This is a genomic window from Haliea sp. E1-2-M8 (assembly GCF_030649675.1).
In the GTDB taxonomy this organism is placed as follows: Bacteria; Pseudomonadota; Gammaproteobacteria; order Pseudomonadales; family Halieaceae; genus Haliea.
This window is the reverse complement of sequence record NZ_JAUTDR010000003.1, coordinates 1-57,671: the sequence shown is the minus strand read 5'-3', so window position 1 is coordinate 57,671 and position 57,671 is coordinate 1. Positions and strand designations below refer to the sequence as shown.

Annotated in this window: 49 protein-coding genes (1 of these 49 running past the window's edge); 23 read left to right on the top strand and 26 right to left on the bottom strand. The window is 63.4% G+C overall.

Annotated elements, in window-relative coordinates; translation table 11 throughout:
* The 5 genes from Q6D67_RS03320 to Q6D67_RS03300 form a co-directional block, all read right to left on the bottom strand.
* Positions 1–821, bottom strand: partial view of an acetaldehyde dehydrogenase (acetylating) gene (locus Q6D67_RS03320; protein ID WP_304704152.1) — the 5' portion only. The gene continues 88 nt to the left of window position 1, outside the view; the window shows 821 of its 909 coding nt (coding positions 1–821); it begins with the start codon at positions 819–821; its stop codon lies off the left edge, out of view.
* Between the two features lie 42 nt (positions 822–863).
* Complete coding sequence (locus Q6D67_RS03315) at positions 864–1,652, bottom strand: fumarylacetoacetate hydrolase family protein (RefSeq protein ID WP_304704151.1); 789 nt, start codon at positions 1,650–1,652, stop codon at positions 864–866.
* Complete coding sequence (locus Q6D67_RS03310) at positions 1,645–2,481, bottom strand: alpha/beta fold hydrolase (RefSeq protein ID WP_304704150.1); 837 nt, start codon at positions 2,479–2,481, stop codon at positions 1,645–1,647. Before Q6D67_RS03310 ends, Q6D67_RS03315 begins: the two co-directional genes overlap by 8 nt.
* A 23-nt stretch (positions 2,482–2,504) precedes the next feature.
* Positions 2,505–3,731: an acyl-CoA dehydrogenase family protein gene (locus Q6D67_RS03305; protein WP_304704149.1), complete on the bottom strand. Its 1,227-nt coding sequence runs from the start codon at positions 3,729–3,731 to the stop codon at positions 2,505–2,507.
* Between the two features lie 91 nt (positions 3,732–3,822).
* Positions 3,823–4,686, bottom strand: a complete 864-nt coding sequence (locus Q6D67_RS03300; protein WP_304704148.1) for an SDR family NAD(P)-dependent oxidoreductase — start codon at positions 4,684–4,686, stop codon at positions 3,823–3,825.
* 86 nt (positions 4,687–4,772) lie between these two features.
* Here Q6D67_RS03300 and Q6D67_RS03295 point away from each other — a divergent pair, with 86 nt between their 5' ends.
* Positions 4,773–5,576, top strand: a complete 804-nt coding sequence (locus Q6D67_RS03295) for a serine protease (RefSeq protein ID WP_304704147.1) — start codon at positions 4,773–4,775, stop codon at positions 5,574–5,576.
* Here the strand turns inward: Q6D67_RS03295 and Q6D67_RS03290 are convergent.
* The 3 genes from Q6D67_RS03290 to Q6D67_RS03280 are packed head-to-tail and all read right to left on the bottom strand — an operon-like array spanning position 5,573 to position 7,959.
* Positions 5,573–6,520, bottom strand: coding sequence for a rhodanese-related sulfurtransferase (locus tag Q6D67_RS03290; RefSeq protein WP_370551914.1), 948 nt, complete (start codon positions 6,518–6,520; stop codon positions 5,573–5,575). The two genes, Q6D67_RS03295 and Q6D67_RS03290, sit on opposite strands and share 4 nt — an antisense overlap.
* Positions 6,520–6,852, bottom strand: coding sequence for a BolA family transcriptional regulator (locus Q6D67_RS03285; RefSeq protein WP_304704146.1), 333 nt, complete (start codon positions 6,850–6,852; stop codon positions 6,520–6,522). The genes Q6D67_RS03290 and Q6D67_RS03285 overlap by 1 nt, the downstream gene beginning before the upstream one ends.
* 60 nt (positions 6,853–6,912) lie before the next feature.
* A complete protein-coding gene (locus tag Q6D67_RS03280) occupies positions 6,913–7,959 on the bottom strand; it encodes an AraC family transcriptional regulator (protein ID WP_304704145.1) in 1,047 nt (348 codons plus the stop codon).
* Between the two features lie 159 nt (positions 7,960–8,118).
* On the opposite strand from Q6D67_RS03280, the gene Q6D67_RS03275 reads away from it, so the two are divergent.
* Positions 8,119–8,817, top strand: coding sequence for a hypothetical protein (locus Q6D67_RS03275; protein WP_304704144.1), 699 nt, complete (start codon positions 8,119–8,121; stop codon positions 8,815–8,817).
* 9 nt (positions 8,818–8,826) lie between these two features.
* Here Q6D67_RS03275 and Q6D67_RS03270 read toward each other — a convergent pair whose 3' ends face one another.
* Positions 8,827–10,206, bottom strand: a complete 1,380-nt coding sequence (locus tag Q6D67_RS03270) for a HAMP domain-containing sensor histidine kinase (protein WP_304704143.1) — start codon at positions 10,204–10,206, stop codon at positions 8,827–8,829.
* A 6-nt stretch (positions 10,207–10,212) separates the two neighbouring features.
* The gene (locus Q6D67_RS03265; protein WP_304704142.1) at positions 10,213–10,893 is read right to left on the bottom strand and encodes a response regulator transcription factor; all 681 of its coding nucleotides are present in this window, start codon (positions 10,891–10,893) and stop codon (positions 10,213–10,215) included.
* 126 nt (positions 10,894–11,019) lie between these two features.
* Between Q6D67_RS03265 and Q6D67_RS03260 the strand changes: the two genes are divergently transcribed.
* The gene (locus Q6D67_RS03260; RefSeq protein WP_304704141.1) at positions 11,020–11,496 is read left to right on the top strand and encodes an RDD family protein; all 477 of its coding nucleotides are present in this window, start codon (positions 11,020–11,022) and stop codon (positions 11,494–11,496) included.
* A gap of 7 nt (positions 11,497–11,503) precedes the next feature.
* Here the strand turns inward: Q6D67_RS03260 and lptG are convergent, their stop codons facing one another.
* Positions 11,504–12,565, bottom strand: a complete 1,062-nt coding sequence (lptG, locus tag Q6D67_RS03255; RefSeq protein ID WP_304704140.1) for an LPS export ABC transporter permease LptG — start codon at positions 12,563–12,565, stop codon at positions 11,504–11,506.
* The gene (gene lptF / locus Q6D67_RS03250) at positions 12,552–13,670 is read right to left on the bottom strand and encodes an LPS export ABC transporter permease LptF (protein WP_304704139.1); all 1,119 of its coding nucleotides are present in this window, start codon (positions 13,668–13,670) and stop codon (positions 12,552–12,554) included. Before lptF ends, lptG begins: the two co-directional genes overlap by 14 nt.
* Positions 13,671–13,794: 124 nt before the next feature.
* Here lptF and Q6D67_RS03245 point away from each other — a divergent pair, with 124 nt between their 5' ends.
* The 6 genes from Q6D67_RS03245 to Q6D67_RS03220 all read left to right on the top strand — a co-directional run bounded on the left by Q6D67_RS03245 (position 13,795) and on the right by Q6D67_RS03220 (position 20,205).
* Entirely contained in the window at positions 13,795–15,375 is a 1,581-nt protein-coding gene (locus Q6D67_RS03245) for a leucyl aminopeptidase (protein WP_304704138.1), read from the top strand.
* Between the two features lies 1 nt (position 15,376).
* Positions 15,377–15,805 (top strand): DNA polymerase III subunit chi, encoded by a 429-nt coding sequence (locus Q6D67_RS03240; RefSeq protein ID WP_304704137.1) that lies wholly within the window; start codon positions 15,377–15,379, stop codon positions 15,803–15,805.
* 33 nt (positions 15,806–15,838) lie between these two features.
* The gene (locus tag Q6D67_RS03235; RefSeq protein ID WP_304704136.1) at positions 15,839–18,673 is read left to right on the top strand and encodes a valine--tRNA ligase; all 2,835 of its coding nucleotides are present in this window, start codon (positions 15,839–15,841) and stop codon (positions 18,671–18,673) included.
* Positions 18,674–18,764: 91 nt separating this feature from the next.
* Positions 18,765–18,977, top strand: a complete 213-nt coding sequence (locus Q6D67_RS03230) for a cold-shock protein (protein WP_304704135.1) — start codon at positions 18,765–18,767, stop codon at positions 18,975–18,977.
* Positions 18,978–19,319: 342 nt separating this feature from the next.
* Positions 19,320–19,571, top strand: a complete 252-nt coding sequence (locus Q6D67_RS03225; protein WP_304704320.1) for a cold-shock protein — start codon at positions 19,320–19,322, stop codon at positions 19,569–19,571.
* Between the two features lies 1 nt (position 19,572).
* On the top strand, positions 19,573–20,205 hold the full coding sequence (locus Q6D67_RS03220) for a methyltransferase (protein WP_304704134.1): 633 nt from the start codon (positions 19,573–19,575) through the stop codon (positions 20,203–20,205).
* On the opposite strand, the gene Q6D67_RS03215 is transcribed toward Q6D67_RS03220, so the two are convergent.
* A complete protein-coding gene (locus Q6D67_RS03215; RefSeq protein ID WP_304704133.1) occupies positions 20,183–21,493 on the bottom strand; it encodes a hypothetical protein in 1,311 nt (436 codons plus the stop codon). The genes Q6D67_RS03220 and Q6D67_RS03215 overlap by 23 nt on opposite strands.
* Before the next feature lie 130 nt (positions 21,494–21,623).
* On the opposite strand from Q6D67_RS03215, the gene Q6D67_RS03210 reads away from it, so the two are divergent.
* The 4 genes from Q6D67_RS03210 to rapA all read left to right on the top strand — a co-directional run bounded on the left by Q6D67_RS03210 (position 21,624) and on the right by rapA (position 28,013).
* Positions 21,624–23,090 (top strand): wax ester/triacylglycerol synthase family O-acyltransferase, encoded by a 1,467-nt coding sequence (locus Q6D67_RS03210; protein ID WP_304704132.1) that lies wholly within the window; start codon positions 21,624–21,626, stop codon positions 23,088–23,090.
* Positions 23,091–23,237: 147 nt separating this feature from the next.
* Positions 23,238–24,227, top strand: a complete 990-nt coding sequence (locus Q6D67_RS03205) for a LysR family transcriptional regulator (protein ID WP_304704131.1) — start codon at positions 23,238–23,240, stop codon at positions 24,225–24,227.
* A gap of 21 nt (positions 24,228–24,248) precedes the next feature.
* Positions 24,249–25,067, top strand: coding sequence for a TatD family hydrolase (locus Q6D67_RS03200; protein ID WP_304704130.1), 819 nt, complete (start codon positions 24,249–24,251; stop codon positions 25,065–25,067).
* A gap of 141 nt (positions 25,068–25,208) precedes the next feature.
* Complete coding sequence (gene rapA, locus Q6D67_RS03195) at positions 25,209–28,013, top strand: RNA polymerase-associated protein RapA (RefSeq protein WP_304704129.1); 2,805 nt, start codon at positions 25,209–25,211, stop codon at positions 28,011–28,013.
* Between the two features lie 4 nt (positions 28,014–28,017).
* Here rapA and Q6D67_RS03190 read toward each other — a convergent pair whose 3' ends face one another.
* The 7 genes from Q6D67_RS03190 to Q6D67_RS03160 are packed head-to-tail and all read right to left on the bottom strand — an operon-like array spanning position 28,018 to position 35,132.
* Positions 28,018–28,785 (bottom strand): SDR family NAD(P)-dependent oxidoreductase, encoded by a 768-nt coding sequence (locus tag Q6D67_RS03190; RefSeq protein WP_304704128.1) that lies wholly within the window; start codon positions 28,783–28,785, stop codon positions 28,018–28,020.
* Positions 28,786–28,833: 48 nt separating this feature from the next.
* Positions 28,834–30,366 carry an acyl-CoA carboxylase subunit beta gene (locus tag Q6D67_RS03185; RefSeq protein ID WP_304704127.1) on the bottom strand — a complete coding sequence of 511 codons (1,533 nt, stop codon included), beginning with the start codon at positions 30,364–30,366 and terminating at the stop codon, positions 28,834–28,836.
* Positions 30,367–30,401: 35 nt separating this feature from the next.
* Positions 30,402–31,190 carry an enoyl-CoA hydratase gene (locus Q6D67_RS03180; RefSeq protein ID WP_304704126.1) on the bottom strand — a complete coding sequence of 263 codons (789 nt, stop codon included), beginning with the start codon at positions 31,188–31,190 and terminating at the stop codon, positions 30,402–30,404.
* Positions 31,191–31,201: 11 nt separating this feature from the next.
* A complete protein-coding gene (locus Q6D67_RS03175) occupies positions 31,202–31,984 on the bottom strand; it encodes an enoyl-CoA hydratase/isomerase family protein (protein ID WP_304704125.1) in 783 nt (260 codons plus the stop codon).
* 27 nt (positions 31,985–32,011) lie between these two features.
* Entirely contained in the window at positions 32,012–33,148 is a 1,137-nt protein-coding gene (locus tag Q6D67_RS03170) for a CaiB/BaiF CoA-transferase family protein (protein WP_304704124.1), read from the bottom strand.
* A 12-nt stretch (positions 33,149–33,160) separates the two neighbouring features.
* On the bottom strand, positions 33,161–33,934 hold the full coding sequence (locus tag Q6D67_RS03165; RefSeq protein ID WP_304704123.1) for an SDR family NAD(P)-dependent oxidoreductase: 774 nt from the start codon (positions 33,932–33,934) through the stop codon (positions 33,161–33,163).
* 22 nt (positions 33,935–33,956) lie between these two features.
* Entirely contained in the window at positions 33,957–35,132 is a 1,176-nt protein-coding gene (locus Q6D67_RS03160) for an acyl-CoA dehydrogenase family protein (RefSeq protein WP_304704122.1), read from the bottom strand.
* Between the two features lie 131 nt (positions 35,133–35,263).
* Between Q6D67_RS03160 and Q6D67_RS03155 the strand changes: the two genes are divergently transcribed.
* From Q6D67_RS03155 to Q6D67_RS03145, 3 genes are all read left to right on the top strand, one after another.
* Positions 35,264–36,439, top strand: a complete 1,176-nt coding sequence (locus Q6D67_RS03155) for a GGDEF domain-containing protein (RefSeq protein ID WP_304704121.1) — start codon at positions 35,264–35,266, stop codon at positions 36,437–36,439.
* Positions 36,440–37,438 (top strand): AraC family transcriptional regulator, encoded by a 999-nt coding sequence (locus tag Q6D67_RS03150; RefSeq protein ID WP_304704120.1) that lies wholly within the window; start codon positions 36,440–36,442, stop codon positions 37,436–37,438.
* Positions 37,439–37,517: 79 nt separating this feature from the next.
* Positions 37,518–40,397 carry a DUF748 domain-containing protein gene (locus Q6D67_RS03145; RefSeq protein WP_304704119.1) on the top strand — a complete coding sequence of 960 codons (2,880 nt, stop codon included), beginning with the start codon at positions 37,518–37,520 and terminating at the stop codon, positions 40,395–40,397.
* 10 nt (positions 40,398–40,407) lie between these two features.
* On the opposite strand, the gene Q6D67_RS03140 is transcribed toward Q6D67_RS03145, so the two are convergent.
* A complete protein-coding gene (locus Q6D67_RS03140) occupies positions 40,408–40,956 on the bottom strand; it encodes a SprT-like domain-containing protein (protein ID WP_304704118.1) in 549 nt (182 codons plus the stop codon).
* Between the two features lie 33 nt (positions 40,957–40,989).
* A complete protein-coding gene (locus Q6D67_RS03135) occupies positions 40,990–41,874 on the bottom strand; it encodes a LysR substrate-binding domain-containing protein (protein ID WP_304704117.1) in 885 nt (294 codons plus the stop codon).
* 116 nt (positions 41,875–41,990) lie between these two features.
* On the opposite strand from Q6D67_RS03135, the gene Q6D67_RS03130 reads away from it, so the two are divergent.
* Entirely contained in the window at positions 41,991–42,764 is a 774-nt protein-coding gene (locus Q6D67_RS03130) for a ferredoxin--NADP reductase (RefSeq protein WP_304704319.1), read from the top strand.
* On the opposite strand, the gene Q6D67_RS03125 is transcribed toward Q6D67_RS03130, so the two are convergent.
* The gene (locus tag Q6D67_RS03125) at positions 42,765–44,465 is read right to left on the bottom strand and encodes a class I adenylate-forming enzyme family protein (RefSeq protein WP_304704115.1); all 1,701 of its coding nucleotides are present in this window, start codon (positions 44,463–44,465) and stop codon (positions 42,765–42,767) included.
* A 184-nt stretch (positions 44,466–44,649) separates the two neighbouring features.
* Between Q6D67_RS03125 and Q6D67_RS03120 the strand changes: the two genes are divergently transcribed.
* A complete protein-coding gene (locus Q6D67_RS03120; RefSeq protein ID WP_304704113.1) occupies positions 44,650–45,669 on the top strand; it encodes a phosphotransferase family protein in 1,020 nt (339 codons plus the stop codon).
* Positions 45,670–45,677: 8 nt separating this feature from the next.
* Entirely contained in the window at positions 45,678–46,310 is a 633-nt protein-coding gene (locus Q6D67_RS03115) for a flavin reductase family protein (RefSeq protein WP_304704111.1), read from the top strand.
* Between the two features lie 21 nt (positions 46,311–46,331).
* Here the strand turns inward: Q6D67_RS03115 and Q6D67_RS03110 are convergent, their stop codons facing one another.
* The gene (locus tag Q6D67_RS03110; RefSeq protein WP_304704110.1) at positions 46,332–47,999 is read right to left on the bottom strand and encodes a DUF3336 domain-containing protein; all 1,668 of its coding nucleotides are present in this window, start codon (positions 47,997–47,999) and stop codon (positions 46,332–46,334) included.
* 234 nt (positions 48,000–48,233) lie between these two features.
* Here Q6D67_RS03110 and Q6D67_RS03105 point away from each other — a divergent pair, with 234 nt between their 5' ends.
* Positions 48,234–49,304 (top strand): efflux RND transporter periplasmic adaptor subunit, encoded by a 1,071-nt coding sequence (locus Q6D67_RS03105; protein ID WP_304704109.1) that lies wholly within the window; start codon positions 48,234–48,236, stop codon positions 49,302–49,304.
* A gap of 27 nt (positions 49,305–49,331) precedes the next feature.
* Positions 49,332–52,379, top strand: coding sequence for an efflux RND transporter permease subunit (locus tag Q6D67_RS03100; protein ID WP_304704108.1), 3,048 nt, complete (start codon positions 49,332–49,334; stop codon positions 52,377–52,379).
* Here Q6D67_RS03100 and Q6D67_RS03095 read toward each other — a convergent pair.
* A complete protein-coding gene (locus Q6D67_RS03095) occupies positions 52,345–54,228 on the bottom strand; it encodes a hypothetical protein (RefSeq protein ID WP_304704106.1) in 1,884 nt (627 codons plus the stop codon). The genes Q6D67_RS03100 and Q6D67_RS03095 overlap by 35 nt on opposite strands.
* A gap of 458 nt (positions 54,229–54,686) precedes the next feature.
* Here Q6D67_RS03095 and Q6D67_RS03090 point away from each other — a divergent pair, with 458 nt between their 5' ends.
* Entirely contained in the window at positions 54,687–55,151 is a 465-nt protein-coding gene (locus tag Q6D67_RS03090) for a UrcA family protein (RefSeq protein WP_304704104.1), read from the top strand.
* 49 nt (positions 55,152–55,200) lie between these two features.
* Here Q6D67_RS03090 and Q6D67_RS03085 read toward each other — a convergent pair whose 3' ends face one another.
* Positions 55,201–56,790 (bottom strand): acyl-CoA synthetase, encoded by a 1,590-nt coding sequence (locus tag Q6D67_RS03085; protein WP_304704103.1) that lies wholly within the window; start codon positions 56,788–56,790, stop codon positions 55,201–55,203.
* A 270-nt stretch (positions 56,791–57,060) separates the two neighbouring features.
* Between Q6D67_RS03085 and Q6D67_RS03080 the strand changes: the two genes are divergently transcribed.
* The coding region (locus Q6D67_RS03080; RefSeq protein ID WP_304704101.1) for a DUF222 domain-containing protein at positions 57,061–57,671 on the top strand (611 nt) is incomplete at its 3' end.

The window sequence follows — 57,671 nt, the reverse complement described above, 5'->3', positions numbered from 1 at the left end:
AGGTTGCCCGCGTAGCGCGGCAGGAAATCCCCCAGCCCGGCGACCTCCATGTAAATGCTGACCTTGTTGCCGTCGAACACCGGGCCGTTCTTCAGGGTGTAGCCCGGTACGTATTTCTGCACCTCCGCCACCATGTCGTGCACGGACTGGGTGATCGCTGCCTGGTCGGGCTCTTCCAGGGTCAGGCAGTGGATGGTGTCGCGCATGATCAGGGGCGGCTCGGCCGGGTTGATGACGATAATCGCCTTGCCTTTCTGGGCACCGCCGATCATCTCCACGCCCCTGGCGGTGGTGCGGGTGAATTCGTCGATGTTCTTGCGGGTGCCGGGGCCCACGGACTTGGAGCTCACGGTGGCGACGATCTCGCCATAGATGACAGTCTGCACCCGGCTCACGGCGGCGACCATGGGGATGGTGGCCTGGCCGCCACAGGTGACCATGTTGACGTTCATGGCCCTGGCGGCCACCGCGTCGTGCAGGTTCACCGGGGGAATGCAGAAGGGGCCGATGGCGGCGGGCGTAAGGTCGATCATCACCGCGCCCTGCTCGTTGACCTTGCGGCTGTTGTCCGCGTGCACGTAGGCCGAGGTGGCGTCGAAGCAGATCTGGATGTTGTCGTCTTGCATGTGCGGGACCAGGCCGTCCACGCCGTCACAGGTGGTCTTGACCCCCATCTCCTTGGCCCGGGCCAGACCGGGGGAGTCGGGGTCGACACCGACCATCCACACGGGCTCCACCAGCTCGCTGCGCATGGCTTTCATCAACAGGTCGGTGCCGATGTTGCCGGGGCCGATGATGGCCGCCCTGATCTTTTTACTCATGATTGCGTTTCCGTTGTCTCGAATAGGTTGCCGTTGCGGGAGTTATACAAAACGGCAGCTGCAGCCGCCGATCCCGTCGATTTCCAGGCGCATCTCGTCACCCGCCACCACGGGAATCAGCGGCGCCAGCGAGCCGGAGAGAATCACCTCGCCGGCCTTGAACGGAATACCGAACTCCCCCAAGGTGTTGGCCAGCCAGGCCACTGCGGTCAGCGGGTTGCCCTGCACCGCGCTGCCGAGACCCTCGGAGTGGTATTCGCCGTTTTTCCAGATAGTCATTTTCAGGTTCGGCAGGTCATGGTCCCGCGGGTCGACTTCGTTCTTGCCAAGGACATAGACACCGCAGGAGGCGTTGTCCGCCACCGTGTCCTGGATCTTGATCTCCCAGTTGCGGATCCGCGAATCGACGATCTCGAAGCAGGGCATGATGCTCTCGGTGGCATCGAGCACATCCTGTTCGGTTACCCCGGGGCCCTGCAGGTCCTTTTTCAGGCGGAAGGCGATTTCGCCCTCGGCGCGGGGCTGGATCAGATTGCCGGCGATGGGGATGTCAGCACCGTCGGGACATGCCATGGCGTCGGTAAGGAAACCGAAGTCGGGCTGGAATACGCCCAGCATGTCCTGCACCGGCTTGCTGGTGACGCCGATTTTTTTGCCCACCACCTGCTCGCCGTCGCGCTCCAGACGCTGCTGCAGCATCTGCAAACTGATGTGATAGGCATCATCGATGCTGATCTCGGGGGCGCGCTCGGTCAGTGGGGCCAGGGTGCGGAACTCGCGCAGGGCGCGGTAGAGCTCTTCACCGTAAAGCGCTATTTGCTGTTTATCCATGCTGCAGGAAATCCAGGCACTGGCGGTTGAACAGGTCCCGATGCTCCACCATGACCCAGTGGCCACACTCGGACAGGAGAATCAGCTGCAGGTGCTTGACGTTTTTCGCCAGCGCCATGATACCGCTTTCGGGCATCATGCGTTCGTTCATGCCCCAGAATCCGAGCACCGGGCAGCTGATTTCGTGCATGCGGTCGGTCAGGACGGGGATCTTCATGCTGGATATCACGTGCCCGTTCATGATGCCCATGATCTGCATGCGCTCGCTCACCAACTCGTCGGTGGCGTGACGCGGATCGTACATGAGACCGGTGGCAAACAGGTCTTTCATCACTTCGTGGGTCACCGGCTCGCCCGAGCCAAACACCTGGAACATCTTCTGCATACCGGGCATATGCTGGTACTCGTGCATCTCGCTGAGTCCGCCGGGAGCCATGAGAATGAGTTTCTCAACCAGTTCCGGATGCGCCAGCGCCAGGCCTATCGCGACCACGCCGCCCAGGGAATTGCCCACCAGGCTGCAGCGGCTGACGCCGATTTCGTCCAGGGTCTGCTTCACGCACTGGACAAAGAAATCCAGGGTGTGGTCGACATCATCGGGCTTGTCGGAAAAGCCATAGCCGATATGGTCGATAACAATGCAGCGGTGGCCAGCGTCTGCCAGCACCGGAAAATTGCCCTTGAAGTTGCTGTAGCCGCTGGCACCGGGGCCGGAGCCATGCAGGAACACGACGACCTTGTCACCCGCGCCCTCATCCAGGTAATGAATCCGGTAGCCGTTGGCGCAATCGGCGTACTTGCCTTCCGGCAGCAGGCCTTTCATTGCCATGGGAGTCTCCTGTTTCAAATTCGTCAGATCGCCATGTCGGCGTTTTCAGCGCCGAACAATACACCGCCCATATTGGCGGCGAAGGGCAGCGAATGGTTGGCGACGTGGGCCTGGCTGGCCAGAATGTCCAGGTGCCGGTGGAGCAGCGGACTGCCAGTGCGGATACCACCGGAACCGGCCGCCTTGAGCATTCTGCTGGACAGCTCCAGGCAACGGTCGGCTACCACCGCCGAATCATAGCGGTAGCGAACCCGGTCTTCCACCGGAATCGGCTGGCCGGCTCGCGCCAGCGCCATCATCGCATCAAAGTTGCTGATCATGGTGCGTCGCATTTCTTCGATGGAGGTTTTTACTTCCGCCGCCAGGCGACGTGCCACTGGATCGTCCTTCATAAGGGTGGGCCCCACCCGGCGGGTTTGGGCGACCTCGATGTAGTCCTCCAGGGAGCCCTCCAGGCATCCCAACGTCGCATTGCACACCGCGCGCACGAACACCTGCATGAAGGGCAGCTTGAAGAGCGGTGCGTCATTGACCTTGTTGCCGGGGTTTTCACAGAAGAATGCATCTATGACCCTGTGGGTGCGATGCTCAGGTACGAAGACATCTTCCACCACGATGTCGTGACTGCCGGTACCCTGCAACCCCACCACGTCCCAATTGTCGACGATCTTGTAATCGCTGATCGGTACCAGGAAGGTACGATAGTTGGCCATGTCGAAAGGCGCTTCCGGGGTAGGCACCACGGCACCCAGGAACGCCCACTGGCAGTGCTCAGAGCCTGAAGAGAAGCTCCAGCGACCGCTCAAGCGGAAGCCGCCTTCCACCAGCGTCAATTTGCCCACCGGGGCGTAGGATGAAGAAATCAGCACGGTGGGATCGTCACCCCAGACATCCTGTGCCGCCTGATCATCAAACAGCGCCAGCTGCCAGTTGTGCACGGCGACCACACCGAGCACCCAGGCACTGGAAGTACAGTGTTTGGCAACTTCCAACCCCACGGTATAGAAAACCTGGGGATCCATCGCATAACCGCCCCACTGCTCCGGCTGCAATATCTTGAAAAAGCCCGCCGCCTGAAAGTCGGCAATCGTCTCCGCCGGCACTTTGCGCTCGGCGCGGCACTGCGCTGCACGCTCTCGCAACACCGGGCCCATGGCCCGGGCCGCAGCCAGCAGAGCTTCGGCCCGAGGGGACCCAAGACTGTGAGAATCATCGTTTACCGTGGATGGCATTGCCTGTTGCACTGTCATGAAAAACTCCTGCTGTGTTATTGCTGTTCTCTAGACGACAGTATTAAACGTTGTCGGGCGCGGAGATTCATCCTCCATATGAGGTATGGGTCTACTCAACCACTGCGTCGCCAAAGCTGGTGGGCGGGCCGAAGAAAGCCCGGTGCGACGGCGGTTGGCCACCGGTGATGTCGGTAACACCGTAGGCCTCGCCGAGCTCCGCGCCAATACACACGGTACCGCTATGGGCCATGCGCCCGGGATCCGCCCACAGCGCCGCGATCACCCGGCCACTGAACTCCGGATGTTCCGCGGTGGCGACAAGGTCAGCGTATTTGTCGGGTTCGGCGTCGAACACCTGCCGGGTGCGCTCGGTGAGCAGGAGACCCATCCACAGCGAAATCACTGCGACGTTGTGGGGCCGGAAGTCGACCGCCATGTCATGCGCCATCTTGTCGACTGCAGCCTTGCCGGCACCGTAGGCCGGACCATGCATGTATATCCGCCCGCCAAAGGACGAGGTGTTCACCACCAGCCCCTCGCCGTTGGCCAGCAGCAGCGGCGCCGCGTACCAGCTGGCCGTGTAGTGGGAGCGCATGCCGACATCCCAGATTGTGGTCAGGTCCAGCGGTTTCTCCCAGAACGGCCCGGTGGCGGTGAGCGCATCGTGCAGGCTGGTGGCATTGTTGACCAGGATGTCGAGCCGGCCGTGATCTGCCCGTACCCGTGCGAACAGCGCCTCGACTTCCTCGTCGCGACCGTGGTCGCAGCGGACCGGCACTGCCACCCCGCCGGCAGCGGCAATTTCTTCCGCGGTTTCGGTAAGAGACCCGGGGAGCGCTGCCTCCCCCGCGCGCCAGCTGCGACCGGTGATATAAACTGTCGCCCCCGCGGCCGCCAGCGCCTTGGCGATGCCCTTGCCGGCACCCCGACTGGCGCCCGTGACTACCGCCACACAATCCCTGCCCTGACCCATCCGGTTCTCCCGCTTGCTACTTTGCCTGCTATACCCGACCATGCTACTGACAGCCGGAGCGGGCGCCAAGCCCGGCCCGGAAGCCGTTGACCAATATGTTAGGCCACTCTGGAGAAATTGCCCTGCGCACCAACCTGCCCCAGGCGCTGCTGTTGCTGCTGCTGACCACCACCGCTGGAGCCAGCGAGGATTCGCGGCTGCGCTTTTCGCAGACATCGCCCGACTGGCTGCGCGCGGTCGGTCAGCTCACGGTGCCGGGTATCAGGCTGGAAAACGGCTACGCGCGGCACCACACTGAACGCTGCAGCGCCACCCTGGTTGCGGCGCCGGGCGCCACCCATGCCACGGTCATTGTCTCGGCCTGGCACTGTCTGGAGTTTTACCGGGATTTGACTCAGCGAATCACCTTCACCCTGCTGCCGGCCAGCGCAGAACCACTGGCAATAGAAGCTGTGCGCTACGCCGATGGTGGCAGCATGGAGGCAGACTGGGCAGTACTGCGACTGCGCCAGCCGGTAGCCCTTGCCCAGGTGCCGGCACTGCAACTGCACCCACAACAGGCCAATCCGGCGCTGCCGGTGGTGATGGCGGGATATTCCAGGGATGCGGGAACAGGTGCGCACGGCGAGGAGCTCAGCTATGACCCGGCCTGCCGTATTATCGCTGCCGACCGCCGCAGTGGCGGCAGTGACTGCCGCGCGTTCAAGGGTGCCTCGGGCGGCGCGGTGGTACAGCTCACTGAGGCCGGCGCGCCCCTGCTCAGTGGGGTGATTTCAGAGGGCAACAGCGTTGATTACAGCCGCTACGTGCCGGTCTCGGTTTTCCGCCAGGCACTGCCGCCGGAACTGGCACCCGGCATCACCGCCGTCGCACGAGCGACGCGGCGCTAAGCGTCGCCCCTGCCGGCACGGAGTTGGCGCGCAGGCGGCGGCGCCCCGACGTGCTGCTCGCCTCGCTGTCGCGCCAACTCAATCTGCTTCTGGCGCTCGGCAAAACGGGCCTTCTGCTGGTCAGTCAGGCTGTGGTAGCAGTGCGGACAACACACACCCTGCTGGTAGCGATCCGAGGCCTTGTCCTCTGCGGTGATCGGGTGGCGGCAACCGTGGCACTGGTCATAGCGGCCTTTCTCCAGGCGGTGATTGACCGCGACCCGGTTGTCGAACACAAAACATTCGCCTTCCCAGGTGCTTTCTTCTTCGGGAACCTCCTCCAGATACTTCAAGATCCCTCCCTGCAGGTGGTAGACCTCCTCGAAGCCCTCCTGCAGCATGAAGGCCGAAGCCTTTTCACAGCGGATGCCTCCAGTGCAGAACATGGCCACCTTCTTGTGCCGGGCCGGATCCAGTTTTTCGCGCACGTAGCGCGGGAATTCACGAAATGACGTGGTCGCCGGATCAATCGCCCCGTGGAAGGTGCCGATTCCGTACTCATACCGGTTGCGGGTATCGATCAGCACCACCTCGGGATCATTGACCAGGGCGTTCCAGTCCCGCGGCGCAACATAGGTGCCGACCACGCGATTGGGATCGATACCCGCAACCCCCAGGGTGACGATTTCGCGCTTCAATTTGACCTTCATGCGGTAGAACGGCATCTCATCGTCCAGGGACTCCTTGTGCTCCAGCGCTGCCAGACGCGGGTCGCTGCGCAGCCAGGCGAGAACCCGGTCAATGCCATCGCGGCTGCCGGCAATGGTGCCATTGATACCCTCTGCCGCCAGCAGCAGCGTACCCTTGACCCCGGCGGCCACGCACTCGTCCAGCAACGGTTCGCGCAGCTCGCGGTAATCGTCCAGGGTTACAAAGCGGTAGAGCGCCGCAACCACGAACGCCATCAGCTGCCCCCTCCCGCGTCTGCCTTGCCGCCCCCCAGGCAGTCGGGCGATACCGGGGCAACAGATGCGCGTGCTTCCCACTCCCCGGGCGCATAGGTGTGCAGGGCAAGTGCATGCACAGGGCCTTCCAGCTGCGCCGCGAGCAGGCTGTAGATCTTCTGGTGCCGCGCCACCTGACGCAGGCCACTGAAGGCCTCGCTCACCACAACCACCCGGAAATGGGTCTCTGAGTTCGGCGGCACGCTGTGCATGTGGCTTTCATTGGCCACCTCCAGGTGTATGGGCGCCAGGGCGACTGCGAGTTGTTCGGTAATCTGTTGCTGAGCTGACATGGGACCTCCGTCTTGGGGCAGGAATTATACCCCGGGAGCCGCTGCCCCGGGTACCGCCGCTCAGCCCTCCCGGCGTCGGCGCCGCCGGCTGGCCCGGTACTGCCCCGGCGTCTGCCCGGACCACTTGCGAAACGCGCGATGGAAGGCGCTGGGGTCGGTGAAACCGAGTTGCAGCGCCACATCATGAATAGACAGCTCGGGGCGGTCCAGGGCCAGGCAGGCGGCCTCGGACCGGGCCTCATCCTTCAATGCCTGAAAGGTCGTGCCCTCGCGCCTGAGTTTGCGGCGCAGGGTCGGCGCCGACATGTTCAGGGCCTGGCTGATGGCCTCAAAGCCCGGGACCCCCTGCTGAAAGTCATGCCCCAGCATGGCGCGCACCTGGGCCGAGAGCCGGTCCTTGGCGGACCGCGCGTCCATCAGCAACAACTGATAGGGTGCCGTGCGCAGGAATTCGTCCAGTGAGTGCTCGGTATGCACTATGGGCCAGGCGAGACAGGCAGCATCGAAATAGAGCAGATCGCGGGGCTGGTTGAAGTACAGCGGGGCCTGGAACAGGTCCCGGTACTTGTCTGCGCTGGTCGTTTCACTGCCCTGGAAATCCACCCGCTGCAGGGGCAGAGGCCGGCCACAGAGCCAGCCGAAAAAGCGGTGCCAGAGGGACAGGCCGTAGACGTCCGCCGCCGCCACCGCTGGCTGTTCCGGTTCACTGCGGTGCAGATAGCCGACGCGGGCAGTATCTTCGGTGAAATTGGCGTAGAGCTGGCTCTGCTCGTCGAAAAACGTCCGATAAAACTCCGCCGCCCGCTGGATGGCATGACCCAGATTGCGACAGGAAATAATGCAGTAGCACATCATGCGGAAGGCGCCCGGCGCCGCCAGATCGCTGCGGGTCACGCCGAAGGTGGCGTCCTGCAGCAGGCGCAATACCTGCTGGTAGACCCTGGAGTACTCCATGGCGCTCACCTGGTCGCGATAGCCAATTGCAGTCTCGTCCCGAGGGTCGAAGTCCAGTCCCGCCGCAGCCAGCACTACCGCCGGATCATGTCCGCGCTCCTCCACCATGCGCACAAGCGTCCGCACGAAGCGGGTGGGCATTTGTTCAGACATCGGCCGGCGGCCACCTCAGCGAAATCAGGGGGTGGCTATGGTAACAGACTAGTACCCTGACTCCTGAACATCGACGCATTCAAGGCCGCGGCAGGCGCTTGGTTGGCCCGGCGCCAGCACCTATACTGAGCCACAGGGACAGGATTTGAGGGTAAGAGCATGAGTGCACGCTTCGATGTGCTGTTTGCGGGGCAGCTGCTTGAGGGCCGCGATGCGGCCACGGTACGCGCCAATCTGGGCCGCCTGTTCAAGGCCGACGAGGCTACCCTGGACAAACTGTTCAGTGGCAAAGCGCAGATTCTGAAACGCGATGCGGATGCAGCGACTGCCCGCAAATACCAGCAGGCGTTGGAGAAAGCCGGCGCTCGCCCCGTGCTGCGGCCCTGCGACGAGGCTACGGCGACACCGGCAGTGGCAGCCACCGCGCCTCATGCCGGGCTGGTACTGGCACCCCCGGGCACTGACGTCCTCGGTCCCGACGAGCGTGCGCCCGCCATTGCGTCCAGTATCAGTGCGCCCACGCTTGATGTCGCTGCGGCCGGGGAGCGTCTTGCGGAGCCCGCGCCTCCGGCACCGCCGGCACCGGATACCAGCCACCTGACGCTGGGCGAAGCCGGTGAGAACATTCCCGGCCTGTCGCGCCCCGCGCCGGTGGCCGTGACCATCAGTGACGGTCTGGCGCTGGAGCCGGAGGGAGGCGATCTCAGCGACTGCGCCATGCCGCCAGCCCCGGCGCCGGCAGTCGACCTGTCGCACCTCGAACTTGCAGCGGCAGGCGCGGATGTGCTGGAGGAACAGTATCGCAAGCGGGAAACTGCGGCAGCGCCGGACACCAGCCGGCTCACTCTTGAGGAGTAGTCTCGATATTCAGGAGGCAGGGTGCTGGGGCAGATTGACCACGACGCGCAGGCCGGGTTCCTTGTCTTCCAGCGCGATGGTGCCGCGATGGTAGTGCACGATGGCCTGCACCAGGCTCAGGCCCAGACCATGACCGGGCTGCTCGCTGCGGCTGGACTCGACCCGGTAGAAGCGGCGGAACACATTCTTGTGCTCCACCGGGTCGATACCCGGCCCTGAATCAGCTACCACGATCTCCACGGTACCGCGCTGCGCCGCCAGTGCCACCTCAATATCGCCGCCGGCAGGCGTGTACTTGATCGCGTTGTCGAGCAGGTTGGCACACATCTGGAACAGGAGATCACTGTCTCCGGTACACTCCACTCCCCCGGCAATTGCCAGGCGCAGGCTGACCTGTTTGTCACCCGCCACCGGCTCGTACAGTTCAGCCAGGTCCTCCAGCAGGCCCGACAGGGCCACGCGGGTCCGGACCGGGGGGCGGCTGCCGGACTCCAGGGCTGAAATCCGCAAAAGTGCATTGAAGGAGGACAGCAGGCTGTCACAGTCTTCAATGATCCGGTCAACCTCGCCCTGGCCGGCCGGGTCGAGGCGCTGGCGCAGCTGGCTGAGCTGGTTGCGGATCCGGGTCAGCGGGGTGCGCAGGTCGTGGGCAATATTGTCCGAGACCAGCTTCACCCCCTGCATCAAGGAGCCTATCTGGTCCAGCATCTGGTTCATGGCCCGGGCCAGCTCGCGCGGGTAACCTTTCTTGCCCTCGACCGACAGTCGCTTGGAGAAATTGCCGCGAACGATATCCGACAGCTCGCTGTTCAGGCGCTCGAAACGGTGCAGCGTGTTCGCGGCGCTGAAGAAGCCACCGGCAATACCCAACAGCAGGGTCGCGATCATCGCCCGGAACAGGGTGACAAAAACCAGCCCGCCACTGGCCACTGCGTCGGCGTAATTGCGCGCCACCAGGGCTGCGTAGCCGTCACCCAGAGGCTCGCGCCGGGCGAGGAAATCCACATCAATGGTTTCACCCCAGTTCAGCAGGGCCAGCTGGAACCCCAGCCAGCCGCCGGAAAATTCGCGGTAACGGGGGGTCTGGGCAAGATCCCCCGCCACTTTGTTACCTTCCGCATCCACCACCAGATAGCTGTAGCGCCCGATGGTCGGCAGGTTGCGCTGATCCGCGAGGTACTGCTCCACCCCCGCCAGCCCCTGGCCATTGTAAACCAGTTGCAGCGCCTCCAACTCGTCGAGGATCGAAGAGCGCAACTCGATGAAGTAGTCGTAGCTGAAGTACACATAGAGCACCGCCAGCAGCAGAAACACCGTGGCGCTGAGCGCGGTGACATACTTGAGGATGTAGCGGAATGTAAGGCTGTTGAGAACATCCAGAATACGCATGGGGTTTCAACCGGTGCCGAGACAGTAGCCGGCGCCGCGCACCGTCGCCAGCAGCGGTGGGGAAAAGTCCCGGTCGATCTTTTGCCGCAGCCGCGATACATGCACGTCGATGACATTGGTCTGGGGATCAAAATGGTAACCCCACACATGCTCCAGCAACATGGCCCGGGTCACCACCTGGCCCGCGTTGCGCATAAGGTACTCCAGCAGTTTGTACTCCCGGGGCTGCAGGCTCACTACCTCGCCCCGTCGCCGCACCTCCTGGCTCAGCAGGTCCATCTCCAGATCGGCAACCTGCAGACGGGTCGGCACCTCGGACCCGGACTGGCTGCTGCGGCGGGAGAGGATCTGCAGCCGCGCCAACAGCTCTGCCATGGCAAAAGGCTTGACCAGATAATCATCGGCTCCACAATGCAGTCCCTGGACCCGGTCATCAACATCCCCCAGCGCGCTGAGGATCAGTACCGGCGTGGCGTCCCCCTCCTGACGCAGGGTGCGCAGCAGTGCCAGGCCATTGAGCCGGGGCAACATACGGTCCACAATCAGCACGTCGTAGTGGTCGGCCCGGGCAGCACCGAGGCCGCTCTCGCCATCTGCGAAATGCGTGCATGCGTGGCCCGCCTGCGCCAGTTCCGAGACAATAAAGTCCGCGACGGCTTGGTCATCTTCCACCAACAGCACTTTCATTGCGCGGAACCCGTTATTATCATGCCCGGCAATTTAGCACTGGCGACGCCCCGGGGACAATTTACAATCCGGTAATGCGCGCTGGCGCCGAACCAGGTTGACAGACTTTCACATACGGGAACATTGATGCAGGACTCCGCCAATCTGGCTCCACCACCGCTACTGCGGCGACTCGCGGCCATGCTCTATGACACTCTGCTGGTCATCCCGTTTATCGGCGTGACGGTCGCCGTTGCCACCGCAGTGGAGATGTGGCTGCTGAACGCCGGCAGCGGCGGTGACTACTACCAGATGCACCCGCAGCTGGTACAGGCACTCAGCATAGCCTGCGTCATCGTGTTTTTCACCGCGTTCTGGCGCAAGGGCGGCCAGACCCTGGGCATGCAGGCCTGGCGGGTGAAACTGGTGGATGATGCCAGGGGAGAGGTTCCCGGTACGGGCCGCTGCATATTGCGCTGCCTGACCGCACTGGTATCACTGGCCCCCGCGGGCCTCGGCTACTGGTGGTGTTTGGTGGACAAGCGCAAACGCTACTGGCACGACTACCTGAGCGGCACCCACCTGGTGCAGCTGCCCAAGCAGCCCAAGCAGCCCAGGACCTGAGCGGTTCCTAACGGGTCCTTGCCAGCAACACCAGGCCAGCGGCAATGGACAGCAGGACGGGTGCCAGGGCGGCGTACAGGGGCGAAAACCCGAACACCAGGCTGGCCGGGCCGAGCAGATCCTGACTGATCTGGAACACCACGCCCACCAGCACGCCGATAAAGATGCGCAAACCCATGGTGCCATCACGCAGTGGACCGAAAATGAAGGCGATGGCCACCAGCACCAGGCCCGCGATGGACACCGGTTGCAGCAGCTTGCGCCACAGGGCGAGTTCATAGTCGTCAGCGTCCAGCCCCTGCTGCTGCAGATAGCGACTGTAACGATAGAGGTCCGCCAGCGGCAGGCGCTCCGGCGCGACCACCTCCATAACCAGTAGCTGCGGTGTGATCCCGGTGTCCCAGCGCAGGGTCTCGTGCCGCGTCTGTGTGGTTTCCCAGCTGCTGAAATCCGTCTTCACTGCCTGCTCCAGCTGCCAATGGTCGCCGGCATGCACGGCGCGCTGGGCCCGCAGCGCGGACTGCATGCGGCGCCGGTCATCGAACTGCAACAGGGTGACGCCGTGTACCACATTCTCGCTTTCCATGGCATTGAAGTGGAGAAAGGAATCCCCCTCCCGGTTCCAGATCCCATAGCGCCCCGCCACGCCTTCGCCGGGATTCTGCGCCATGGCCCGTCGGCTCTGGGCCAGCTGCTCTGCCTGTGGTGCCACGTACTCACCCAGCAGGAACCCCAGCAACGCCACCAGCAGCGCCGACTTCATCACGATCGTCACCAAGCGGGCAATCGAGACACCGGCACTGCGCATGATGATCAACTCGCTGGCACTGGCCAGCTGGCCCAGACCGACCAGACAGCCAATCAGGGCCGCGAAGGGCATGTATTCATAGAGACGGCCGGGGGTGGTCAGGGCGATATACACCACGATTTCCCCAAAGCCGTAGCTTTCGCTGACGTCGCCGGACTCGTCGATGAAGGCGGACACCACATCAATGCCGACGATAACCAGCAGCACCATCAATATTGCCGCGAAGACAGTGCGGCCAATATAGCGGTCAAGCAGTCGCATGCGCGCTCTCCCGCCGGCGTCGGCGCCACAACCGGCGCCGGATACTATCGCCATACAGCAGCCAAAGGGCCAGACCCAGATACAGCAGGTGTACACGCCAGAGCACGAGCGGACCGGCCCCCGCCTCCATGGCTGCCCGGGCATTGGTCAGCAATACCAGGTAAACCAGATAAAGTGCGAAGGCCGGCGCCATCTTGATGTAGCGCCCGCGCCGGTGGTCGGTGCGGCTGAGACAAAGAGCAATGATTGCGACGATCGGCACGGTAATGGGCAGGGACAGACGCCAGTGCAGGGCGGCGACATCCTCCGGCGCGTCCGACGCCAGCAGCGATGCCGTGGGCCTGCCATCTACTCGCGGCACGCTGCGGATCCCGCCTTCCGGCTCTGGAATCCTCTCCCCGAAGGTCTCGAACTGAATCACCTGATAGTCGCGATGCCCGGGGAGACCCTGATAGCGATAGCCATTGCGGAGCTCAAGATAGCGAGCGCCGGTGCGGGTATCGAGGACGATTTCCCCCTCGGCTGCCACCGTCACCGACAGTTGCGGCCTGCCCTCCTCCGGAACCGATTGTTGCGACAAGAATACCGCACGCATGACCCCGGTGTCGGGCGAGATGGTTTCCGCGTAACTCACCAGATTGCTGCCCTTGCGGGTCTGGAAGCGGCCCGCAGCCAGGGTCTGCAGACCCTGGGATTTCTCCGGGTCGTCCAACAGGGCGGAAGAGCGGGCGGCGCCCATGGGCGTCACCAGCAGGCTCAGCCCGGTTACCACGACCATGATCAGCAACGCAGGCACCAGAGTGTAAGCGGCCAGCCGGGAGGGACTCACGCCGCAGGCTGAGAGCACCACCATCTCGCTCTCGACATACAGCCGACCGTAGGCCATCAGGATACCGATAAACAGCCCCAGCGGCAGGATCAGCTCGAGAAAGCCCGGGAGCCGGTATAACATGACCGGCAGCAAAATATCTCCGGCAAGATTCCCAACAGCGGCCTCGGCCAGGTATTTGACGAAGCGACCGCTAAAGATAATGACCAGCAGCGAGAAGCTGACGGCCACCGTGTGCAGCAGAACGTCGCGTGTGAGATATGCCAGGATTTTCATGCGGGCCCGGATTGCAGCGCAAGATGCCACCCGGAGAAGAGCGACACCAGCTGTTCAGTTTCGTCGCTCAGCATCATACACTAGGGTCCTGACACCCGCCCATGAAAACTAACAGGGATCCCCAATGAGCAAATTGACTTTTACCGCACGCACCTTTGCCGATATCAGCAAGGCCAAAACACAGTGCGCCATCGTGGCGGTCTACGAAGGCCAGCTGTCTGCGGCGGCACGGGCTCTGGACAGCGCCGGCAGTGGCAGCCTGGACTCGGCCCTCAAACTCGGCGATTTCAAGGGCAAGGCCGGGCAGACGCAGATGTTGCCGGGTATTGGCGGCGCCGCGCGGGTGCTGCTGTTGGGCTGCGGCGAGCAGGCAAAGTTTGACCAGGCCGCTGCCCGGGAAACCCTGCAGGGGCTGAACAGCGCACTCGGCGCCAGCAGTGCCGGTGACGCCCTGCTCCACGCCGCCGACCTGGTCTCCGACAAGGTCGAGCTGGACTGGTTGCTGGAACTGCTGGCCCGGAGCCTGGTCAGCAGCGCCTACCGCTACTCCGCCACTGTTGCCAAACCCAAGGACCCGCTGGCCCTGAAGAAGCTGGTGGTCAATCCCGGCGAGACCCTCGCGGTAAAAGCGGCGCAGGCTGCGCTGGACACCGGTGCAGCAGTTGGGCGCGGCATCAATTACAGCCGCGAGTTGGGCAATCTTCCCGGCAACATCTGCACGCCGAGCTATCTGGCCGACGAAGCCCGCAAGTTGGCTCGCGGCAATGACAAAGTTCGAACCAAGGTGGTGGAAGAGAAAAAGATGCGTGAGCTGGGCATGGGCGCCCTGCTGTCAGTATCCGCCGGCAGTGACGAGCCGGCCAAACTGATCGTCATCGAATACAAGGGCGGCGAGCCCGACCAGGCGCCCCAGGTGCTGGTCGGCAAGGGCATCACCTTCGACAGCGGCGGCATCTCACTCAAGCCCGGCGCCAAAATGGACGAAATGAAGTACGACATGTGCGGCGCAGCCGGCGTACTCGGCACCCTGCAGGCCGTTATCGACATGGCGCTGCCACTCAATGTCACCGCCATTGTCGCGGCCGCGGAAAACATGCCCAGCGGCCGCGCCACCAAGCCCGGCGACGTCGTCACCAGCATGGCGGGTACGACCATTGAGGTCCTGAATACGGATGCCGAGGGCAGGCTGGTACTGTGCGACGCCCTGAGCTACGCCAAGCGATTCAAGCCCGCGGCTGTGATCGACCTCGCCACCCTGACCGGCGCCTGCGTCATTGCTCTCGGCTCGCACGCCTCCGCGGTTTACGCCAACAACGAAGACCTGGCTGCCAACCTGCTGGCTGCCGGCGAGGTCACCCACGACCGCGGCTGGCGCATGCCCCTGTGGGACGAGTACCGCAAGCAGCTGAAGAGCAACTTTGCCGACCTCGCGAATATCGGCGGACCCGAGGCTGGCAGTGTCACCGCTGCCTGCTTCCTGGCGCAATTCGCCGAGGACTACCACTGGGCCCACCTGGACATCGCCGGTTCAGCCTGGAACAGCACCCCCAAGGGCGCCACCGGGCGGCCGGTCGCCATGCTGGCCAGGTACCTGCAGGACCGGGTTGGAGCGGGAGAACAGGGAAAAAAGAAGAAGGCCGGGCCGCGTAAGGCCGGGCCGGGCCGCGCCAGACCGGGCAAGGCCGGGCCCAAGGCCTCCAGCTGACATGACCCGGGTCGGGTTCTACGTGGTGCAGGCCGCCGACCAGGCCCGGCGCCTGCAGGTGGCGGCGCGTCTCGCCGATAAAGCCTTCCAGCGCGGCCACCGCATTTTCATCAATTCCGACGATGAAGCCCAGGCCCGGGTCCTGGATAACCTGCTGTGGGAGTTCCGCCCCGGCAGTTTCCTGCCCCACGGCCTCCCCGGGGAGCCAGGCTCCGAGCTGGTCGCTATCGGCTGGGGCCAGGAACCCGAGGGTCACGACGACCTGCTGATCAACCTGCAGCGGGAAATCCCCGCATTTTTCAGCCGCTTCCACCGTGTCGCCGAAGTCGTGACTCAGGATCCGGAAAGCCTGGAAGCCTCCCGCGCCTCCTGGCGCTTCTACCAGTCCCGCGGCTACGAGTTGGAAAAGCACGACCTCAGCGGCGTATAATCCCGCCCTTTTTGCAGCCGGACACCAGAAGCGATGGACAAGACCTTCCAACCCGCCAACATCGAAGCCCGCTGGTACGAGTACTGGGAGCAGCGGGGTTATTTCCGGCCCCAGGGCGGGGAACGCAACTACAGCATCATGATCCCCCCGCCCAATGTGACCGGCAGCCTGCACATGGGTCACGCGTTCCAGCACACCATCATGGACAGCCTGGTCCGCTACCACCGGATGCGGGGCGACAACACCCTGTGGCAGGTGGGGTCGGACCACGCCGGAATCGCCACCCAGATGGTGGTGGAGCGGCAGCTGGCCGCCGAGGGCAAGAACCGCCACGACCTGGGCCGCGACGAGTTCATCGCCAAGGTCTGGGAGTGGAAAGCTCGTTCCGGCGGCACCATCACCGACCAGATGCGTCGTCTGGCGGCCTCCGTGGACTGGTCCCGGGAGCGCTTCACCATGGACGAAGGCCTCTCCAACGCAGTGCGGGAGGTATTTGTTCGTCTTTATGACGACGGCCTGATCTATCGCGGCAAACGCCTGGTGAACTGGGATCCGGTGTTCAATACCGCCATCTCCGACCTGGAAGTGCTGAACGACGAGGAGCAGGGCTCCCTCTGGCATCTGCGCTATCCGCTCGAAGGCGAAGACGGCTTCCTGGTAGTCGCCACCACCCGGCCGGAAACCGTGCTCGGCGACACCGCCGTCGCCGTGCACCCGGAGGATGACCGCTATCGCCACCTGGTTGGCAAGCAGGTGCGCCTGCCGATCACCGGGCGTCTGATCCCCATCATCGCCGACGACTATGTGGACCACGAGTTCGGCTCCGGCTGCGTGAAGATCACGCCCGCGCACGACTTCAACGACTACGAGGTGGGCAAGCGCCACAACCTGCCGCTGATCAATGTGCTCGATCGCAATGGCTGCATCCTCGGCGAATTCACCGTGTTGACCTTCGAAGGCTATGCCACGGCGCACGGCGAACGGGGGCCGGAGCGGTACGCCGGCCAGGACCGCTTCGATGCGCGCCAGCAGATCGTCGCCGAATTCGAACAGTTGGGGCTGCTGGACAAGATCGAACCGCACACTCTGAAGGTACCCCGTGGCGACCGCTCGGGGGCAGTGATCGAGCCCTGGCTGACTGACCAGTGGTACGTGAAGGTCGCGGACCTGGCCAAACCCGCCATCGCCGCGGTGGAAGATGGCCGCATCCAGTTTGTCCCGAAACAGTACGAGAACATGTATTTCTCCTGGATGCGCGACCTCCAGGACTGGTGCATCAGCCGCCAGCTGTGGTGGGGACACCGCATTCCCGCCTGGTACGACCGCCACGGCAAGATCTATGTCGGCCGCGACGAAGCGGAAGTGCGCGCCAAGTACAATTTGCCTGCGGACACCGGCCTGCAGCAGGACGACGACGTGCTGGACACCTGGTTCAGCTCCGCGCTGTGGACATTCTCCACCCTCGGCTGGCCGGAAGACACCAAAGAGTTACAACTTTTCCACCCCACCAGCGTGCTGGTGACCGGCTTCGACATCATCTTTTTCTGGGTGGCGCGCATGATCATGATGACCATGCACTTCCTCAAGCACCCGGACGGCAGCGCCCAGGTGCCCTTCCATACCGTATACGTCCACGGTCTGGTGCGCGACTCCCAGGGCCAGAAGATGTCCAAATCCAAGGGCAACGTGCTGGACCCGATTGACCTGATCGACGGCATTGAGCTGGAACCCCTGGTGCAGAAACGCACCGGGGGCATGATGCAGCCGCAGCTGGGTGAAAAGATCGCCAAACACACCCGGGACGAGTTTCCCGAGGGTATCGCCGCCTACGGCACCGATGCCCTGCGTTTTACCTTTTGCTCGCTGGCCTCGACTGGCCGTGACATCAAATTTGATATCGGCCGTATCGACGGCTACCGGAACTTCTGCAACAAAATCTGGAACGCAGCCCGCTATGTAATGATGAACTGCGAGGGCCAGGACTGCGGCAGCGATCCTGCATTGCCTGTCAGCTTAAGCCTTGCTGATCGCTGGATTATTTCCCGCCTGCAGCAGACAGCCCGTGAGGTCGAGCGCGCCATTGACCAGTTCCGTCTCGACCTGGCAAGCCAGGCGCTCTACGAATTCATCTGGAACGAATACTGCGACTGGTACCTGGAGTTGTCCAAGCCTGTGCTGTGGGACGAGGACGCCAGCCCCGAGCTCCAGCGCGGCACCCGCCGCACCCTGATCACGGTACTGGAAGCGTGGCTGCGACTACTGCACCCTTTCATGCCATATATTTCCGAGGAAATCTGGCAGCGAGCGGCACCGCTGGCTGGCATCGAAGGCCCCACCATCATGCTGCAGCCTTATCCGCGCTGCGACGAGTCCGCCGTGGACACTGCCGCAAATGCAGATATAGAATGGCTGAAAAGTGTGATCGTCGGTGTCCGCAACATTCGTGGGGAAATGAATGTGCCACCGGGGCGCAGTTTGACCCTGCTTTGCCGCAACGGCAGTGACAGCGACGCGAGGCGCCTGCAGGAAAATGCCGCCTTCCTGAAGAAAATGGCCCGGCTTGACAGCGTGGAATGGCTGGCAACCGGGGCCGAGGCGCCGATTGCAGCAACGGCCCTGGTGGGGGAACTGGAACTGTTGGTGCCCATGGCCGGGCTCATTGACAAGAACAGCGAACTGGCCAGACTGGGCAAGGAAATCGAAAAACTCGAAAAAGAGCAGTCGCGACTGCAGGGCAAGCTGGGCAACAACAGTTTTGTCGACAGGGCCCCGGCGGAGGTCGTGGCCAAAGAGCGGGAAAAACTTGCCGCGCAGGAGCAGGCGCTGGACAAGCTGCGCAAGCAGGTGGAGTACATCGTCCGGTTGTGACCCGGCAGCCGGGCGCGCGGGTTTCAGTGCCCCGCGGCGGCAACGCCGCAGGGAATAATAAAAAGCAGCAGGCTACACCGAGGAAAGCGGTATGAGTGAACGTATGAACGGCACGGTTAAGTGGTTCAATAACGCCAAGGGGTTTGGCTTTATTATCCGGGAGGAAAGCAGCGACGATGTTTTCGTGCACTTTCGTTCCATTCAGGGCGACGGTTATCGCACCCTGAACGAGGGACAGGCCGTTGAATTCAGCCTCGTCGAAGGCCCCAAGGGGCTGCAGGCTGAGGACGTGCAAAAGATTTAGCGCAGCAACTTGCGACGGCAGCAGGCTGCTCAGCGCCGTCCGTTGTCGCCCATACCCGGCTACTTTATTCGCCGTTTTTTTCCCGGCGTGGGCTTTGCTCGCGCCATAATTTGGCTTTGCGTCTTGCCATCACTTAAGAGGACACCAATGCAGTTCAGTGCCAGGTTTATCATCAGTATCGTGATCGCTGTCGCGGTCTCCACTATCGCCACCTTCCTCCAGGGAGGCCAGTTTCCGGATCTGGCCCTGCTGGCCACCTTCACCATCGCCACTGTCGGCACCGCCCTTGCGGTGGGTCTGCTGCCCTCTGGCAAGAGTGCGCCCGTCCACTCTGGCCGTGCCGTGAAGGCAGCCGCTGCGCAGCCAGGCAGCGCCGCCGGCAGGGAACAGGGTACCGTCAAGTGGTTCAATTCCGCCAAGGGATTCGGTTTCATCACCTGCGATGACGGCGACGAAATTTTCGTGCATTTCCGTGCCATTCGTGGCGAGGGCCGCCGCAGTCTCCAGGACGGCCAGCGGGTTGCCTTCCACACTGCCAGCAGCAACAAGGGGCCACAAGCAGAAGACGTCGAGATCCTGGACAAGGCGAGCTGAGGTGGCCGGCAGCGGGAAAAAACCCGTAATCACCGAGCGCAAGTTTCGCGGCATGATCATGCCGAACACCTCGCACCCGGCTATCCGGCGGGTCCGGCGCCAGGGCAACCAGCCCAGCATTCACGGCAACAAACTGTGGAAGTCCAGCTGCCTGCTGCTGGACTATCTGGGCAAGCGTACCCCCGAGCACCACGGGCGAGTACTGGATGTGGGCTGCGGCTGGGGTATCGCGGGGCTCTGGTGTGCCGCCAGGCTGGGCTCCGAAGTCACCTCCATGGACGCCGACCCGGATGTCTTCCCTTACCTGGACGCCGTCGCTGCACTCAACGGTGTCCAGACACGACACCTGGTGAAGCGCTTCGAGCAGCTCAGTACCCGTGAACTGGCGCAGTACGACCTGCTCATTGCCGCCGACATCTGTTTCTGGGATGAGCTGGTCAAACCGGTCACCAACCTGGTGAACCGCGCGGTCAAGGCCGGTGTGAAGCACATAGTGATTGCCGACCCGGAGCGCTCGACATTTCTGGAAATGGCCCAGACCTGTGTCGATCGCCACTGCGCGGAACTGCTGCCCTGGCGCTGCCGCGGCAGTGTCGAGGCCCGCGGCGCCCTTATGGTGATCGAAAACGCCTGATGGCCTCGGGATCCAGGTAGCGGTAGTTGCGCTCGACCTCCGCAGTCGCCACCGCGGCTCCATTCTCAAACCGCGGTCGGAACCGGGTAGCAAGCAATTTCCGGTAGAGCCGCATGGCGAAGCCCTGCTGGCTCTCGTCCGCCGCAGTTGTTTCGACATCGCGTGGGCGCCCGCCTGCGGTCACGGCGAAGCGCGCCAACACCGGCACACCTCCCACCCCGGTATCGCGGGAAAAAGCGCCGTTGTCCGGTAGTTCCACCGGGCTGCCAAACCATTTCTGCAGTAGTGCATCCTGGCCGGTCGCCTGCAGGTAACTGACGACCTGACGATACTCCTCCCCTGCGCGGCGGCGATCGCCATTCCACTGGTGCCAGTCCGCCAGTGCCAGCAGGGCCTGCGCCAGTAGCTGTTCATCGCGCGAGGCGGCCGAGTCAATAAAGCCGGACAACAGCTCACTGCCACGAGCCACCGCGCTGCGCTGGACATTGACCAGGCGCTGCTCGTGAACATCTATTTCCTGCAAAGGCTCACTGCGGAAAGGTGCCGCCGAGGTGAAGCCGCGGGTGGTGCTGACCATCCTGGGAGTTACCAGCGCCTGTATCAGGTACAGATTGCGCAGTTGGCTGTCCAGCAACTGCCAGTAGCCCGCTGCGTCCAGCGCGGGATCGGCGGCGGCAAGTAGCTGTTCGTTGGCCTCGTACAAACGCAGCAGGCGGCGGTGGTCAGTGCTGTCCAGTTGTCGCCGCAGCGCCTCCCGCTGCCAGCGGAAGTAATCCACCGCGGACTCCACATCCAACTCGCCCAGGGTCGCGGCGAGCCGGAAGTAATAGTCATAGCGCGCGTCCAGCCCCTGCCAGTCTCCAAGACTGCGATGTATCGCAAACAGACTGCGCAGCAGCGGCATCTGGTTGTCGCTGTAGAGGCCTTCATTGATTCGCAATACATGCAGTGCCCGCTGGTATAACTGCCCCGCCTGCTCCGCCTCTCCCGCCTCCTGCAGGTAGCGCCCCATATCCATCAGCGGCTCCGCCAGGGCCGCGGCATAGGGGCCCTCTTCCTGCTCCAGCAGCAGCAGGCGCTCGCGCTGGGCAGCCACCGCTGCGCCTTGCCCCTCCCGTGGCGGTTGCGGCGCCGACGCCAGCGGCGCTTCGTCAGGCCAGTGCCGATCGAGACGTACGAAATCACGCCCATAGGTCGCGGCAGGCGCGGCCATTACCGGATTGGCCAGCAGCACCGCCAGTAGCACCGGGCCGGCCAGCCGCTGGACATTCAGCCATGGTGTCAACAAGATCTCACCTCTTCCTGTCCTTAGCCAATGGAACTGCCTGCTAGAGCGGGCAGCGGGTTAATGATATAACGACATTGGGCAGCTACATACTACTGCCACGACGGCACACACAGGGCGAGACCGCAACAGCATGAAGCAGCTTGGTATCCTCGACTCCGCGTTCATCAACATGGAGCAGCCGAACACGCCCCAGCATGTGGGCTCACTGGGAATCTATGATCCCTCGACCGCGCCCGGCGGCAAAGTCCGTTTCAAGCAGGTGATTGCCACCTTCGAGCGGAGACTCGCCAAGCAGCCACTGTTCCGAACCCGGCTGGTACGGGTACCGGGGGGACTGGACCGACCGTACTGGGTAAAGGATGCCCGTTTCGACGTCGAATTTCACCTGCGCCATATTGCGCTGCCGAAACCGGGAGACTGGCGCCAACTGTGCATCCAGGTGGCCCGCCTGCACTCCCGGCCGCTGGATATGGGCAGGCCGCTGTGGGAAGCCTGGATAATTGAGGGCCTGGACCGGATACCGGGGTTGCCCGCGGGGAGTTTCGCCATCTACACCAAGATCCACCACTCCCTGGTCGACGGCATGGCGGGGAGCAGTATCGTGGCCCTGATACACGACCTGGTAGCTGACCCGCAGGCTGCCGCAGCAGAGGACGAGCCGCCGAAACTGGTGGACCCGCAGCCCAGTATCGCCGAGCTGTTGGCGCGGGCTTCGATCAACGGCATCCGCAATGTCACCGGAGTTGTCAGCGGGGGCATCAGCACCTCGGCCCAGCTTGCACGCTACCTCACCGCAATACTGCGCAAACAGGTCCCGCCCCCGGATATCAGCGCACCCAAGACCCGCTTCAACCGGTCGGTCGGGCCCCACAGGGTGTTCACCGCCGCGGAATTCACCCTGGAACGGGTCCAGGCGGTCAAGGACGCGGCCGGAGTCAAGGTCAACGATGTCGCCCTGGCAATCACTGGCGGGGCGCTGCTGCGCTATCTGGCGGAGCTGGATGAAGTACCGGCGGCGGCGTTGGCAGCTACCATCCCCTTGAACATGCGCACCCGGCGGGACAGCAGTGATGACAACAACCAGGTCGGTTCGGTATTCACTTCATTGCATACGGACATCGCCGACCCGGCGCAGAGATTGCAGGCCATTCACCTGAGCGCCGTTGCAGCACAGCGCTCCGGAGACAACAGCCCCATCGTGGACGTGGTGAAACTGGCGGGGGTTTTCGCGCCTGCCCTCACCCGGCCAGTGTTGGGATTCTGGGCGCGCAATCATCTGTCCAGCTATCTGCCGGTCAATGTTTCCACTGTGGTGTCCAATGTCGCGGGGCCCGACTTTCCCCTGTACTGCGCCGGTGCCAGGCTGGTGGACTACTACGGCCTCGGGGTGCTGACCCCGGGGCTGGGCATCTTCCACATGTTTTTCAGCTATTGCGGCAAGGTGACCATCTCCGTGCTCGCCGACCGCGAGATGCTGCCACAACCAGAGCGCTATCAGGCCTGCCTGGAGAGCGCCTTCGAAGAACTCGAGGCCGCCTTCCTGCCGCGACCCGCCAGACGCCGCAGACAAAAAAAACCCGCCAAGCGGCGGGTTTGAAATTGCAACATATTTGGACCTGGACGGACCCATCCGGCCGTTGCCGAGCGGATGGTCTTTAACCATGTAACAATGATAGGAAAAGCTCTAATATATATCTAATGTATTTTTGTTATGATCTACATGAATTTAAATCATGTGGCGGCAATGGATACCCTCAATCTTAACAAAGTCGATCTCAACCTGCTGGTAGCACTGCAGGCCCTGCTGGAAGAGCGCAGCGTTTCGCGAGCCGCGGAAAGGTTGCACATCACCCAGCCGGCGATGAGCAAAACCCTGGCCCGCTTGCGGGACCTCTTCGAGGATCCACTGTTCACCCGCAGCAATCGCGGTATGCAACCCACACCGCGAGCCGAGGAGTTGGCCACGGAACTCGGGGTTGTCCTCCACGACATCACCCGGCTGGTATCGGGCTCCCGCTTCGACCCCTACACCTACAGCGGTGAGATCACCCTTGCCCTCTCCGAGTATGTGGGTGTCGCTCTGCTGCCGAGCCTGATCCGGCGCCTGCACCAACATGCTCCAAGGCTGTCAATTCGCACCATCACGCGGGTGGAAAATCAGCTGGAACAGCTGGCGACGGGGAGTCTCGACTTCGCCATCCACATCGCCCAGGCCCACTACCCCGAGGAATTCCGGACCCAGGTGCTGGGTACCGCACCAGCGGCGATCCTGGTACGCGAAGACCATCCCCTGACCCACGGTGACATCACCTGGGAGCGGTTGGCGCTGTACCCGGTAATCCGGGTGTATGTGCCGGACCTGGAACAGGTAGAACTGGCCCGCTCTTCCGAGGCCTTCATGCGGGTGCGCCACCCCCAGCAGGGTTCGCTGGAAACCTCTCACCTGATGACCGCGATGGAAGTTCTGCGCAGCACCGACTACTTCCTGCCGGGCCCTGCCTATGTGCTGCAGAATTCCCATGCCACCGACGGCATTGTGGCGCTGCCGACTCCGCCGGGGAGCGACCACACGCTCAAGTACATGCTGGTGGCCCACCGGCGCACCAGCCACTCCGCCATGCACTGCTGGTTGTGGGACCAGGTGCTGGACACCATTCGCACCATGGCCGCGGAAACCACGGCAGCCCAGCGGGTCCGTTATCCTGCTATGCTGTCGCCCCTGGCTCCGCAATGAACTGCAACAACCGGACCGATAATGAGTAAGAGCAAGCGCCGCGACATTCCGCTCTACGACACCCCGCTGATTGAAACCCATTGCCACCTTGATTACCTGGATCAGGAGCAGCTGGCAGAGACCCTGGCCCGCTCACGGGAAGTCGGCATTGAGCGCATTGTGACGATTGCGGTGTCGGCGGCCAACCTCGATCGGGTGTTTGAACTGACCCGGGCCGCGGACGACATCTGGGGTACCCAGGGCGTTCACCCCCACGAGGCGGAGTGTTACGACAGTGCCGTGGCCAACATCATTCGCGAGCGTGGCAGCGACCCCCGCATCGTTGCCGTCGGCGAGATCGGCCTCGACTATTTCTACGACCACGCCGATCGGGCGGTGCAGCGCCGTGTGTTCGCCGCGCAGCTGGCGCTGGCGGTGGAACTGAACCTGCCGGTGGTAGTTCATACCCGGGAGGCGGACGAGGACACCCGCGCCATCCTCGGCGAATTCAGCTCGGACCTTGGCCGCAAGGGCGTTATTCACAGCTTTACCTCCGGCCTCGCCCTGGCCGAGTTCTGCCTGGACGCGGGGTTCATGCTGGGTTTCAACGGTATCACTACGTTCAACCGGGCGGACAATGTCCGGGAAGTGGTGGCGGCTACGCCGCTGGGCCAGCTGGTGCTGGAGACAGACTCGCCCTACCTGACGCCGGTGCCCTACAGGGGCCGTCCCAATGCCCCGTTCTACCTGCCCTTTGTCGCCGAAAAAGTTGCCGAGGTGAAGCAGGTACCGGTGGAGGATCTGCTGCGGGCAGTACGCCGCAACAGCCAGGCGCTGTTCTTCCCGGACGCGCTGGCCTGATCGGCACCTGGTTTGACGCCAAAAGCTGGAAACAAATGTTGGCCCGGAAATTTCCCCGGAAAACCTGAACCCATCGGCAGTCGATGCTAAACTGGGCGCCTTTTTTCGCAGGCTCCTGGCCTGCCACAATGACAGGATGCTATGGATTATATTGTCGGCCAACGCTGGGTCAGCCACGCAGATGCCCAGCTCGGGCTCGGAGTAATCGTTGAAGTAGAGCCGCGGCGGGTTACCCTCAATTTCCCTGCCGTGGGTGAAGAGCGCACCTACGCTGCGGAGAACGCCCCGCTGACCCGCCTCCGGTTCAAGGAGGGTGACCACATCTCCACTTCGAGCAATCTGGAGCTGGTAGTCACCCAAGTGGAAGAGAGTGGCGGCCTGTTGCTGTATACAGGCACCGATCACCATGAGCAGCCAGTGACCGTATCCGAGCTGGACCTCGACGCGTTCGTGCAGATCACCACGCCGCAGCAGCGGCTCCTCAACGGCCACTTCGACAAGACCAGCGACTTCGCGCTGCGGGTTGCCACCCTGAATCAGCTCGACCGCCTGCAGCGCTCCCCGGCCCGCGGCCTGATGGGGTCCCGCACCAGCCTGCTGTCGCACCAGGTCTACATCGCCAACGAAGTCGGCCAGCGCTACGCGCCACGGGTTTTGCTGGCGGACGAAGTCGGCCTGGGCAAGACCATCGAGGCGGGCATGATTCTGCACCAGCAGCTATTGACCGGGCGCGCAGCCCGGGTGCTGATCCTGGTGCCACAGACCCTGCTGCACCAGTGGTTGGTGGAAATGCTGCGGCGCTTCAATCTGCATTTCTCCCTGTTCGACGAGGAGCGGTTGCAGGATCTGTCCGGGGTCGACGAGTTCGGCGACGAGGTGCTGCCGGAGCTCACGGAATACAACCCTTTCGAGAGCGAGCAGCTGGTGCTGTGCAGCCTCGACCTGTTCCGGGAATACCCGCACCGCCAGCTGCAGGCCCTGACCGCCTCCTGGGACCTGGTGGTGGTAGATGAGGCTCACCACCTGCACTGGTCGCCGGAGGCCCCCGGTGAGGACTACCGCTTCATCGCCGCCCTCGCCCGCCAGAACCCGGGCCTGCTGCTGCTGACGGCAACCCCGGAACAGGTTGGCATCGACAGCCATTTCGCGCGCCTGCAGCTGCTGGACCCGGAGCGCTTCCACTCGCTGGAAGCGTTCCGTGCGGAAGAGCAGCAGTACCGCCACTGGAGCGAGATGGCACAGCAACTGGAACAGGGGGAAGTGCCGGCGGACCTGCCGCCCGGACTGGACCCATCCGCCCCCGCTGACACCCTGATTGAGCAGATTCTCGACCGCCACGGCACCGGCCGTGTCATGTTCCGCAATACCCGGGCCGCCATCAGCGGCTTTCCCCAGCGGGTCATGCACCGCTACCCGCTGCCAACGCCGGATGCCTACAGCCACGCCAACAGTGACGTGCTGGAGGCGCTGCACCCGGAATCTCCCTACCACGATGACAGCTGGCTGGCGTTCGACCCGCGGGTCACCTGGCTGGAACAAACCCTGAAGCGCCTGCGCCCGGAGAAGGTGCTGGTGATCTGCGCCCGCGCTGCCACCGCGGTCTCGCTGGAGCACCACCTGCAGATGCGTGCCGGGATCCGTTCAGCGGCCTTTTATGAAGGGTTATCCATCATCGAGCGGGACCGCGCCGCCGCCTACTTCGCCGATGACGTGAACGGGGCCCAGACTCTGGTCTGCTCGGAAATCGGCAGCGAGGGGCGCAACTTCCAGTTTTCGCACCACCTGGTCCTGTTCGACCTGCCCCTGAACCCGGATCTGCTGGAGCAGCGTATCGGGCGCCTCGACCGTATCGGCCAGACCGAGGACGTGCAAATCCATGTACCGTACCTGCAGGCCAGTGCCCAGGAAACCCTGCTCGACTGGTACGACCGTGGCCTCGACCTGTTCCACGAGAGCTGCTCCGCAGGCACCCTGATCTTCGACCGCTTCGAGGAACGCCTGCTGACGCAGCTGCGCGGACGCACCGCGGAATTCGACGACCTGCTCGTGGATACCGCTGCCTTTACCGTCGACACCCGCCGTGAACTACGGGAGGGGCGCGACCGCCTGCTGGAACGCAACTCATGCAAACCGGACGTGGCGGCGGCGGTGATTGCTGAAATCGAGGCCAACGAAGACAGCGACACACTGCAGGCTTACCTGGAGTCCCTGTGTGAAGCCTACGGGGTAGAACACGAACATCACTCCGACCAGGCCCTGGTGTTGCGCCCCACGGACCACATGCTCACCGGCCACTTTCCCTGGTTGCAGGAGGAAGGCACCACCGTCACCTTCTCCCGCGACAAGGCGCTGGCCCGGGAAGACATGGAGTTCCTGACCTGGGAGCACCCCATGCTGGTGGAGGCCATGGATATGGTGCGCTCCACGGAGCTGGGCAACGCTTCCCTGGGCACCATCAAGCTCAAGGGTATCGCCCCGGGCACCATGCTGCTGGAGAGCATCTTTACCATCAACTGCGTGGCGCCCCGGACCCTGCAGCTGGAGCGCTTCCTGCCCCTCTCGCCCCTGCGCCTGCTGGTGGATGCGCGCGGCAAGGACCTGGCCGGGCTGGTGCCCCACGAACGGCTCAACGGGCTGGTGGAAAGGGTGAACAAAAGCACGGCGCTTGCGATCATCAAGCAGGTGCAACAGGAGGTCGACGCCAAAATGGTGCTGGCGACGAAGCTCGCGGAAACGCAGCTGACTCCCACCCTGGCGGATGCGGAGGCGCGGATGCGCGGGGAACTGGGCGCGGAGCGGGAGCGCCTGCAGGCGCTGCGGGCGGTGAACCCTTCCATTCGCCAGGAAGAACTGGACCACCTCGACTACAAAATCGAGGAGTGTGCCATTCACATTCGCCATGCCAGCCTGCAGCTGCAGGCCCTGCGCCTGATCATTACCACTTGAGCACTCAGGACACCGCGACCAGCCCGCCGTCCAGTACCAGCACATGGCCTGTGACCCAGGCCGAGGCCCTGGCGCTCAGGTAGATCGCGGTACCGGCGGCATCTTCCGGCGAGCCCATGCGGCTGATGGGGAAGGCCCTGGTCAACTCTTCCTCGTGCCCCGCCATGTGCGCGGTCATCTTGCTGGGGAACAGGCCGGGCGCGATCGCATTGACGTTTACCCGTTCCCGCGCCAGTTCGGCCCCCAGATGTCGCGTGAGGTGATGCACCGCCGCCTTGCTCGCGGTATAGCTGTAGTTCTGCATGTGGCTGTTGGTAATGCCATTCACTGAACCGATGTTGATTACCCGTGCGGGATCTGCATCCGTGCCCGCCGCCCGCAGCGCCGGCAGCAGTTGCTGGGTGAGAAAGAAGATCGACTTGACGTTCAGGTCCATGACCTTGTCCCAGCCGTTCTCGGGAAACTCATCGACACTCGCGCCCCAGGTGGCTCCGGCATTGTTTACCAGAATATGCAGCGCCGGCTCGCGCTCGCGGATCTCCGCGGCGAAGCGGGTAACACCGTCCGCGGTCGACAGGTCCGCAGCCAGGGCAATGCACTCACCCTGCTGCGAGAGCTCCGCAGCAGTCGCCTGCAGTTCATCCTCCCGGCGGGCGGTAATGTAGGTGCGCACGCCGTTGGCAACAAAGCCCTCGGCTATCATGGCCCCGATACCACGGGAACCACCGGTCACCACGGCGACCTTGCCGCTGATATCAAACAGGTTTTTCATTGTTATCCTCCGGTTGTAACGATTCAAAGGCAGGCCCCGCGGGGCGCATCAGCAGGCAAGAACGCCGGCGGTGCGAAGCGCCTTGAGCACCTCGGCGCGGGTGTCCGCCGGGTCAATCACGGCGTCTATCTCCAGATAGGAGGCCGCTTCAGTGGCTTTGCCGGACTCGTACAGGCGCGCCACCAGCTGCTCGAACAGCGCCTCGCGCTCGGCGGGATCGGCAATCGCCTCCAGCTCCTTGCGGTAACCCAGCTTGACGGCGCCCTCCAGACCCATGCCGCCGAACTCGCCGGTGGGCCAGGAAGCGGCGTAGACCGGTGCCATGAAACTGCCGCCGGTCATGGCCATGGCGCCCAGACCGTAGCCCTTGCGCAGAAAAATGGCCACCACCGGCACCGTGAGACTGGCACCGGCAAGGAACAGGGAGGACATGCGCCGCACGGCGGCCTCCTGTTCGCTGGCGGGACCCACCATGAAACCCGGGGTATCGGTGAGGGACAGCACCGGCAGGCCAAAGGCGTTGCACCGCTGCAGGAAGCGGGCGGCCTTTTCAGCCGATTCCGCGTCCACCGCGCCGCCGAGCTGCTGGCAGTCGTTGGCGATCAGCGCCACCGGTGTACCCTCGAGGCGAATGAAACCGGTGATGATGCCGCGCCCATAGACCCGGCGCAGTTCGAGAAAGCTCCCGCTATCGGCGAGTATTTCGATAACCCTGCGCACCGGATAGGCCCAGCGCCGGTCGGCGGGCACCAGATCGCGTAGCGGAGCCTGGTCGTCACAGGACCAGTCTGCTACCGGGCCCTGGAAGTATCCCAGCAACTGCCGCGCCAGGGCGGTGGCTTGCGCCTCATCCTCCGCGGCGATATCGACCACGCCGTTCTTCAGCTGGACGTCAATAGGGCCGATGGCCCTGGCCTCGACCTTGCCCAGGCCACCACCTTCGATCATGGCCGGGCCCGCCATGCCGATCCAGGAACTGCGGGTAGCGATGGTGAAATCCGCGCAGCCGAACAGGGCCGCATTGCCGGCGAAACAGTAGCCGTTGTTGACGACGATACGCGGCACCTTGCCCGCCAGCCGCGCCCAGTTGCGAAATGAATGCAGGTGCAGGCCGGCGATCTGGGTCAGGACATCGGTGTCGCCGGGGCGCCCACCGCCACCCTCGGTGTACATGACCACCGGCAGACGATGCTGCTCCGCCAGTTCACAGAGACGGTCCAGCTTGCCGTGGTGGAAGAAGCCCTGGGTCCCCGCGAGCACCGCGTAGTCGTTGACAATAACCGCCACTCGCGCCGCCGCGGCGCCGACACTGGCGGCGTTGATGGTGGCGGTGCCGGTGATGATGCCGTCGGCGGCGGTACTGGACTGCAACTCCAGGTAGTCGCGACGGCTGCGCTGGGCGGCAACCGCCAGCTGGCCGTATTCCTGAAAGCTGTCGGGGTCTACCAGGTCCGCAAGGTTCTCCCGCGCCGTCCGGTAGCCGGCGCCGTGGCGCCGGTCCCGGGCTTTCTCCCGGCCCGCATCCAGGGTGCGCAAGAGACGCTCTCGCAGGGCCAGCAATTCGGGGCGCAGTTCATTCATGGCACCGCGCTCCCTGTTGGCCGCCGCTGCAAGGCTCAGCCCTGCTGTTTCTGCTGCTGGCCCCTGCTGGTCACCGCCTGCCTCTGGGCCGCGATATCGTCGCCGGAGACGCGGGCATTGGCATGCGCCATAACCTGTTTCTCCATGGCCAGGCCCGCACCCATGGTCATTTCCAGGCCGTCGTTCACCAGCGCCTTGTAGGCCTTGACCGTCCAGGGCACACAGCCGGCTATATCATCCGCCAGTTGGCGGCAGGCAGCGGCCAGGGCGTCGGGCTCCACGACCCTGCTCACCAGGCCCCAGGCATCTGCCTGCTCGGCGCTGATGAAGTTGCCGCTGAAGTGCGCTTCCCGGGCCCGGCTGTGGCCAATGATGCGCGCCAGTTTCTGCGACAGGCCCCAGCCCGGAGCCAGGCCCACCCGGCAGTGGGTATCACCGAAGCGGGCATTGCTGGAAGCAATGAGGATGTCTCCCATCAGCGCCAGCTCGAAACCACCGGTTGCGGCGACGCCGTTGATGCCCATGATGATCGGGCGGTCGAAGGCGCGCAGCGCGGCGTACACATCGTTGTCGCCGTGGATGGCAAACGCAGCCAGGCCCTGCGGATGGTCGCCCAGCGCCTTCAGATCCAGGCCCGCACAGAATGCGCGCCCCTTGCCAGTCAGGATAACGACACGAACATCCTTGTCTTCCTGTAGCTCGCGAAAGGCATTGCACAGGTCCCGCAGCAGCGAGGGCGACAGGGCATTCATCGCCTCGGGGCGATTGAGCGTCAGCGTGGCTATCGGGCCAGCGCGTTCCACCAACAGTTCAGCTTGCGCCATGTCCCTGCCTCCTATTTGCCTTGCCATACGGGGGCGCGCTTTTCGACAAAGGCCGTTACCCCCTCGCGCGCATCGGCACTGGCGATGCAGATGGCCTGCAGCCGGGCCTCCTCGGAAATGCTGTCGTCGACATTGTGTTCGATGGCAAAGTTGAGTGCCGCCTTGGCGTGGCGCAGGGCCAGCGGCGCCTTGCCCGCCAGCTCTTGCCCCCACTGCAAGGTATCCTCCAGCAACGACTCCGCCGGCACCACGCGATTGCACAGCCCCAGCTCCCGGCAGCGGACCGCGGGCAGCTTTTCGCCGGACACAATCAGCTCGTAGGCGCGCTTGCGGCCGAGGGTGCGCACCAGATGCCAGGTGGCGCCACCGTCGGGCACCAGGCTGATGGCCGCAAAGGCCTGATACATGTAAGCGTTTTCCGCCATTACCGTGAGGTCACAGACCATGGCAAAGGAGCTGCCCACGCCGGCCGCGGCCCCGTTGACCGCACTGATCCAGGGTTTGGGCGCGTCGGTAATTGCCATCAGCACCGGCTTGTACTCGGAGTTCAGCTGCTTTTCGACATCGAAATCGTCGCCCGCCACTTCCGAAAGATCGGCACCGGCGCAGAAAGCCCGGCCCGCCCCGGCCAGAACCACGACACGTACAGTGTCGTCTGCATTGACTTCCCGCACTGCCTGCAACAGATCGTGACGCAGGGCGGCATTGAAGGCGTTGAGACTGTCAGGCCGATTGAGGGTAACCAGGGCGACCTGGTCATGCCGTGCTACCGTCACTGTTTCATAATTGGCCATGGTTGCTCCTCGTTGGTGACGCTTCGGTTATCGGCCCAGGGTGCCGGATTCCAGCAACTGCTTGATTTCGCTTTCCGCGAACCCCATCGCTGCCAGCGTAGCCTCGGTGTCCTGCCCGAGGCTGTGTGGGCCATGGGAAACCGTGGACGGTGTGCGGCTGAAGCGGGGCGCGGGTGCGGGCTGGGTGACCCCGTCCACTTCAATATAGGTGTTGCGGGCGACGTTGGCGGGATGGCTGGGCGCGTCCATGAACGACAGTACCGGCGCAAAGCAGACGTCGGTGCCCTCCATGATCTCGCACCACTGTGCCTGGGTCTTGCGCTTGAAAACCGCGGCCAGCTTGTCCGTGAGTTCCGGCCACAGGGCCGGGTCGTTCTGATTGCCGAACTCTTCCTCCGGCAGTTCCGCGAGCTGCTTCAGCAGGGCGTAGAACTGCGGTTCGATCGAGCCCACCGAGATGAACTGGCCGTCGGCGCACTCATAGGTATCGTAGAAGTGGGCCGCACCATCCAGCAGGTTGGCTCCGCGCTGGCTGGCGTCCCAGCCTCCTATGGCCTGGAAGCCGTGGAACATCCACATCAACTGGGCGGCGCCATCGACCATCGCCACATCAATCGCCTGGCCCTTGCCGGAGCTTGCGGTCTCCAGCAACGCCGCCAGCACACCGTTGACCAGCAGCATGCCGCCACCGCCCATGTCGCCGACCAGGTTGAGGGGCGGCACCGGTTTCTCGCCGCGGCGACCGGTGGCGAACAGCGCCCCGGTAAGGGAAATGTAATTGATATCGTGCCCGGCTGCGTGCGCCAGGGGGCCCTCCTGGCCCCAGCCGGTCATCCGCGCGAAAACCAGGCGCGGGTTGCGCTGCAGGCAGACCTCGGGCCCCAGGCCCAGCTTCTCGCAGACGCCCGGGCGATAGGGGTCGATGAGCACGTCCGCGTTCTCGATCATCCGCAGCAGGGTCTCCACCCCTTCAGGCTGCTTCAGGTTGAGCACCACGGACTTCTTGCCGCGGGCGCTGACGTCGCGCATCTGCTTGGGATCGGTGCCGTTGGCCCGCTCGATGCGGATCACCTCCGCACCCATGTCCGCGAGTATCATGCCGCCCATCGGCGCGGGGCCGATGCCCCCAAGCTCGATCACGGTGAAGCCGTTCAAAGGACCCATGACAGCGGTCCCTCAGCGCGGCTGCATGCGGATGGCACCGTCGAGACGGATGCACTCGCCGTTGACGTAGTCGTTCTCCGCAATGAAAACCGACAGATGCGCGATCTCCGAGGCCTTGCCCAGGCGGCGCGGGTAGCAAACACTGCTCTCCAAAGACTTGTAGGCTTCTTCCGGGATCATCTCAAACAGCGGGGTGTGGATCAGGCCCGGGACGATGGTGTTGACGCGAATGCCGTAGCTGGCCAGGTCGCGGGCCATGGGCAGGGTCATGCCAACTATGCCGCCCTTGCTGGCGCTGTAGGCCAACTGCCCTACCTGGCCTTCCATCGCTGCGATGGAGGCCGTGTTGATGATCACGCCGCGGCCACCGTCGTCGTTGATAGGCTCGTTCTTCGCCATCTGCTCGGCGGCGAAACGCGAGACGTTGAATGTTCCCACCAGATTCACATTGATGATCGGCATGAACTGGTCCAGCGGGAATGGACCATTCTTGCCCAGGGTCTTGCAGGCGCTGCCGATGCCGGCGTAGTTGTTGCAGATGTGCACGGCGCCAAACTTCTCGACCACGCCGGCCACGGCCTCACGGACCACGTTTTCATCGGCCACGTTGACACTCCAGAACGCGACCTTGTCCTCACCCAGCTGGCCAATGACCTCTTTGGCGTTGTCTTCATTGAGGTCAAAAATTGCGACTTTCGCACCCTTGGCGACGTAGGCCTCCACGGTGGCGCGGCCAAGCCCTGAGGCGCCGCCGGTGATGATTGCTACTTTTCCTGCGAGTTCCATGCTGTTCTCCTGCTACGGTTGTTCAGAAATTGCGCGTGTTGAACGCTGTGTATTTGTCCGACAGACAGTCGCGGCTGATGATGATTTTCATGATCTCGGAACTGCCTGCGTAAATGGTCGCGACCTTGGCGTCCGTGCACTGGCGGCTGATCGGATACTCATCCATGTAACCGGCACCGCCGTGCAGCTGCACCCCCAGGTCCGCAGCAGCCACCTGCAGTTCGCTGGTGACCAGCTTGGCCTTGGCTGCATCCACCGCTGTCAGGGCGCCATTATTGAACGCCCGCACACACTGGTCGACATAAATTTGTGCTATATCGAGCTGGGTACGCATCTCGGCCAGCTTGAACTGGGTATTCTGGAAGGCCGCCAGCGGCTTGCCAAAGACTTTGCGCTCGCGCACGAAATCGGCGGTCAGGTCCCAGGAAAGCTGGGCCGCGGACAGATAGCCGCAGGCTCCAATCAGGCGTTCCTCTGCCAGGCCTTCCATCAGGTAAATAAACCCTTTGCCGGGCTCGCCCAGCACATTGGCCTTGGGCACCTTGACGTCGCTGAAGAACAGCTCGGAAGTATCCTGGGCCTTCATCCCCATCTTCTTCAGGTTGCGGCCGCGTTCAAAGCCCTCCATGCCGCGTTCGACAATGAACAGGGTCATGTGGTGCGGGTTGTTCTCGGGGTCGGTCTTGGCCGCCACGATCACCACGTCGGCATTGATGCCATTGGAGATGTAGGTCTTGGAGCCGTTCACAACCCAGTGGTCGTCCGCTTCCACCGCGGTGGAGCGCATGCCGGCCAGGTCGCTGCCGGCGTCCGGTTCGGTCATGGCGATAGCCAGGATGGTCTCGCCGCTGACGCAGCCGGGCAGGAAGCGCTGACACTGCTCCTCGCTGCCGAAGCGGGTAAAGTAGGGGCCAACCAGGCGGCTGTGCAGGGTACTGTACCAGTCCCCTGCCCTGGCGTAGGCCGTCTCCTCGATGATCACCTGCTCAAAGCGGAAATCGGGATCTCCCATGCCGCCGTACTTCTCCTCCGGCCAGACCATAAGGAACCCCTGGTCACCGGCTTTGCGGAAAGCGGAACGATCGACGATTCCGGCCTCTCGCCAGGACTCCATATGTGGCACAATCTCGGCAGCGAGGAATCTGCGATAAGCATCCCGGAACATGTTCTGTTCGTCGGTAAAGTCGCGTTGCAGCATGGCAGTTGCCTCTGACGGATAAAAATCAACATCCACCAGTATGTTCAGCGGAGCCAGCACCAGCAATGACCCGTGCCGACAAATAAATTGACCTAAACTGACAGGGCCAGTACCCAGAGCCGTAACCACCGATGCAGAGCAGTTTTACCGACACTATCCTCTTCGCCCACTACGGCCTGGCCAGCGCCCTGGTATGTGCCCAGTTGATAGTCCTGTATGCCCTGAGCAATGCTGCCCGGCCGCCAGCGGGGCTGGGGTTCTACAGCGTCTATTTCATGACCGCGCTGCTGGCCTGGATCGCTTTCACGGTGGCGGAAGTCGCCAGCCTCTCGGTGGCGGTCAATGTACCCGCGGTGGCGGCCATGATCAGCAGCTATCTGCTGTTGCTGGCGATCATGCAGCGCTCGGACATGCACCGCGGCCGCTATGCCATGGGCCTCGGCTGCACCGGGGCCTGCCTGGCAGTATTCTTTCTCGAACCGGCACCCATGCTGCAGGTCTATGCAGCCACCACGACGCTGTTCTGGATGGCGCTGGCCGCCATTTCCGGTACCCGGGGCTGGCGTTCGCACAACGCAGGTGACGGTATTGTCGCGGTCGGCGGTCTGGCCATGTCCGCAGCCATGCTGGCTTTTGTCCTGACCATGTTCCCCGCCGGGGTTGACTCCGCTACCGCCACCGGGGCTGCCCATGCCCTGCAGAGTGGTGCTCATGCGCTGGTGGGCATTGGCTTCCTGGCCAGCATATTGGTCGACCAGCGCCAGCAACTGCTGCGCCTGACAACCCTGGACCCCCTGACCCGCCTGCTCAATAGACGGGGGCTGGAAAAAGCCCTGCACGTAACACTTGCCAGCGCCGACCGCCACGACCAGCCCACCGCGGCGGTGATGCTCAATGTCGACCACCTGCAGCGGCTTAACGACCACTTCGGCGCAGACACCGGGGACAAGGTGTTGCAGCAGGTCTCCCAGTGCCTGGAAGTCGAGTGCCGTGCCAGCGATGTTCTCTCGCGCTATGACGGCGATACCTTTCTGGTGATCCTGCCCAATTCGGACCTGGCCGCAGCGCGGAAACTGGCGGAACGCATCCGCAACCGTCTTGCGGATGCTTCACTGCAGGTGGACGACCAGCCGCTGACGGTGACGGTCAGTCTGGGTGTTGCCGAGGCGCTGGGTGCGGTGAGTCTCGACCGGTTGTGCAAGGACGCCGGGCTGGCTCTGCAGCTGGCCAAGCGCGGCGGCCGCAACCGGGTGGCAGCAGTGGAGCACCGTCCCATCCAACTCAGCGGCAATACGGCAGGGCGCTGAGTGCGGGAACTCTCGATATCGGTCTACTTTGCCCGCGCGGTACTGCGCAATACCGTAGCCATCGGCCTCGATCCGATGCAGCTGCTGCGCAAGAACCGGATTTCCCCCCGCCTGCTGCTGGAAGAGGGCGCGCGCATTTCCATCGAACGCTTCGCCGACCTGCAGGTCAGCACCATGTTGGCCATGAACGACGAGGCCCTTGGCTATACCAGCCGGCGCCTTCCTATCGGCACCTGGTCGATGATGTGCCACGCGGTCATCGGCTGTGAAACCCTGGGGCAGGCCCTCAATCGCTATTGCCGATTTTTCCAGCTGTTTGAGTCAGCACCCTTCCCCGCGTTGGTCGAGGAAACCGACGAGGTACGGCTGCGATTGCAGCAGGGCGCACAGGCACCGCCAAAGCCGTACCCGGTGGAACTGATGCTATTCAATGCCCACCGCTTTGGCAGTTGGCTGGTACAGGAACACCTGCCGCTGCAGGCAGTCAATCTGGCCTATCCTGCAGCGGCACGGCCGGAGGACTATCGGCACATGTTCCTCGCCAACCCCGTACACTTCGACGCCGGGTACTGCGAACTGGTGTTCTCGGCAGCCCTGATGGACAAGCGTATCACCCAGACCGAACAGAGCCTGCGCCACTATCTGCGGCATCCGGTGCTGATGATGCTGACCCAGGATTTTCAGCGCAACAGCTGGACCGCACGGGTCCGCGACCAGGTACGCCACAGCCTGCATGAGATGCCGGAGCTGGGTGCCGTGGCCGAATCCCTGGAGATCCACCCGCAGACCCTGCGTAGACGCCTGTCCGCCGAAGGCACCACCTTCAAGGATATCAAGAACCAGCTGCGGCGTGACACGGCCCTCCACTTTCTGGGCAAACAGGGGCTTTCGATAGAGGACATCGCCTGCCGTTCGGGGTTCTCCGAATCCAGCGCCTTCATCCGCGCCTTCAAGGGCTGGACCGGCGTCACCCCGTATACCTATCGCAAGGGACTCTGAGCCCGTGCAGGTGCCCGCGGGCGCCCACTTGACTATAGTAAGGAGATAGCCGCCCACTGACGCGCAAGGAGACTGCACCGTGCGAACCGCGATTCGAGGCCTGGTTTACGCCTACGCCGCCTATCTCGCCATTACCTTCCTGATTCTGCTGCCGGCCCTGAATTTCCTGCCGCCCTGGCTGGCAAAAGAGTACTGGGGGCGCGACCTCACCGCGGAGCTGGTTCTGTTCAACCCATTCACCCTGGCGCTGGAAATTCGCAAGGGAGCCCTGGCCGAGCCGGACGGCAGCCGCTTCCTGGATTTCGACCGGGCCGAGGTCAATCTTTCCCTTGCCACCCTGACCCAGCCGGGCCTGGCACTCGATACCTTGGCCCTGGAAGAGCTCTACCTCCACTTGCAGCGCAATGCCGACGGCAGTTTCAATATCAGCGACCTGCTGGCATCGCCCCCTGAGGCAGAAGAGGAGCCCCCAACGGACACCGGCTCCGGTGAGCTACCGGCGCTTGCCATCGGCGCCCTGCGGCTGAGCGCGGAGCGGATCGAAGTCAGCGACCACCAGCATCCGGATGGCTACAATACCCACCTGGACGGCCTGCAACTGGCAGTCACCGACCTCTCCACTGTAGCTGAAGCGGGCCAACCCTATCGCCTCCAGGCCCGTGGCGAGGGTGGCGGGCAGCTGCAGTGGCAGGGGGATCTGTCCATCGCTTCCGCGAGCAGCGCGGGCAGCCTGGAGCTGGACGATATTGACCTGCGTCCGGTCTGGCGCTTCGCCGAGCCCTGGCTCGCGTTCGAACTCGACAGCAGCCGTCTCAACCTGTCCCTGCAGTACAGCGCCTCCTGGCAGGACACTCTGGATTACACAGTGACCGACGGCAACATCGAGCTCATCGATACCCGGATCAGTCCTCGCGACGGCGAGCGGTTGCCGGATACCGGAGTGGCACTGGCGACCCTGAGACTGGCCGACATCAGCGTTGACGGCAGCCAGCAGATGCTCGGTCTTGGGCGCATGACAGCGGATGGCCTGAACCTGCGCGGCTGGAGCGAGGGGGGCCAGGTGAGTCTGGCGGAACTGTTCGCAATGCCAGCAGCGGAAGACGAAAGCGAAACGGCCACGGATTCCCCCTGGCGCTTGCAGCTGGGCCTGTTTGAACTGCGCAACAGTGAAGTGGCCTGGCGTAGCGAGTTTACCGAGCCGGGCCTGCTCACGGTCCGGCCGCTGACCGCGGAGCTGCGCGATCTGCACTGGCCTACCCGGGGCGCCAGCCCCCTGACCCTGTCCCTGCAGATCAACCAGCTCGCCAGCCTGGATGTCGAGGGCAGCGTGGACCCGGGCGCCGGCAACGCGGAACTCGACTTTGCCCTGGAGGGGCTGCCACTGGCCTGGTTTGGCCCCAACCTGCCGTCAATCCTGCGCGCCGAAATCAGCAGCGGCGAGGCGCGCAGCTCGGGTCGCATCACGCTGGCCGAATTTCAGCCCGCGACAGTGGCGGTGGACGGAGCTGTGGCCGACTTTGCCGTGGTCCTGCAGGGCGCCGAGGACGCCCTGACGCGCTGGGATAACCTGCACTGGAAGGGGCTGGCAGTAGCCATGCAGGAACGCAGCATCAACCTGGCAGAACTGCATCTGGAGGGTTACGAGGGTCGCCTGCACATCCAGGAAGATGGCAGCATCAATGTCCAGCGCCTGCTGGAAGAGGAGGCCGGCGCGGCCGAGGAGGATGCACCAGGGGCCGGAGCCGAAGCAGAAGCCGAAGCCGAAGTAACAGCGGAAGCCGAACCTGAAGCCGGTGCCGGGGAACAGGCTCCGTGGCAGTTCAGCGTTCCGGCAATCTTCATTGCCGACAGTGCCCTTGATTTTCAGGACAAATCGCTGCCGATTCAGTTCCGGACCGTCATTGGAGGGCTCGACGGCACCATCACCAATTTGAACAGCGACCCCACTGAAGCACTGGAGGTGGACCTGAAAGGCTCGGTCGACGGTTACGCCCCGGTTACCCTGACGGGCACCGCCAGCCCCCTGCAGTCGCCGCCGGCCCTGGATCTGGATCTGAATTTCCGCGGTCTCGATATGTCTCGCCTCACGCCCTACTCAGCGACTTATGCCGGCTATGCCATTGAGCGCGGCACGCTCAATGCGCAACTGGGTTATGGCCTGGAAAACAACCGTCTGCAGGGCGACAACCGCATCGTAATCGAGCAACTCAAGTTGGGCGAGCAGGTAGCCAGCGACAAGGCCCTCGATCTGCCGCTCCGGCTGGGTATTGCCCTGCTGACCGACAGCAAGGGCGTCATTGACCTCGCAGTTCCGGTCAGCGGCGACGTCAACAACCCGAAATTCAGCCTCGGCAGCGTTATCGCCGGTGCCTTCGTGAACCTGCTAACCAAGGCAATCACCTCCCCCTTCAGTTTGCTCGCCAGCCTGGTTGGCAGCAGCGAGGATCTGCAGACCGTCGATTTCGCCGCCGGCGGCAGTGAACTCGACAGTCACAGCCAGACCAAGCTGCGCGATTTGGCCTCCGCCATGCAACAGCGGCCGGCGCTGAGGCTGGTTATCAGTGGCCGGATAGACCCGGAGACTGACCGGGCGCGCCTGCAGGAGCAGTTGCTGCAGGAGACCCTGCTGGAACAGGGACTGACCACAGAAGACATCAGCCAGCGCAGCGAGGCCTGGAAAAGCGCAATTGCAGAACGTTACGCCGCGCTGGATACGGGCACCGCGCAAGACCCTGAGCAGTCGGCACCCTCGTTGCTGCAGCAGGCTCGAATCCTGCGCGACCAGTGGCCGGTGCCGGACAGTGCGCTGCAGGCGCTGGCCAGCGAACGCGCCGCAAGCAGCGAGCGCTTCCTGGTCAATGAGGGCGCAATAGACCCCGAGCGGGTGGTTGTTGCAGCTGTGGACACCCAGGCCGAAGCCAACACCTTCAGCGGCGTTGAGCTAGCTGTGGATACCTGAAAATCTCGCTTCAGTCGACGGGCAGCAGGGCCGCGTCGCAATAGCGGCACAGATAGCGGGCCCGACCCTCGCGCATGCGCTTGTGGCGCACGGTCGACACCGCGTGGTCGCGGCAGCCGCAGCGGTAGGCATGACGTTGCTGCCGCCGGACCGGGATTCCGCTCAGGTCCAGTTTGAACGTGACCTCCGGGGGGAGACCAAAGCCCCGCATCACGCGCTGCCACTCGGGGCCGTGGGGCCGCACCCGGCGCCGGTGACGCTGGCAGTGAACTGCGTAGTGCGCCACTTCATGGGGCACCGTAAAGTGCAGGTTGTCCTCGAAGTGTTTGGCGAAGATCCAGGGGTTGAAGCGGATCCAGCAATCTCTGCCCCGGGCCCTGAACATGCCCGCGCTGGTACCGCGGAGATCAAACAGCACCGGCACCGGCGCCAGCGGCAGGGCCAGCATCTGCGCCGCCCGCTCAATCCAGGCTTCGGTGGCGGCTACCACCTCCGCCCGCTGCGGCTGGCCGATGGGCAACACCGCGCTGGTCTGCTCTGTTGGAATGAAGATCGTCATAACCGCTCAGTGTAACCTGATCCGGCCGACGGGTTAATCGGCTCGCTCCCGGCATAGCTGCAGCCAGTGCCTGAGGACTGCGGTATGGTACTTGTGGCGGTGCAGAACGATGTTGAGCTGGCGGGTAAAATCCCGGCCCGGCACCCGCAGGGGGACCAGGGAGCCGCGGGCGAACGCGTCCACCAGACTGATGCGGGACAGGCAGCCCACGCCCATGCCCGCTTCCACGGCGCGCTTGATCGCTTCCGTGTGCTGCAGTTCCAGCACAATTCGCAGATCCGGCAGCAGGCCGTGCATGGCGCGCTCAAACGTCTGGCGGGTACCCGAGCCCGGCTCACGTACAATCCAGTCCAGCTGCAGCAGGTCCCGGTCACTCAGGGCACGGCGCCGGGCCAGCGGGTGACCGGGCGCGGCGAAAACAGCCAGTTCATCCGCCTGCCAGTGCTGGCTCTGCAAATCCTGGTGCACGAACTCGCCTTCCACCAGCCCGATATCGAGCTCGAAATTCGCCACCCCCTCGGCGATCGTCGCCGTATTGGCCACGGTCAGGGCAACGTCGGCGTCCGGATAACGCTGGCGAAAGTCCGCAATCATCGGCACCGCCAGGTAATTGCCGATGGTCAATGTGGCACCGACCTGCAGGCGGCCGCTGACTTCCTCCCCGGACAGGGACTGCTCCAGCGCCCGGGCCCGGGCCAGCAGGTCCTCCGCCGCCGGGCGCAGCTGGCGGCCGAATTCGCTCAGGCGCAGGCGTTTGCCGATACGATCAAACAGTTGCACAGCAAACTGCTGCTCCAGTTCGCGCAGTGCTCCACTGGCTGCGGACTGGGACATTGCCAGGCTGGCGGCCGCGCGGCTGACATTTTCAAAGTGCGCGGTGGCCTGGAACACTTCCAGCTGTCTCAGTGTGTAGCGCAAAGCCAATCCCTATATGTTCTAAATCGATATATTATATTCATAAAAACCATTTTACCAATATAGAACGGGGCCTTAAGATGCACCAACTGATTTCCCACACACCCGAGGTTCACCCCATGGCAACGCTGCTGCGCGAACAGGTGATTGAAGTCCACCATTGGACCGATCATCTGTTCAGCTTCAAGACTACACGCAACCCCGGCTTTCGCTTCGAGAACGGCCACTTCACCATGATCGGGCTGGAACGGGAGGGCAAGCCCCTGCTGCGGGCTTACAGCATGGCCAGCGCGAACTACGAGGACCAGTTGGAGTTCTTCAGCATCAAGGTCGCTGACGGCCCGCTCACTTCGCAGTTGCAGAACATACGTGTCGGCGACGAACTGCTGGTCAACAGCAAGGCTACCGGGACGCTGGTCGTGGACAACCTGCTGCCGGGCAGGAATCTCTATCTACTGGGTACGGGCACCGGGCTGGCTCCCTTTCTCAGTATCATCAAGGACCCCGCGATCTACGAGCGTTTTGATCAGGTGATCCTCGCCCACGGCTGCCGCCACGCCAGCGAGCTGGCCTATCAGGACAGCATCACCCGTGAACTGCCGGAACATGAATACCTCGGCGAGGAAATCAGGCAAAAGCTCCGTTACTACCCCACGGTGACCCGGGAGGCCTACCGCAACACCGGACGCCTGACAGATCTGCTGGCCAGCGGCAAAATGCCCGCGGATCTGGGCCTCGAGGCTATCGACCCGGAGCGGGACCGCTTCATGATTTGCGGCAGCCCCAGCATGCTCAAGGACATGACCCGGCTACTGGATGAGCGCGGCTTTAGCGAATCCCGCCACGGCAACGCGGCCCACTACGTGATCGAGCGGGCCTTCGTCGAGAGCTGATCAGAGCGCGTCGGACACCTGCAGGGACTCCCGCAACTCACGCTTGAGAAACTTGCCGTTGGCATTGCGCGGCAGCGGCTCGGGCAGGAGCCAGAGATGGCGCGGCACCTTGTAGGGGGCCAGCAGGCCGGCGCAGTGGGCCCGCAGGTGGCTGGCGTCGGCTGTCGCGTCGGGGCGCAGATAGACGGCGGCGCCGACCTCCTCCCCCAGGCGTTCATCAGCAACCGCAAACACCACGCACTCAGCCACATCCTCATGGGCAAACAGGGCGTTTTCCACTTCCGCGCAGTAGATGTTTTCACCCCCCCGCAGCACCATGTCCTTGGCGCGATCAACCAGGAAGATAAACCCCTCCTCGTCGATATAGGCGATGTCGCCCGTGTGTAACCAGCCGTCGGTGATTGCTTCGGCGGTGGCATCGGGTCGGTTGAGGTAGCCCTTGATCACCGGCGCGCCGCGCACCCACAGCTCACCGATTGCATTTTCCCCGAGATCCTCCCCGCTGGCACCGACGCACTTGGCTTCAAAGGTAGGCATCGCGGGCCCCACGCTGGCGGGCTTGTCGACAAAGAACTCCGCCGAGACCGCGGCGATGATGCCGCTGGTTTCGGTCATGCCATAACCTGTATTGGGCCGCGCGGACTTCGAGCGCTGGTGGATCTTTTCCACCAGGTCGGGCTGCAGTGCGGCGCCGCCACCGCCGAGCACGGTGAGGGAGGAGGTGTCGCGGCGGGCGAAATCCGGATGCATGAGAATTTCCCGGGCCATCATCGGCACGCCGTTGAAGGTGGTAATACGCTCTTCCTCGATCAGGCGCAGCGCCTCTGCAGCATCCCATTTGTACATGTGCACCAGTTTACCGCCGGCCACGGTGGTGGCGTGGGCAACGCAGTTGTTGGCGGTGACGTGAAACAGCGGCGTTGCCACCAGGGAGTTGGGCGCCGGCGTCGAACCGAGAGCCGGTGGCGTCTCCCCTCGAGCCAGCGCCATGGCCACGGGCTGTACCGTATTGATAAAGCCGACATTGAGGATATTGGCGACACAGCCGCGATGGGTCAGGCGCGCGCCCTTGGGCCGCCCGGTCGTCCCGGAGGTATAAAAAATGCAGGCGTCGTCGTTGGGATCGATACTGACCGCCGGCAAGGCCGGCTCCGCATTGATCAACTCCATCCAGTCGGTAACCCAGGCCGGAGCATCTTCCTGCAGGCGCACCGCCACAACCCTGATGGCCGGAAATCTGTCGCGCACCTCGTCGAAGCGCTGCAGGCGCTCGCGGTCACAGATCAGCACCACCGGTGCCGCGTCTTCCAATGCAAACTCCATTTCGTGAGCGACCCACCAGGCGTTCATGCCCACCACTACCGCGCCCATGGAGGTGACGGCCCAGTAGGCCAGCATCCACTCGGGGTAATTGCGCATGGCAATGGCGACACGATCCCCGGGCTTCACCCCTTCCGTGTGCAGCCAGTGGGCGATACTGGCGGTGAAAGTCTGGGCCTGGGCGTAACTGCAACGCTCGCCGGCAAATACCAGGTAATCCTTGTCACCGTGCCCGACCGTGCTCAGCCAGATCTCGCGCAGAGAGGGTGGGGCGTGTTTGTAGCTGCGGATCGGCACGCCGTCGACATCGATGGTCGTGACCTCAAAGAATTGCCCGGGAGCTGTCAGTTGCTGCCATGCCTGCTTCAAGTGTTCGTACACAACTCGACCTCTGTTAGACTTATGAATTCGCGGAAGCGGCAGCATACCCTGAGCTGCCAGCCCGCTCAACGCCGTCGGCAACCTGGGCCCTGGGGTCAAGTTTTTTGTCGCGGCACGTCATTGTCGCCTCGAGGCCAGGGCGACAAACTAATGCATCCACTTTTTCTGACATACAAGGATCCGCATGAGCGCGCAGCTAATTGATACGGAGCGGCTTGCCGCCTACCTGGCAGATTACATTCCCGGGATCGACAAGGGACTCACGGCGGAGAAGTTTCCCGGCGGCCAGTCCAACCCGACCTTCAAGCTTAGCGCCAATGGCCACTCCTACGTCCTGCGCCGCAAGCCACCGGGCGTACTGCTGCCCTCCGCGCATGCGGTAGACCGTGAATTCCGCGTCATTTCTGCCTTGCAGGGCAGCGACGTACCCGTACCCCGCACCTACGTCCTCTGTGAGGATGAATCAGTCGTAGGCTCCATATTCTACGTCATGGAATACATGGACGGCCGCATTCTCTGGGATCCGGTACTGCCCGACGCCGCTGACAACGCCGAGCGCAGCGCAGTTTACGATTCCATGAACCAGACTCTGGCGGCACTGCACAATGTCAACGTCGAGGCCGTGGGCCTCGCGGACTACGGCAAGCCGGGCAACTACTTCGAACGCCAGCTTGGCCGCTGGACCAAACAGTACCGGGCCTCGGAGACTGAAACCGTAGCCGACATGGAAACCCTGCTCAAGTGGCTGCCTGCCAACATGCCAGAGGACGACGGCACCGTCAGTCTGGTGCACGGCGACTATCGCCTGGACAACATGATGTTTCACGCCACCGAGCCGCGAGTGATTGCCCTGCTGGACTGGGAGCTGTCCACTCTGGGGCACCCACTGGCGGACCTGGCCAACCAGTGCATGGCCTGGATGCTGCCACGGGACAGCAGCATGAAGGGTCTCGCCGGGGTTGACCGCAAATCCCTGGGAATCCCCAGCGACGAGGAATACATCGCCCGCTACTGCGAACGCACCGGCCGCCAGGGGATAGAAAACTGGAACTTCTATCTGGTGTTTTCCCTGTTCCGGCTCGCGGCCATTGTCCAGGGGATCAAGAAGCGAGCCCAGATCGGCACCGCCTCCAGCGAGGAGGCGGACGCCCGCGGCAACCTTGTCGGGCCACTGTCGCAGCTGGCGGTGCAGTTGATCGAGTGAAACCGAACATGCTCTTCACCAGCACGGAAATCTCTGCCCTGGAAGCGCGCTATCGCGCCGCTCTGATCAACTCCCTCAGCGGCTTCAAGCCGGCCAATCTGGTGGGCACGGCGAATCGCGAGGGTCAAACCAACCTCGCTATCATCAGCTCTGTGGTCCATCTCGGCTCGCACCCGCCCTTGTTGGCGCTGATCGTCCGCCCCAGCCCGGTCGAGCGGCACACCCTTGAGAATATCCTCGAAACCGGTTGCTACACGATCAATCATGTCAGCGACCAGTTTATCGAGGCAGCACACCAGACCGCGGCGCGCTACCCCCGGGAGCAGTCGGAATTCGCGGCCACCGGCCTGGGGGAACACTGGATGGAGGGCTTTGCCGCGCCCTTTGTTCGGGAAGCCTCTATCCGCATGGGTCTGGAACTGCGTGAGCATCGGCAACTGGATATCAATGACACCCATTTCCTGATCGGGGAGATTGTGTTGGCGGAGGTGCCGCAAGGTCACCTGGGCGAGGATGGCTCGGTAGATATTTGCGCGGCGGGAACGGTCGCCTTGAGCGGCCTGGACAGCTATTACAGTACCCGGCGCCTGCGCCGCATGGCCTACGCCAAGCCCGACCTGCCCCCTACGCCCCTCGGCTAGGACGCTGCCCCGGCAGCGATTTCAGGCCGCTGCGGCCCGGTCGCCGCTGCTGCCGTCGTCTTTCTTGCTACCGCCCCGTGAGCGCCCCGGCTTGACCTGTTTGCGACTGGACTTGGCGCGGGGGCGGGGTTTGGCAGCCTTGTCGGCAACGCCGAGCATAATATCCCGCTGCGCCTCCCGATCTTCGCGAGTGGGCGGCGGCCGGCGCCGGGACGCCCGCGGACGGCGGTACTCCTCCGGGCCGGGCCTGAGATCCCCGTACTCGAAGCGGTGCAGAAGTTCCTCCATGGTACGGCTGATCTTGGTGCAGATGCGGATGGTCTCGACGTTGGGGAAGCAGGAGTGCTCCCCCCCCTGCATCAGCGCTATCAACTCCTGCTCGGATAGATGGGTCAGGATCTTCGCCGGATTGAACCAGCGAAAACTGGGGACGATATTGATGTCACCGCTGTATTCCTGGTCCAACAGGGAATGGATCCCGTTCATCAACAGGTTGAAGCGCGGCCAGTTGTCGCCCTTTTTCTGCACCATGCCACGATAGAAATTCAGGACCTCGCGGCCGATACCGACACCGAGGCTGCCCAGGGCCGCGGTCAGGCCGCTGGTTCTGCGATTGCCGTGCAGGAACGGGGTGGCGATCGGGTTGACCATACTGACAATGTAATGGTTGGTGCTGTAAAGACGCGACAGGCGCTTGGCCGGCAGGTCATCGGCGATCGAACCATCCACCCATTTGCGGGTCGGCAGGTAGGGCTGGGGCTCGCCGTGAACATTTTTCGCCATCAGCATCACCGGTGGGAAGACGCCGGGGACCGCACAGGAGGCCATTACCGCCGAGCGCACATAGACGTTGGGCGAGGTAATGGCATTCAGCAGCCGGGAGCGCTGGTGCGTCTCCGCCGGCGCCACGGTAACGCTGATCTGGCGCCCGGTCTTTTCGTAGGCTTCCTGGAAGGTCATATCCGGGATCAGGCGGGCGATGATGTTTTCGAGATCGTGCACATCGATCTGCGGGTTGCGGCCAAAAAACATGCGTGAGAATACGCTCGCTTCACGTTCGGCCTCAAAGTGCACGTTGTCCGGGTCGAAGAAGTGCTCCAGCTCGGCGTCGGTATGGGTCCCTACCACGCCCGCCACCAGCGAGCCGGCGCTGGAACCGGAGATCACCCGCGGCAGCAGACTCTGCTCCAGCAGCGTCTTCACCACACCCAGATGATAGAAGCCGAGGACCCCGCCACCACTCAACATCAGGGCGGAGCGGCCGAAGCAGATATTTGCGCGGTAGAAAAAGTCCAGCTTCTGTTGCAGCGTAACGTCATCGCTCTTCAATTCGGCAAGGAATCGGAGCGAGTCGTCCACTTCGTCTATATACTGCTCGATGAGGCGCTTGGTTCCGAACTTGGCACGCTGGTACAGGGTACTGCGACCCATCCCGCCCATGTTGCCGTGAATACCCTCGTTGAGGGTGAACAGCAGACCCTGGTAGTCGTGGCGCGAACGCAGGCTGCGCAGCCGATCCAGGCGCAGCCGGATCTGGCTGTAGTCATACTGGCGGGTCTGGTCGACCTCGCGCCAGCGCCGCATGCCGGACAGTTCATCGTGCTGCAGGGCCGCTTCGCGCCATTCGTCGTAGGAATTGCAGCCGGCCATTTGCCGTTCCAGCTGGGCGAGTTTGCGGGATGTTCTCACGGGCTGACCTCTCTGCCACTTCACCTTGTTCAAGCATACTGGAAACCCAGGCCCGGGCACAGGTTGAATCAGGCCACAGCAAGGCAGGGCTGGCGCGGTTCCGAGTCGGTCATTGTTACAATTTCTGTCGGTGCAAGCGTGGGCCAAAGCCCCTAAACTGCTACCCATCAAAACATCAGCCGTTGGCCTGTTCCCATTCCGTCGCCGGCATCAAAAAAAAAGAAGAGACCCGTTTTGCGCGCTTACCTCATAGCCATCGCCATGTTGTTGCTGATATTCGGCGCGATCGCCGCCTATCTCTATCAACAATTCTCCGGCTTCGCCAATCAGGGTTTCAGCCAGCCGCCGGTCACCGTGGCCGCAGCGGCTGCAGAGGAAAGCCTGTGGCCGGAGACGCTGACCGCGACCGGAAGCATCCGCGCAGCGCGTGGGGTCGAGCTCAGCAGCGAGGAGAGCGGCGAAGTCACGTCGATCGCGGTCCGCTCCGGGGATCGGGTGGCAGCCGGCGAACTGCTGCTGCAGCTGAACGACCGCGCGGAGCAGGCCAGCCGCGAACGCCAGCGGGCGGCCGTCGACCTGGCCCGGCTGCTGTTTGAGCGCGACGCCCGTTTGCTGGAGCAAAAGTCCATTCCCCAGACCCAGTTCGACCGCTCCCGGGCAGACCTGGAAGTGGCCGAGGCGCAACTGGCGGAAACCGAGGCCGTGCTGGCCAACAAGCAGCTGCGGGCGCCCTTTGCCGGCACCGTTGGTATCGTCAATGCCCGGGTTGGCGACTACGTTGAAGCCGGCACCCGGGTTGCGAGCCTGCAGGACCTGACTACGCTGGAGGTGGATTTTGCCGTGCCCGCCCGCTTCGCACCGCTGCTGCGGCCCGGCCTGCGGGTCAGTATTGCCGTACCGGGCTTTGAGCAGCGCCTGTTCGATGCAACCCTCACTGCGCTGGACTCGCTGGTGGATGCGGATACCCGCAGCCTGCTGTTGCGGGCAGAGCTGAAGGAAGGTGCAGGCCTGCTGCCTGGGATGTTCGCGAGAATCAGTATCGACCTGGACCGGACCGAAGCGCGGATCAGCGTGCCGGAGACCGCCATCACCTACTCCACCAGCGGCGACACCGTGTTCGTGATCGAGACGGGCGAAGAAGGCGGGCTGCAGGTACAGCCCCGGGTCGTGCGCATCGGCGCGGCAGCCAACGGCCGGATCGCCATTGTTGAAGGTCTGGCGCCCGGGGAGCGAATTGTGACCGCGGGCCAGAACAAGCTGTACCGCGGCGCCAGCGTACAGATAGACGAGAACGCACCGCTGTGATCGGCCACGACGCAACAGGAGCCTGAGGTGCGCTTCACCGATACCTTTATCCAGCGCCCGGTGCTGGCCCTGGTGGTCAGCGCGCTGATCCTGTTGCTCGGCATCGCGGCGGCCGGCAGAACGCCGATTCGGGAATTTCCCGAACTTGAACGCAGCGTTATCCGGGTGGTCACTGTGTATCCCGGTGCCAGCGCCCGCTCCGTACAGGGCTTTGTCACCACGCCATTGCAGACCACCATTGCCGGCGCCCGCGGGGTCGAGTACATGACCTCGACCAGCAACCCGGGCAACTCGGAAATCAGCGTGCACGTACGCCTGGGCGAGAACAGCAGCGACGTCCTCACCGAAGTGATCGCCAAGGTCAATGAAGCACGTTTCCAGCTGCCCCGGGAGGTATACGACCCGGTGGTGACTACCGGTGGCGGCGGCGACGCCCTGATCTACCTCGCGTTCTACAGCGAGCAGATGACCACGGCGGAAATATCCGATTACCTCGCGCGCAGCGTGCAGCCGGAGCTGGCGACGCTCGAGGGCGTCGGCACCGCCGAGATTCTCGGCGGCAGGTTTCCGGCCATGCGGATCTGGCTGGACCCGCAGCGCATGGCCGCCCACGGCGTGACCGCCGCCGATGTGCATGCGACTATCAGCCGGGACAATTTCATAGCCACGGCAGGCAGCACGGAAAGCGAGCTGGTCCGGGCGACGGTGGATCCGCGCACTGACCTGCAAACGCCGGCAGAATTTGCTGCGCTGACTGTGTTTAGGCAGGGCGACCGCCAGGTGACACTCGGGGATGTCGCCGAGATTGAACTGGCCGAAGAAAACAGCCAGTTCCAGACCCTCTCCAGCGGCCGGGAGGCTACGTTCATCTCCATTACCACTACCCCTGACGCCAACCCGCTGGCGGTGAGCGCAGCGGTGCACGGCGCCTTGCCCGCGATCACCGCGGCATTGCCTGCCGATCTGGAGCTCTACCTGGATTGGGACGGCACCATCGCCATTGATGCGGCGCTCACGGAAGTGCGCAACACTCTGCTGGAAGCGGTGCTGATTGTGATTCTGGTGATCTACCTGTTCCTGGGCTCCCTGCGCGTAGTGCTGATACCGCTGGTGGCCATTCCGCTGTCCCTGATTGGCGTGGTGTTCCTGATCTTCAGCCTCGGCTTTTCACTCAATCTGCTGACCCTGCTGGCCATGGTGATTGCCATCGGCCTGGTGGTCGATGATGCCATTGTCGTAGTGGAAAATGTGCACCGTCACATAGAGCACGGCATGCCGCCGACGGCAGCCGCCATTCAGGGCGCGCGCGAGGTCGCCTGGCCGGTGGTGGCGATGACCCTGACCCTGGCCGCGGTCTATGCGCCCATCGCCTTTATCGGCGGCCTGACCGGTACCCTGTTCAGCGAATTTGCCCTCACCCTGGCCGGTGCCGTGCTGGTCTCGGGTATCATCGCCCTGACCCTGAGCCCGATGATGTGTTCGCGGCTGCTCAAGGACCAGGCCCACCAGGGGCGCTTTGCCAACTGGCTGGATCATCATTTCGAGCGCTTTACCCTGGCCTATCAGCGCCTGCTCGCGCACTGCCTGGACAACCGCGGCGCCGTGCTGATGTTCAGCATGGTGCTCATCGCCAGCCTGCCGGTGCTTTTTTCGCTGGCGCGCGAAGAGCTGGCGCCGGAAGAGGACACCGGCGCTCTCTATGTCGTCGCCAGTACGCCGCGCTACGCCAACCTTGAATATATCAACCGCTTCCTGGATCAGGTGGTGGATATCTGGCGCGAAATCCCAGAGGTCAGCCACTCCTGGCAGGCAGTCGCTCCGGATTTCAACTTCGGCGGCCTCACCCTGACACACTGGAGCGAGCGCGAGCGCACCCAGCAGGAGGTTCAGGCGGAATTTCAGCAGCGGCTGGGCAGCATCGCGGGCCTGGAAGCCTTTTCCTTCGGGACGCCGGCGCTGCCCGGCTCGGATGCCGGGCTGCCCGTCAGCTTCGTGGTGGCATCCACGGCCGATCACAGCGAGGTGCATCAGGTCGGCGTGAATCTGCTGGCAGCGGCACGCGAGTCGGGGCTATTCATCTTCGTCAACCAGACCCTGGCCCTGGACCGGCCCGAGATCGAAGTGCGAATAGACCGGCCGCTGGCCTCGCGCCTGGGAATTTCCATGGAGGAAATCGGCCAGACCCTGGCCGTAATGCTGGGCGAGGCGGAAATCAACCGCTTTGAACTGGACGGCCGCAGCTACAAGGTGATACCCCAGGCTGGCCGCGACTTCCGCCTCACCCGGGAGGCGCTGGAGCAGTATTACCTGCGCACCGCCAGCGACGAACTGGTACCCCTGTCCGCGCTGGTGACGCTTGACTCGCGGGTCGAACCCAACGAGCTGAGCCAGTTCCAGCAGCTCAACAGCACCACCATCCAAGGCATGATGATGCCGCCAAACTCACTGGGCGACGGGCTCGCCTTCCTGCAGGAAGAGCTGCAGGAAATTGCCCCCAGCGGTTTCCGCGCGGGCTACACCGGGGGCTCCCGGCGCTTCGTTGAGGAAAGCGCCTCCTTCCCGCTGCTGTTCACCCTGGCCCTGATCCTGATTTTTCTGGTCCTGTCAGCCCAGTTCAACAGCTTCCGCGACCCGCTGGTGGTGCTGGTAGGCGTGCCGCTGTCCATTTTTGGCGCAACGGTCCCGCTGGCTCTCGGTTTCGCCACCCTCAACATCTATACCCAGATCGGGCTTCTAACCCTGATTGGTCTGATCAGCAAGCACGGAATTCTGATCGTGGAGTTCGCCAACAATCTGCGCCAGGATGGCAGGAGCCACCGGGATGCGGTACTGGAAGCGGCCGCCCTGCGCCTGCGCCCCATCCTGATGACCACCTTCGCCACCGTGCTCGGGGTCTTGCCGCTGGTGATCGCCACCGGCGCCGGCGCCAACAGCCGCTTCAGCATCGGCCTGGTGATCACCGCCGGCATGCTGGTCGGGACCCTGTTTACCCTTTTTATTCTGCCTGCCTACTATCTGCCGCTGCGGCAACAGCGAGCCGTCACCGAACCCCTGGGCGTAACTCCCTCCGCCTGACGCTGTCGGCGGCAGCGTCCCTGCCCTCACGCACTGGCACCACACCCTCGGCGCGCATCCGTGCCAAAACCTCCCGCTGTTCGGCCACCTGAGCCTGCCGCTCCCGGAGCAGCTGCTGCAGCCGGGGTTCCTGCAAAAGCGGAACAAATCCGGGGTGGTTGGCGATGATCCAGTGCCAACCGGCAAAGATGCCGCCATTGACAACTGCGTCCTCCAACACCGCAATTGCTTCATCATTGAGTCCCAGACTCACACCGGCGAGGGCGTGGGCCAGAGCCTGGTAGCCAGGTATGCAACCCCGGGACGCTCGCGGCGTCGCGTTTAATTCTGTCCACAGGCGGCCGATCAACGCGTGGGCCTCAGCGTCGTAGCGCGGCCCGTACCAGACCAGCACCAGGTGCAGCAGGTGATAGCGATCGAAGGGGTCTATAGCTTGCGGCAAGCCACCTTCATAGTTGAAGCGCTCGCCGAGATAGCGGCGGGCGCGGGCGTAATCACCGCTGACCATCGCTGCGGTAAGGACTGAGTTGGTCTGTGCCCAAAGGCTAAAACTACCCTCGATTGTGGCGGGGTCGACCCCATAGATCATCTCTCCGGCCGCGGCGTGATTACCGAGAAAATGCTGTTCCCGCCAGCGGGCTTTGAAGCTGTCGCCGGCCACCTCACGGGCTGCCGCCAGTTCTCCCAGATCCAGGTAAGCGATGTGCAGCCGCTCCCGCACCCAGTCGGCACGGGGATCCAGGGCCAGCGCCTCTTCCCCCAGGCGAACTCCGTCGGCCAATTCCCCCCGCCAGCCGGCGATACCCCCCAGCATGACCAGCCCGGAGCGAAAGCGCGGGTTGACCCGCAGCGCCTCACGGGCAAGCTCCGCCGCCTGCTCGAGGTCACAGCTGTCCAGCATCATCAGCGCCTTGGCGTAGTGGCCACGGGGCCATAGAGGGTCTAGGGAGCGGGCCTGGTCTATCAGCAGCAGAGCCTCATCCCGCCGCCCGGCCTGGAACATCAAATTTGCGAGCAATTCATAGGCCGGGGTATAGCTCGGGCTGAGCGCAATGCTCTGGCGCAGGTCCTGCTCCATCAGCGCCTCCTCCCCATCCGGCCGCGCCCGGGCGCGCAGCGCATACACCTCACCCAGTTGCGGATCCAGTGCCATGGATTTCTCAACCAGGGCCAGCGCTGTGCCGCGGATACACTCCAGTTCTGCACTACCCCGATCATTGGCCTGCATCATCATCGCTTCCGCCAGACGCGTGTAGGCCGGGGCGAAATCCGGCGCCAGGGAAATGGCGTTCTGCAGGTGGCCGATGGCCGCCTGCACATCAGCTGTGCCCCAACTGGCCATCAACTGCCGGGCCTGCAGGTACTCAAGATAGGCTTCGGCCCCGGCGGGCCCGGCACTCTCCAGGGCCCGGCCAAACAATGGCTCTGGCTCCACCAGCACCACCTGCAGCGCCCGCGCCACCTGGGCGGCAATATCTGCCTGCAGCGCAAACAGGCCCGAGACGCTGCGACTGAAGTTCTCCGACCAGAGCTGGAAGCCCGTGCTGGCTTCGACCAGGCGAACATTGATGCGCACCTGGTCTGCCTCGCGGCGAACGCTGCCCTCTACCAGATAGCGCACGCCCAGGGCTTCCCCGACCTCCTGCGGACTGTAGCGTTGATCGCGAAACTGGAACGAAGAACTGGACGCGGGCACCCGAAAAGCGCTGAAACGGCCGAGCAGGGCCAGCAGCTCTTCCGCCAGACCGTCGGCCAGATAGGCGTTGCCCGGCGCCTCACTGAGGTCAACGAAGGGCAGCACCGCCAGGGTGTAGGGCAGCGCGGTGGGGATACCACGCGATCGTGCCATACCACCGCGATCAGCTGGTCGTGGCTGAGGACTTCGCCGGGATTGGCCAGAAAATGTTCCAGCAATGCTGCAACTCTGGGTTCCAGGACAAAAGTCTGTCCACCCCGCTCCAGCACCCGGGTGTCGGGGCAAAAACTCCAGGCACCGAAACGCAATTGCCGGGCCATGTCACCTGTCCTGCTGCACACCTGCAGTAACATTGCTCAGAATAGTCGTGCCTGCAGGCAGGCGCCAGCCCCCAGGCGGCCCCGGTGAGGCCCCCAATTCGCTCTCAAGCCATTGATTTCACTACCCTCACAGTTCCATCACAGAGAAATCACAGCTTCCTCCGAGTTAAATCACAGCACCATCCGGCGCTGCGTCACCGCCTGTGCTGCACTTGGCTCCGGGCTGCACAACCGGGCAAACCGCCCGGCAGAAAGTCCGCTAGCGAAAGCCAAACGAGCGAGGAACACATCATGAACACTGTAAAAAATGAGAACCCCACGAAAGTACCCCTGGGTGCCACCGCGATCCTGTCACTGGCGTTAGCCCTGCCACTGGTCACCAGCCCCACAGTCGTCGCGGACGACTACGGCCGCAGGTTGGAGCAACCCTCCGCCGGGGAAACCAGGGTCAGCTCCCTGCGCTTTCCCGCTGCAGGGCGCTCTGAGCGCTCAGCGACGGTCACCTGGGCGGATCTTGACCTGAACCGGCCCGCGGGCCTGGATCAGCTTTACCTGCGCCTGGCCCAGGCAACCACCACCGTATGTGCACCGCGGGCGGACATCCGCAACGCCGCGATGAACAGGGACCGCAAGGCCTGCCTGGAGACAGCAATGGATAACGCGGTGAGCCGCGTGGGTCATTTGGGTCTTGAGGAAATGCACGCCAGCAGGACGGGCCGCAGCGTTCAGCCCGGGCAGGAAATCGCCGGGCGTTGACGCCGCTGACTGCCTGCACTCGCGGTGACTGCGGCTGCAGGCCGCTACATTACTCTTCCGGGGAGCGCTTGCCGGGGTCGATCGTGTCACCCTTTTCGTCCGTGCGGGTGGCACCCCGGTAGGCGTCCGCCAGATGCCGCTTGTACATTTTACCGTTGTCCATTCGCGGCAGCTCCTGGTGGAAATCCAGCGATCGCGGCAGCTTGATATGGGAGATGCGCTCGCGCAACCACTCCATGATTTCAATGGCGACCTCGTCGGTGGAATCGGCCCAGTTCAGCGGCTGGATCACCGCCTTGACCTCCTCCCCGAACTCTTCGTTGGGGATGCCGAACACGGCCACGTCCGCCACCTTGTCGTGGGTGATCAGCAGGTTCTCGATCTCCTGCGGGTAGATGTTGACGCCGCCACTGATGATCATGAAATGCTTGCGATCGGTCAGGTACAGGAAGCCGTCCCGGTCGAGGTAGCCGACATCGCCGGTGGTCGCCCAGCCGTGTTCGTTAAAGGCTTCGGAGGTCTTGTCGGGTTCGTTGTGATACTTGAACTGGGCCTGTTCGCCACTGAAATACACCGTGCCGATCTCGCCGGGCGGCAGCTCATTGCCGTCGTCATCGAGAATATGGATATCGCCCAGCAGGGAGGGACCCACGGAGCCCTTGTGGGTCAGCCAGTTGGCGGAGTCGATAATGGTGATGCCGATGCCCTCGCTGGCGGCGTAGTACTCGACGATGACCTCACCCCACCACTCGATCATCTTCTCTTTTACCTCGATCGGGCACGGGGCCGCGGCATGGATGGCGAACTGCATGCTGCTGACGTCGTACTTGCTGCGCACCTCTTCCGGCAGCTTGAGCATGCGTACAAACATGATCGGCACCCACTGGCTGTGGGTCGCCCGGTGCTCCTCAATCAGCGCCAGCGCGGCCTCGGGTTCGAATTTCTCCATCACCACGGTAGTGCCGCCCTGGTACAGGGTCATCATATTGTAGTGCAGGGGTGCGGCGTGGTAGAGCGGCGCCGGTGACAGGTAGACCGTTTCCTCGCTGAAGCCAAAGGCGGCCCCCAGACTGCCCGCCAGTGGGTGCGGGGTATTGACGTCATCGTCGGCGGGCGGCAGGAACACGCCCTTGGGCTTGCCGGTGGTGCCGGATGAATACAGCATCGGTACCCCGTTGGCCTCGTCGGCGATGCGCTCGGCGGGCTGCAGGCCGGCGCTGTCATCCCAGGACTCAAAGCCGTCGATTATCCCGTCAACCATGTAGAAGTGGCGGATGGTCCCCTTAGCGGCAGTCAGCACCTCTTCGGCCACGCCGGCCAGGCCATGGGAGGCGATAAACAGCTTGGCGCCGCAATTTTCGAGAATATAGGCGGTTTCATCGCGCTTCAGGTGGGTGCTGATGGGGGTAAAAATCAGGCCTGCCCGCTGCGCGCCCCAGCAGATCTCCAGGAACTGGCGGCAGTTCAGCAGCATCATGCCAATATGGTCGCCCTTGTTCAGGCCCAGCGAGCGAAACAGCTGCGCCGCCTGGTTGCTGCGCTCGTCGAGTTCAGCATAGGTGACCATCTCGCCGGAGCCACCCATGATAATGGCCGGCTTGTGGGGGTAGGTTTCAGCAGTTATCGCGGGGTGTGGCATGGTGGAATCCTTATGGTGGGCAACGCAATCGAGCAGCTCATCATAAGGTGCCCCACCCGGCGAGGCAACGCGTCACCTCGGGCGTCAGGCAGTTATCTGACCTTGGCGGAATTGAGGCAATGATTGGGGAGAGGAGTGGCTGGGAGGCTTGGGCCGCTTTTGGTTGATATCCCGATCGCAGGGTGGCCGAATTTGATGGAACGCGTTTCTTGGGGTGGCAGTCCGGCTTGGCTAAAATACTGGTTATACATACAGCATTGGAGCCTTCTCATGGGCATACCGGCGATTGTGGAAGATTGGCCCCAGCGGCTGACCGGGGCACAGCTGGGTCAGGCGATCACTCTCCTCTCAGCACAGATCAATGCAGCGAATCACCGCTTGTTGCGGTTGATAGCGGAGTTCGATCGCTGTGGTGGTTGGCGCGAGCAGGGAACAATGCGTTCCTGTGCCCACTGGCTGGTGGCCCATTGCGGGATTACGCTGGGGGCCGCGCGGGAGAAGGTGCGGGTGGCGCGGCAACTGGAAGTGCTGCCCGAGGTCAATGAAGCCTTTTCGGAGGGCGGCATTTCCTATTCCAAGGTGCGTGCGATCACCCGTGCGGCCACGCCGGAGAATGAGGGCTTCATGGTGCACCTGGCACAGCAGAACAGCGCCGGGCATCTGGAAAAGCTGGTGAGCAGGTATGAACCAGTGGCGGAGCCGGGGATGGGGGAACTTCTGGAATGGGGGCCGGAGGAGGTTGCGGCTGCCGGAGTGTCGGGCGAGCAGGCTGACAGTGACGCGCCGCCGCCGGAGCTGGATGCTGAAACCATGCGCGAACTGGCCCGCGAGCTGTACTGGTTTCAGGACGAAGACGGCATGTGGATTATTCATGCCAAATT

What these genes read in the sequence shown, in the direction of transcription:
- Q6D67_RS03315 (WP_304704151.1), bottom strand. Translation starts at nt 1,652, where the DNA reads ATGGATAAACAGCAAATAGCGCTTTACGGTGAAGAGCTCTACCGCGCC.
- Q6D67_RS03310 (WP_304704150.1), bottom strand. Translation starts at nt 2,481, where the DNA reads ATGGCAATGAAAGGCCTGCTGCCGGAAGGCAAGTACGCCGATTGCGCC.
- Q6D67_RS03305 (WP_304704149.1), bottom strand. Translation starts at nt 3,731, where the DNA reads ATGACAGTGCAACAGGCAATGCCATCCACGGTAAACGATGATTCTCAC.
- Q6D67_RS03300 (WP_304704148.1), bottom strand. Translation starts at nt 4,686, where the DNA reads ATGGGTCAGGGCAGGGATTGTGTGGCGGTAGTCACGGGCGCCAGTCGG.
- Q6D67_RS03290 (WP_370551914.1), bottom strand. Translation starts at nt 6,520, where the DNA reads ATGGCGTTCGTGGTTGCGGCGCTCTACCGCTTTGTAACCCTGGACGAT.
- Q6D67_RS03285 (WP_304704146.1), bottom strand. Translation starts at nt 6,852, where the DNA reads ATGTCAGCTCAGCAACAGATTACCGAACAACTCGCAGTCGCCCTGGCG.
- Q6D67_RS03280 (WP_304704145.1), bottom strand. Translation starts at nt 7,959, where the DNA reads ATGTCTGAACAAATGCCCACCCGCTTCGTGCGGACGCTTGTGCGCATG.
- Q6D67_RS03275 (WP_304704144.1), top strand. Translation starts at nt 8,119, where the DNA reads ATGAGTGCACGCTTCGATGTGCTGTTTGCGGGGCAGCTGCTTGAGGGC.
- Q6D67_RS03270 (WP_304704143.1), bottom strand. Translation starts at nt 10,206, where the DNA reads ATGCGTATTCTGGATGTTCTCAACAGCCTTACATTCCGCTACATCCTC.
- Q6D67_RS03265 (WP_304704142.1), bottom strand. Translation starts at nt 10,893, where the DNA reads ATGAAAGTGCTGTTGGTGGAAGATGACCAAGCCGTCGCGGACTTTATT.
- Q6D67_RS03260 (WP_304704141.1), top strand. Translation starts at nt 11,020, where the DNA reads ATGCAGGACTCCGCCAATCTGGCTCCACCACCGCTACTGCGGCGACTC.
- lptG (WP_304704140.1), bottom strand. Translation starts at nt 12,565, where the DNA reads ATGCGACTGCTTGACCGCTATATTGGCCGCACTGTCTTCGCGGCAATA.
- lptF (WP_304704139.1), bottom strand. Translation starts at nt 13,670, where the DNA reads ATGAAAATCCTGGCATATCTCACACGCGACGTTCTGCTGCACACGGTG.
- Q6D67_RS03245 (WP_304704138.1), top strand. Translation starts at nt 13,795, where the DNA reads ATGAGCAAATTGACTTTTACCGCACGCACCTTTGCCGATATCAGCAAG.
- Q6D67_RS03240 (WP_304704137.1), top strand. Translation starts at nt 15,377, where the DNA reads ATGACCCGGGTCGGGTTCTACGTGGTGCAGGCCGCCGACCAGGCCCGG.
- Q6D67_RS03235 (WP_304704136.1), top strand. Translation starts at nt 15,839, where the DNA reads ATGGACAAGACCTTCCAACCCGCCAACATCGAAGCCCGCTGGTACGAG.
- Q6D67_RS03230 (WP_304704135.1), top strand. Translation starts at nt 18,765, where the DNA reads ATGAGTGAACGTATGAACGGCACGGTTAAGTGGTTCAATAACGCCAAG.
- Q6D67_RS03210 (WP_304704132.1), top strand. Translation starts at nt 21,624, where the DNA reads ATGAAGCAGCTTGGTATCCTCGACTCCGCGTTCATCAACATGGAGCAG.
- Q6D67_RS03205 (WP_304704131.1), top strand. Translation starts at nt 23,238, where the DNA reads ATGGATACCCTCAATCTTAACAAAGTCGATCTCAACCTGCTGGTAGCA.
- Q6D67_RS03200 (WP_304704130.1), top strand. Translation starts at nt 24,249, where the DNA reads ATGAGTAAGAGCAAGCGCCGCGACATTCCGCTCTACGACACCCCGCTG.
- rapA (WP_304704129.1), top strand. Translation starts at nt 25,209, where the DNA reads ATGGATTATATTGTCGGCCAACGCTGGGTCAGCCACGCAGATGCCCAG.
- Q6D67_RS03190 (WP_304704128.1), bottom strand. Translation starts at nt 28,785, where the DNA reads ATGAAAAACCTGTTTGATATCAGCGGCAAGGTCGCCGTGGTGACCGGT.
- Q6D67_RS03185 (WP_304704127.1), bottom strand. Translation starts at nt 30,366, where the DNA reads ATGAATGAACTGCGCCCCGAATTGCTGGCCCTGCGAGAGCGTCTCTTG.
- Q6D67_RS03180 (WP_304704126.1), bottom strand. Translation starts at nt 31,190, where the DNA reads ATGGCGCAAGCTGAACTGTTGGTGGAACGCGCTGGCCCGATAGCCACG.
- Q6D67_RS03175 (WP_304704125.1), bottom strand. Translation starts at nt 31,984, where the DNA reads ATGGCCAATTATGAAACAGTGACGGTAGCACGGCATGACCAGGTCGCC.
- Q6D67_RS03170 (WP_304704124.1), bottom strand. Translation starts at nt 33,148, where the DNA reads ATGGGTCCTTTGAACGGCTTCACCGTGATCGAGCTTGGGGGCATCGGC.
- Q6D67_RS03165 (WP_304704123.1), bottom strand. Translation starts at nt 33,934, where the DNA reads ATGGAACTCGCAGGAAAAGTAGCAATCATCACCGGCGGCGCCTCAGGG.
- Q6D67_RS03160 (WP_304704122.1), bottom strand. Translation starts at nt 35,132, where the DNA reads ATGCTGCAACGCGACTTTACCGACGAACAGAACATGTTCCGGGATGCT.
- Q6D67_RS03155 (WP_304704121.1), top strand. Translation starts at nt 35,264, where the DNA reads ATGCAGAGCAGTTTTACCGACACTATCCTCTTCGCCCACTACGGCCTG.
- Q6D67_RS03140 (WP_304704118.1), bottom strand. Translation starts at nt 40,956, where the DNA reads ATGACGATCTTCATTCCAACAGAGCAGACCAGCGCGGTGTTGCCCATC.
- Q6D67_RS03130 (WP_304704319.1), top strand. Translation starts at nt 41,991, where the DNA reads ATGGCAACGCTGCTGCGCGAACAGGTGATTGAAGTCCACCATTGGACC.
- Q6D67_RS03120 (WP_304704113.1), top strand. Translation starts at nt 44,650, where the DNA reads ATGAGCGCGCAGCTAATTGATACGGAGCGGCTTGCCGCCTACCTGGCA.
- Q6D67_RS03115 (WP_304704111.1), top strand. Translation starts at nt 45,678, where the DNA reads ATGCTCTTCACCAGCACGGAAATCTCTGCCCTGGAAGCGCGCTATCGC.
- Q6D67_RS03095 (WP_304704106.1), bottom strand. Translation starts at nt 54,228, where the DNA reads ATGGCACGATCGCGTGGTATCCCCACCGCGCTGCCCTACACCCTGGCG.
- Q6D67_RS03090 (WP_304704104.1), top strand. Translation starts at nt 54,687, where the DNA reads ATGAACACTGTAAAAAATGAGAACCCCACGAAAGTACCCCTGGGTGCC.
- Q6D67_RS03085 (WP_304704103.1), bottom strand. Translation starts at nt 56,790, where the DNA reads ATGCCACACCCCGCGATAACTGCTGAAACCTACCCCCACAAGCCGGCC.